The organism is Dyella sp. NPDC103356, from assembly GCF_055584465.1.
On sequence record NZ_JBVJLZ010000006.1, the window covers coordinates 230686 to 284754 of the forward strand.

General features: G+C 58.7%; 64 protein-coding genes, 1 tRNA gene, 1 other RNA gene and 1 pseudogene (2 of these 67 cut by a window edge). 35 read left to right on the forward strand and 32 right to left on the reverse strand.

The features are described from left to right. Positions 1-827, reverse strand: the 5' portion of a protein-coding gene (gene hrcA, locus ACZ6WW_RS15500) for a heat-inducible transcriptional repressor HrcA (protein ID WP_281849098.1). It extends 235 nt beyond the left edge of the window; only the first 827 of its 1062 coding nucleotides appear in the window; the start codon lies at positions 825-827; the stop codon falls past the left edge of the window. A gap of 172 nt (positions 828-999) precedes the next feature. On the opposite strand from hrcA, the gene recN reads away from it, so the two are divergent. Further along, positions 1000-2673 (forward strand): DNA repair protein RecN, encoded by a 1674-nt coding sequence (recN, locus tag ACZ6WW_RS15505; RefSeq protein WP_465274993.1) that lies wholly within the window; start codon positions 1000-1002, stop codon positions 2671-2673. Between the two features lie 168 nt (positions 2674-2841). Here recN and ACZ6WW_RS15510 read toward each other — a convergent pair whose 3' ends face one another. Then, the gene (locus ACZ6WW_RS15510; RefSeq protein WP_281849100.1) at positions 2842-3477 is read right to left on the reverse strand and encodes a response regulator transcription factor; all 636 of its coding nucleotides are present in this window, start codon (positions 3475-3477) and stop codon (positions 2842-2844) included. Between the two features lie 65 nt (positions 3478-3542). Between ACZ6WW_RS15510 and ACZ6WW_RS15515 the strand changes: the two genes are divergently transcribed. Beyond that, the gene (locus ACZ6WW_RS15515) at positions 3543-5138 is read left to right on the forward strand and encodes an MASE1 domain-containing sensor histidine kinase (RefSeq protein WP_465274994.1); all 1596 of its coding nucleotides are present in this window, start codon (positions 3543-3545) and stop codon (positions 5136-5138) included. A gap of 405 nt (positions 5139-5543) precedes the next feature. Here ACZ6WW_RS15515 and fur read toward each other — a convergent pair whose 3' ends face one another. Continuing rightward, positions 5544-5963 (reverse strand): ferric iron uptake transcriptional regulator, encoded by a 420-nt coding sequence (gene fur / locus ACZ6WW_RS15520; RefSeq protein ID WP_465274995.1) that lies wholly within the window; start codon positions 5961-5963, stop codon positions 5544-5546. Positions 5964-6040: 77 nt separating this feature from the next. On the opposite strand from fur, the gene ACZ6WW_RS15525 reads away from it, so the two are divergent. Beyond that, a complete protein-coding gene (locus ACZ6WW_RS15525) occupies positions 6041-6484 on the forward strand; it encodes an outer membrane protein assembly factor BamE (RefSeq protein WP_281849103.1) in 444 nt (147 codons plus the stop codon). Positions 6485-6494: 10 nt separating this feature from the next. Here ACZ6WW_RS15525 and ACZ6WW_RS15530 read toward each other — a convergent pair whose 3' ends face one another. Both ACZ6WW_RS15530 and ACZ6WW_RS15535 read right to left on the reverse strand, forming a co-directional pair. Then, complete coding sequence (locus ACZ6WW_RS15530) at positions 6495-6779, reverse strand: RnfH family protein (protein WP_465274996.1); 285 nt, start codon at positions 6777-6779, stop codon at positions 6495-6497. Beyond that, positions 6772-7203 carry a type II toxin-antitoxin system RatA family toxin gene (locus tag ACZ6WW_RS15535; protein ID WP_281849105.1) on the reverse strand — a complete coding sequence of 144 codons (432 nt, stop codon included), beginning with the start codon at positions 7201-7203 and terminating at the stop codon, positions 6772-6774. Before ACZ6WW_RS15535 ends, ACZ6WW_RS15530 begins: the two co-directional genes overlap by 8 nt. Positions 7204-7292: 89 nt before the next feature. Here ACZ6WW_RS15535 and smpB point away from each other — a divergent pair, with 89 nt between their 5' ends. Continuing rightward, entirely contained in the window at positions 7293-7781 is a 489-nt protein-coding gene (gene smpB / locus ACZ6WW_RS15540) for an SsrA-binding protein SmpB (protein WP_281849106.1), read from the forward strand. 420 nt (positions 7782-8201) lie between these two features. Here smpB and ACZ6WW_RS15545 read toward each other — a convergent pair whose 3' ends face one another. Together ACZ6WW_RS15545 and ACZ6WW_RS15550 are read right to left on the reverse strand one after the other, a co-directional pair. Beyond that, positions 8202-8975, reverse strand: coding sequence for a hypothetical protein (locus ACZ6WW_RS15545; RefSeq protein WP_465274997.1), 774 nt, complete (start codon positions 8973-8975; stop codon positions 8202-8204). Between the two features lie 71 nt (positions 8976-9046). After that, positions 9047-9499 carry a GNAT family N-acetyltransferase gene (locus tag ACZ6WW_RS15550; RefSeq protein ID WP_465274998.1) on the reverse strand — a complete coding sequence of 151 codons (453 nt, stop codon included), beginning with the start codon at positions 9497-9499 and terminating at the stop codon, positions 9047-9049. Between the two features lie 143 nt (positions 9500-9642). On the opposite strand from ACZ6WW_RS15550, the gene ssrA reads away from it, so the two are divergent. The 3 genes from ssrA to ACZ6WW_RS15565 all read left to right on the forward strand — a co-directional run bounded on the left by ssrA (position 9643) and on the right by ACZ6WW_RS15565 (position 12567). After that, positions 9643-9995, forward strand: a transfer-messenger RNA (tmRNA) gene (gene ssrA, locus ACZ6WW_RS15555). A 163-nt stretch (positions 9996-10158) separates the two neighbouring features. Continuing rightward, positions 10159-11385, forward strand: a complete 1227-nt coding sequence (locus tag ACZ6WW_RS15560; RefSeq protein WP_465274999.1) for a tyrosine-type recombinase/integrase — start codon at positions 10159-10161, stop codon at positions 11383-11385. Positions 11386-12036: 651 nt separating this feature from the next. After that, complete coding sequence (locus ACZ6WW_RS15565) at positions 12037-12567, forward strand: hypothetical protein (protein ID WP_465275000.1); 531 nt, start codon at positions 12037-12039, stop codon at positions 12565-12567. Between the two features lie 795 nt (positions 12568-13362). On the opposite strand, the gene ACZ6WW_RS15570 is transcribed toward ACZ6WW_RS15565, so the two are convergent. Next, positions 13363-13584, reverse strand: coding sequence for a hypothetical protein (locus ACZ6WW_RS15570; RefSeq protein WP_465275001.1), 222 nt, complete (start codon positions 13582-13584; stop codon positions 13363-13365). Between the two features lie 196 nt (positions 13585-13780). On the opposite strand from ACZ6WW_RS15570, the gene ACZ6WW_RS15575 reads away from it, so the two are divergent. Together ACZ6WW_RS15575 and ACZ6WW_RS15580 are read left to right on the forward strand one after the other, a co-directional pair. Next, on the forward strand, positions 13781-14035 hold the full coding sequence (locus tag ACZ6WW_RS15575) for a hypothetical protein (protein ID WP_465275002.1): 255 nt from the start codon (positions 13781-13783) through the stop codon (positions 14033-14035). Between the two features lie 138 nt (positions 14036-14173). Then, entirely contained in the window at positions 14174-14401 is a 228-nt protein-coding gene (locus ACZ6WW_RS15580; RefSeq protein ID WP_465275003.1) for a hypothetical protein, read from the forward strand. A gap of 18 nt (positions 14402-14419) precedes the next feature. Here the strand turns inward: ACZ6WW_RS15580 and ACZ6WW_RS15585 are convergent, their stop codons facing one another. Continuing rightward, positions 14420-14665 (reverse strand): hypothetical protein, encoded by a 246-nt coding sequence (locus tag ACZ6WW_RS15585; protein ID WP_465275004.1) that lies wholly within the window; start codon positions 14663-14665, stop codon positions 14420-14422. A gap of 74 nt (positions 14666-14739) precedes the next feature. Between ACZ6WW_RS15585 and ACZ6WW_RS15590 the strand changes: the two genes are divergently transcribed. The 18 genes and pseudogenes from ACZ6WW_RS15590 (at position 14740) to ACZ6WW_RS15675 (ending at position 24189) form a co-directional block, all read left to right on the forward strand. Then, positions 14740-14946: a hypothetical protein gene (locus ACZ6WW_RS15590; protein WP_465275005.1), complete on the forward strand. Its 207-nt coding sequence runs from the start codon at positions 14740-14742 to the stop codon at positions 14944-14946. Between the two features lie 43 nt (positions 14947-14989). Beyond that, the gene (locus tag ACZ6WW_RS15595) at positions 14990-15640 is read left to right on the forward strand and encodes a hypothetical protein (RefSeq protein WP_465275006.1); all 651 of its coding nucleotides are present in this window, start codon (positions 14990-14992) and stop codon (positions 15638-15640) included. Between the two features lie 117 nt (positions 15641-15757). Further along, complete coding sequence (locus tag ACZ6WW_RS15600) at positions 15758-16030, forward strand: hypothetical protein (protein ID WP_465275007.1); 273 nt, start codon at positions 15758-15760, stop codon at positions 16028-16030. Between the two features lie 349 nt (positions 16031-16379). Next, positions 16380-16697, forward strand: coding sequence for a hypothetical protein (locus ACZ6WW_RS15605; RefSeq protein ID WP_465275008.1), 318 nt, complete (start codon positions 16380-16382; stop codon positions 16695-16697). Then, entirely contained in the window at positions 16690-16995 is a 306-nt protein-coding gene (locus tag ACZ6WW_RS15610; RefSeq protein ID WP_465275009.1) for a hypothetical protein, read from the forward strand. Before ACZ6WW_RS15605 ends, ACZ6WW_RS15610 begins: the two co-directional genes overlap by 8 nt. A gap of 10 nt (positions 16996-17005) precedes the next feature. Next, positions 17006-17203: a hypothetical protein gene (locus tag ACZ6WW_RS15615; RefSeq protein ID WP_465275010.1), complete on the forward strand. Its 198-nt coding sequence runs from the start codon at positions 17006-17008 to the stop codon at positions 17201-17203. Continuing rightward, positions 17175-17399 carry a helix-turn-helix transcriptional regulator gene (locus tag ACZ6WW_RS15620; RefSeq protein WP_465275011.1) on the forward strand — a complete coding sequence of 75 codons (225 nt, stop codon included), beginning with the start codon at positions 17175-17177 and terminating at the stop codon, positions 17397-17399. Before ACZ6WW_RS15615 ends, ACZ6WW_RS15620 begins: the two co-directional genes overlap by 29 nt. 124 nt (positions 17400-17523) lie before the next feature. After that, positions 17524-18621, forward strand: a complete 1098-nt coding sequence (locus tag ACZ6WW_RS15625; RefSeq protein WP_465275012.1) for a hypothetical protein — start codon at positions 17524-17526, stop codon at positions 18619-18621. Between the two features lie 93 nt (positions 18622-18714). After that, positions 18715-18948, forward strand: coding sequence for a helix-turn-helix transcriptional regulator (locus ACZ6WW_RS15630; RefSeq protein WP_465275013.1), 234 nt, complete (start codon positions 18715-18717; stop codon positions 18946-18948). Continuing rightward, entirely contained in the window at positions 18945-19223 is a 279-nt protein-coding gene (locus tag ACZ6WW_RS15635) for a CHC2 zinc finger domain-containing protein (RefSeq protein WP_465275014.1), read from the forward strand. Before ACZ6WW_RS15630 ends, ACZ6WW_RS15635 begins: the two co-directional genes overlap by 4 nt. Continuing rightward, complete coding sequence (locus tag ACZ6WW_RS15640) at positions 19220-19405, forward strand: hypothetical protein (RefSeq protein ID WP_465275015.1); 186 nt, start codon at positions 19220-19222, stop codon at positions 19403-19405. The genes ACZ6WW_RS15635 and ACZ6WW_RS15640 overlap by 4 nt, the downstream gene beginning before the upstream one ends. Continuing rightward, a complete protein-coding gene (locus ACZ6WW_RS15645; RefSeq protein ID WP_465275016.1) occupies positions 19402-20163 on the forward strand; it encodes a helix-turn-helix domain-containing protein in 762 nt (253 codons plus the stop codon). Before ACZ6WW_RS15640 ends, ACZ6WW_RS15645 begins: the two co-directional genes overlap by 4 nt. Then, positions 20135-20956, forward strand: a complete 822-nt coding sequence (locus tag ACZ6WW_RS15650; protein WP_465275017.1) for an ATP-binding protein — start codon at positions 20135-20137, stop codon at positions 20954-20956. Before ACZ6WW_RS15645 ends, ACZ6WW_RS15650 begins: the two co-directional genes overlap by 29 nt. 50 nt (positions 20957-21006) lie before the next feature. Then, positions 21007-21366, forward strand: coding sequence for a hypothetical protein (locus ACZ6WW_RS15655; protein ID WP_465275018.1), 360 nt, complete (start codon positions 21007-21009; stop codon positions 21364-21366). Positions 21367-21598: 232 nt separating this feature from the next. After that, a complete protein-coding gene (locus ACZ6WW_RS15660; RefSeq protein WP_465275019.1) occupies positions 21599-23446 on the forward strand; it encodes a lytic transglycosylase domain-containing protein in 1848 nt (615 codons plus the stop codon). A gap of 58 nt (positions 23447-23504) precedes the next feature. Further along, entirely contained in the window at positions 23505-23732 is a 228-nt protein-coding gene (locus ACZ6WW_RS15665; RefSeq protein WP_465275020.1) for a hypothetical protein, read from the forward strand. A 40-nt stretch (positions 23733-23772) separates the two neighbouring features. Next, positions 23773-23874 (forward strand): annotated as a pseudogene (locus ACZ6WW_RS15670) (HGGxSTG domain-containing protein); the annotation flags it as partial. A 15-nt stretch (positions 23875-23889) separates the two neighbouring features. Continuing rightward, the gene (locus tag ACZ6WW_RS15675) at positions 23890-24189 is read left to right on the forward strand and encodes a hypothetical protein (protein ID WP_465275176.1); all 300 of its coding nucleotides are present in this window, start codon (positions 23890-23892) and stop codon (positions 24187-24189) included. A gap of 3 nt (positions 24190-24192) precedes the next feature. On the opposite strand, the gene ACZ6WW_RS15680 is transcribed toward ACZ6WW_RS15675, so the two are convergent. Together ACZ6WW_RS15680 and ACZ6WW_RS15685 are read right to left on the reverse strand one after the other, a co-directional pair. Beyond that, the gene (locus ACZ6WW_RS15680; RefSeq protein WP_465275021.1) at positions 24193-24654 is read right to left on the reverse strand and encodes a hypothetical protein; all 462 of its coding nucleotides are present in this window, start codon (positions 24652-24654) and stop codon (positions 24193-24195) included. A gap of 110 nt (positions 24655-24764) precedes the next feature. Continuing rightward, entirely contained in the window at positions 24765-25370 is a 606-nt protein-coding gene (locus ACZ6WW_RS15685; RefSeq protein ID WP_465275022.1) for a hypothetical protein, read from the reverse strand. A 422-nt stretch (positions 25371-25792) separates the two neighbouring features. Between ACZ6WW_RS15685 and ACZ6WW_RS15690 the strand changes: the two genes are divergently transcribed. Beyond that, a complete protein-coding gene (locus ACZ6WW_RS15690) occupies positions 25793-26110 on the forward strand; it encodes a hypothetical protein (protein WP_465275023.1) in 318 nt (105 codons plus the stop codon). Positions 26111-26193: 83 nt separating this feature from the next. Here the strand turns inward: ACZ6WW_RS15690 and ACZ6WW_RS15695 are convergent, their stop codons facing one another. From ACZ6WW_RS15695 to ACZ6WW_RS15725, 7 genes are all read right to left on the reverse strand, one after another. Then, on the reverse strand, positions 26194-27075 hold the full coding sequence (locus ACZ6WW_RS15695) for a sterol desaturase family protein (RefSeq protein WP_465275024.1): 882 nt from the start codon (positions 27073-27075) through the stop codon (positions 26194-26196). Positions 27076-27131: 56 nt separating this feature from the next. Next, the gene (locus ACZ6WW_RS15700; RefSeq protein ID WP_465275025.1) at positions 27132-27869 is read right to left on the reverse strand and encodes a YoaK family protein; all 738 of its coding nucleotides are present in this window, start codon (positions 27867-27869) and stop codon (positions 27132-27134) included. 69 nt (positions 27870-27938) lie between these two features. Beyond that, the gene (locus ACZ6WW_RS15705; RefSeq protein ID WP_465275026.1) at positions 27939-28385 is read right to left on the reverse strand and encodes a DUF2214 family protein; all 447 of its coding nucleotides are present in this window, start codon (positions 28383-28385) and stop codon (positions 27939-27941) included. Between the two features lie 132 nt (positions 28386-28517). Continuing rightward, positions 28518-28715, reverse strand: a complete 198-nt coding sequence (locus ACZ6WW_RS15710; protein WP_281849114.1) for a hypothetical protein — start codon at positions 28713-28715, stop codon at positions 28518-28520. A 217-nt stretch (positions 28716-28932) separates the two neighbouring features. Then, the gene (locus tag ACZ6WW_RS15715; protein ID WP_465275027.1) at positions 28933-30294 is read right to left on the reverse strand and encodes a serine hydrolase domain-containing protein; all 1362 of its coding nucleotides are present in this window, start codon (positions 30292-30294) and stop codon (positions 28933-28935) included. A gap of 52 nt (positions 30295-30346) precedes the next feature. Continuing rightward, the gene (locus ACZ6WW_RS15720; protein WP_465275028.1) at positions 30347-31654 is read right to left on the reverse strand and encodes a GGDEF domain-containing protein; all 1308 of its coding nucleotides are present in this window, start codon (positions 31652-31654) and stop codon (positions 30347-30349) included. A gap of 339 nt (positions 31655-31993) precedes the next feature. Beyond that, complete coding sequence (locus ACZ6WW_RS15725; RefSeq protein ID WP_465275029.1) at positions 31994-32473, reverse strand: hotdog fold domain-containing protein; 480 nt, start codon at positions 32471-32473, stop codon at positions 31994-31996. Between the two features lie 185 nt (positions 32474-32658). Here ACZ6WW_RS15725 and ACZ6WW_RS15730 point away from each other — a divergent pair, with 185 nt between their 5' ends. The 4 genes from ACZ6WW_RS15730 to ACZ6WW_RS15745 all read left to right on the forward strand — a co-directional run bounded on the left by ACZ6WW_RS15730 (position 32659) and on the right by ACZ6WW_RS15745 (position 36704). Then, positions 32659-32991: a YegP family protein gene (locus tag ACZ6WW_RS15730; protein ID WP_465275030.1), complete on the forward strand. Its 333-nt coding sequence runs from the start codon at positions 32659-32661 to the stop codon at positions 32989-32991. Positions 32992-33137: 146 nt separating this feature from the next. Further along, positions 33138-34700 carry an esterase/lipase family protein gene (locus ACZ6WW_RS15735; RefSeq protein ID WP_465275031.1) on the forward strand — a complete coding sequence of 521 codons (1563 nt, stop codon included), beginning with the start codon at positions 33138-33140 and terminating at the stop codon, positions 34698-34700. A gap of 488 nt (positions 34701-35188) precedes the next feature. Beyond that, entirely contained in the window at positions 35189-35449 is a 261-nt protein-coding gene (locus ACZ6WW_RS15740; protein ID WP_465275032.1) for a hypothetical protein, read from the forward strand. 253 nt (positions 35450-35702) lie between these two features. After that, positions 35703-36704 carry a VOC family protein gene (locus ACZ6WW_RS15745; RefSeq protein WP_465275033.1) on the forward strand — a complete coding sequence of 334 codons (1002 nt, stop codon included), beginning with the start codon at positions 35703-35705 and terminating at the stop codon, positions 36702-36704. Positions 36705-36809: 105 nt separating this feature from the next. Here the strand turns inward: ACZ6WW_RS15745 and ACZ6WW_RS15750 are convergent, their stop codons facing one another. Beyond that, positions 36810-37670, reverse strand: a complete 861-nt coding sequence (locus ACZ6WW_RS15750) for an alpha/beta fold hydrolase (protein ID WP_465275034.1) — start codon at positions 37668-37670, stop codon at positions 36810-36812. A 331-nt stretch (positions 37671-38001) separates the two neighbouring features. Between ACZ6WW_RS15750 and ACZ6WW_RS15755 the strand changes: the two genes are divergently transcribed. Then, positions 38002-38991 (forward strand): GlxA family transcriptional regulator, encoded by a 990-nt coding sequence (locus tag ACZ6WW_RS15755; RefSeq protein ID WP_465275035.1) that lies wholly within the window; start codon positions 38002-38004, stop codon positions 38989-38991. Positions 38992-39201: 210 nt separating this feature from the next. Here ACZ6WW_RS15755 and ACZ6WW_RS15760 read toward each other — a convergent pair whose 3' ends face one another. From ACZ6WW_RS15760 to tpiA, 7 genes are all read right to left on the reverse strand, one after another. Next, positions 39202-39627, reverse strand: a complete 426-nt coding sequence (locus ACZ6WW_RS15760; RefSeq protein WP_465275036.1) for a hypothetical protein — start codon at positions 39625-39627, stop codon at positions 39202-39204. Positions 39628-39749: 122 nt separating this feature from the next. Next, positions 39750-40106, reverse strand: a complete 357-nt coding sequence (locus tag ACZ6WW_RS15765; RefSeq protein ID WP_465275037.1) for an STAS-like domain-containing protein — start codon at positions 40104-40106, stop codon at positions 39750-39752. Next, positions 40093-41211 (reverse strand): hypothetical protein, encoded by a 1119-nt coding sequence (locus ACZ6WW_RS15770; RefSeq protein WP_465275038.1) that lies wholly within the window; start codon positions 41209-41211, stop codon positions 40093-40095. Before ACZ6WW_RS15770 ends, ACZ6WW_RS15765 begins: the two co-directional genes overlap by 14 nt. A 161-nt stretch (positions 41212-41372) precedes the next feature. After that, positions 41373-45107 carry a hypothetical protein gene (locus ACZ6WW_RS15775; protein ID WP_465275039.1) on the reverse strand — a complete coding sequence of 1245 codons (3735 nt, stop codon included), beginning with the start codon at positions 45105-45107 and terminating at the stop codon, positions 41373-41375. A 532-nt stretch (positions 45108-45639) separates the two neighbouring features. Then, positions 45640-45724: transfer RNA gene (locus tag ACZ6WW_RS15780), tRNA-Leu, on the reverse strand. Between the two features lie 16 nt (positions 45725-45740). Continuing rightward, positions 45741-46217, reverse strand: a complete 477-nt coding sequence (secG, locus tag ACZ6WW_RS15785) for a preprotein translocase subunit SecG (protein WP_465275040.1) — start codon at positions 46215-46217, stop codon at positions 45741-45743. Between the two features lie 24 nt (positions 46218-46241). Then, positions 46242-46991 (reverse strand): triose-phosphate isomerase, encoded by a 750-nt coding sequence (gene tpiA / locus ACZ6WW_RS15790; RefSeq protein ID WP_281849136.1) that lies wholly within the window; start codon positions 46989-46991, stop codon positions 46242-46244. Positions 46992-47101: 110 nt separating this feature from the next. Between tpiA and ACZ6WW_RS15795 the strand changes: the two genes are divergently transcribed. After that, a complete protein-coding gene (locus ACZ6WW_RS15795; RefSeq protein WP_465275041.1) occupies positions 47102-47908 on the forward strand; it encodes an SDR family NAD(P)-dependent oxidoreductase in 807 nt (268 codons plus the stop codon). Positions 47909-48023: 115 nt separating this feature from the next. On the opposite strand, the gene ACZ6WW_RS15800 is transcribed toward ACZ6WW_RS15795, so the two are convergent. The 6 genes from ACZ6WW_RS15800 to orn all read right to left on the reverse strand — a co-directional run bounded on the left by ACZ6WW_RS15800 (position 48024) and on the right by orn (position 53406). After that, positions 48024-48722: a VIT1/CCC1 transporter family protein gene (locus ACZ6WW_RS15800; protein ID WP_465275042.1), complete on the reverse strand. Its 699-nt coding sequence runs from the start codon at positions 48720-48722 to the stop codon at positions 48024-48026. 70 nt (positions 48723-48792) lie between these two features. Next, positions 48793-49272 carry a hypothetical protein gene (locus tag ACZ6WW_RS15805; RefSeq protein ID WP_465275043.1) on the reverse strand — a complete coding sequence of 160 codons (480 nt, stop codon included), beginning with the start codon at positions 49270-49272 and terminating at the stop codon, positions 48793-48795. A 217-nt stretch (positions 49273-49489) separates the two neighbouring features. Further along, the gene (locus tag ACZ6WW_RS15810) at positions 49490-50425 is read right to left on the reverse strand and encodes an isopenicillin N synthase family dioxygenase (RefSeq protein WP_465275044.1); all 936 of its coding nucleotides are present in this window, start codon (positions 50423-50425) and stop codon (positions 49490-49492) included. A gap of 101 nt (positions 50426-50526) precedes the next feature. Next, the gene (gene glmM / locus ACZ6WW_RS15815; protein WP_281849140.1) at positions 50527-51879 is read right to left on the reverse strand and encodes a phosphoglucosamine mutase; all 1353 of its coding nucleotides are present in this window, start codon (positions 51877-51879) and stop codon (positions 50527-50529) included. Between the two features lie 58 nt (positions 51880-51937). Continuing rightward, positions 51938-52846, reverse strand: a complete 909-nt coding sequence (folP, locus tag ACZ6WW_RS15820) for a dihydropteroate synthase (protein ID WP_465275045.1) — start codon at positions 52844-52846, stop codon at positions 51938-51940. Next, positions 52846-53406, reverse strand: a complete 561-nt coding sequence (gene orn / locus ACZ6WW_RS15825) for an oligoribonuclease (protein ID WP_281849142.1) — start codon at positions 53404-53406, stop codon at positions 52846-52848. Before orn ends, folP begins: the two co-directional genes overlap by 1 nt. Before the next feature lie 70 nt (positions 53407-53476). On the opposite strand from orn, the gene sbcB reads away from it, so the two are divergent. Then, positions 53477-54069 carry the beginning of an exodeoxyribonuclease I gene (sbcB, locus tag ACZ6WW_RS15830; protein ID WP_465275046.1) on the forward strand. The gene runs 853 nt beyond the window's last position, so the window shows 593 of its 1446 coding nt (coding positions 1-593); it begins with the start codon at positions 53477-53479; its stop codon lies beyond the right edge, outside the window.

Sequence of the window (54069 nt, forward strand, 5' to 3'; positions counted from 1 at the left end):
ATCAGTTGAAGCAGCTCGTTCTTCTTCTGAAAGGCCTCGAAAAGCTCGCGCAGGCGATCGAGATTGGCCAGCTCCGAATAGGACATCAGATTGGTCTGGCCACTGACCAGCACATCATCGCCTTCGCTATGTGGCGCAAACGAGGCGGCGGCCAGTTCCACCGTGCTGGACAACAGACGGTTGAGCTCGCTGCTGGCCTCTTTGAGCTCGCGCAGCAGATGCGTGCGGATATCGTCCACGCGCAAGCCGGCGAAATGGGTATTGAGGTAATTGGCTGCCTGCTCCAGCTCCCGAGCATCGAGCTGCTTGGCCAGGCGCACGATACGGTTCTGCACCTGGTTGTCGGAGAACACCAGGATCACCAGCACCTGGTTGTCGGGCAAGGGCACGAAGTCGATATGGCGCAGCGGGAAATCGGCCTGGCGCGGCACGGTGACCACACCGGCGAACTGGGTCATCGCCGACAGCAGCGTGGAGACATTACCGAGCAGATCGCGCGTGGTCGTCGGGCCGGGCGGCAATTCGCGGCGCAGGCGCGCCATATCTTCGCGCGGCAGCGGTTGCAACTCGATCAGGCTATCGACGAACAGCCGCAGCCCGCGGGGCGTCGGCACACGCCCCGCCGAGGTGTGCGGCGACACCACCAGGCCGGCTTCTTCCAGGTCGGCCATGATGTTGCGGATGGTGGCCGGGCTGACATCCAGGCCCGAGGAGCGCGATAGCGTGCGCGAGCCCACTGGCTCGCCATCGACCAGATACTGCGCAATCAGCGTGCGCAGCAAGCTGCGGGCGCGGGCATCTAATTCATGGCCGAAGAGTTGGGGCATGCGCTGCTGTGGCAATCCGTGAGACAGAGAAGAAATAAGGTGTGCGGGGGAAGAATGCAAGGAAGTCAGGCTTCGACCTCCTGGCCGACCCAGGCCGGGTCACCCTGGACGACCTGCTTACCGCCCCATCCATCAATCCGTACAATCCACCGACTCACTGATACAGCGCGCCATGCTCACCTCCCTCTATGTTCGCCATTTTGCGGTTGTCGAAGAAGCCGAGATCGCCTTCGGGCCGGGCCTGACCGTGGTCAGCGGTGAGACCGGCGCCGGCAAGTCGCTGCTGGTGGACGCCTTGATGCTGCTCGCCGGCAGCCGCGCCGATAGCGGCATGGTGCGTGCCGGCAGCGACCGCGCCGAGCTGGCCGCCGAGTTCGACCTGGCCGAGCTGCCCGACGCACGCGCCTGGCTGGCACAAGAGGAGTTGGACGAAGAAGGCACCTGCCAGCTGCGCCGCGTGATCCGCGCCGAGGGCAGTTCGCGCGCCTGGATCAACGGCCGCCCGGCCAACGCCAGCCAGCTCAGCGAGCTGGCCTCGATGCTGGTGGAAATCCATGGTCAGCACGAGCACCAGGCGCTGCTGTCGCGCAGCCATCAGCTGGCGCTGCTCGATGCCTACGCCGGCCACGATGAGCTGCTTGCCCAGGTCCGTGAGGCTGCCCAGCAATGGCGCGCCGTGCAGGCACGCATGCAGTCGTTGAGCGGCGGCGACGATCGCGATCAGCGCATCGAGCTGCTGCGGCACGAAGTGGGCGAACTGGAAAAATGGGCCTTGCCCGCCAGCGAAATGGCCGAACTGGAAGCCAGCCACAAGCGCCTGGCCAATGCCGGTCGCCTGGCCGAAGGCGCATCCGGCGTCAGCGAGATGCTCGACGGCGACAGCGAGCTGTCGCTACGCCGTGGGCTGGCCCGTGCGCAGGCCGAGCTGATCAAGCTCGCCGCGCTGGACGACAAACTTCAGCCGCTGCTGGAGCTGCTCGATAACGCCAGCATCGAGCTGAGCGAAGCTGCCGATGGCCTGGGCCGCTATGCGCTGGATGTCGACCTCGATCCCGAGCGCTACAACGAGGTGGACACGCATCTCACCCGTCTGCATGAGCTTTCCCGGCGGCATCGCCTGCCGGTGGCCGAGCTGCACGAAAAGGCGGCCTCGCTTGGCGAGGAGCTGGCACAGCTCGAAGGTGCCGGTGAAGCGCTGGAGCAGCTCGATCGCCAGCGTGAGAAGCACCAACGCGACTACCTCAAGGCCGCCGGCACATTGAGCCAGGCGCGCACCGATGCCGCCACTCGGCTCGGCCAGGAAGTAAGCGTACTGATGGGCGAGCTGGGCATGGCCGGCGGCCGCCTGGTGGTGGAGCTGGAGTCCACCGGAAATGGCGAGCCCGACGCACAGGGCCAGGAGCGCTGCGAGCTGCTGGTCAGCGCCAACCCGGGCCAGCCCCCGCGCGCGCTGCGCAAGGTCGCCTCCGGTGGTGAGCTGGCCCGTATCAGCCTGGCTATCGAAGTGGCGACGCTGGGCAAGGACACCGTGGGCAGCATGGTTTTCGACGAGGTCGATACCGGCATCGGCGGCGCCGTGGCCGAAGTGGTCGGCCAGAAACTGCGCGCCCTGGGCGGTCAGCGCCAGGTGCTGTGCGTCACCCATCTGCCGCAGGTCGCCGCGCAAGGTCATGCGCATCTGCGCGTGTCGAAACACAGCGATGGCGAGAGCACGCAGACGCGTATCGACAAGCTCGATGCTGGTGGACGCCGTGATGAGCTGGCACGCATGTTGGGTGGTGTGGAGATCACCAAGGAAACGCGGGCGCATGCCAAGCAGATGTTGGAGCGGGCGCAGACGGCCTAAAGGGATTCTCGAAAAACCTCAGTTTCCATCGTCGCCCCGGCGAACGCCGGGGCCCAGCGTCTTGCGCACGTTGAGGTGTAAGGCACTGGGTCCCGGCTTTCACCGGGACGACGGATAGGAAAGGTTTTTAGAGGCTCCCAGAAGTCGCCCGCAAAGACCCACATCGGCTCAATTGCGCCGCGGCAACAATCCCCGTTCGCTCGCCATCCGATAAAGATCCAGTTCCGACCCGGCTCCAAGCTTCCCCATCAAACTGGCACGGTGGATATAGATCGTCTTCTGTCCAATGCCCAATTCCGCCGCCACCTGCTTGGGCGCACGCCCGGCCGCCAGCAACAGAAACACTTCGCGCTCGCGCGCGGTCAGGCGATTGATCGGGTCGAGCGCTTCGGACGGACGATCGGCGCGGCGCTGGCGCAGGTCGGAGCTCAGGAAGGTCTCGCCCTGCATCACCGCACGCAGGCCGGCTACCAGTTCTTCCGGCGCCACGCCCTTGGTCACGTAACCACTCGCACCGCGGCGCAACGCTTCGGACACATAGGGTTCGCCGTCGTGCATGCTAAGCACCACGATGCGCGTATCGTGGGCGACGCTAAGCAGGTGTTCGATCAGGGGCAGCCCGCTTCCATCGGGCAGCGACAAATCCAGCGCCACCAGGTCCGGGCGCTTCTGCCCTACCGCTTCGACGGCATCGTCGGCGCTCCGGCATTCGGCCACGACCTCGAGATCCGGCTCCATCTCGATGAGCCGTTTGAAACCTTCCCGGACAATGGCGTGGTCGTCGACCAGAACGATGCTGTACATACGGCAATGTATAGCACGCCGCGTCGGCCTCGCACGCGCCTGCCCGACATGTAACATCGCGCCCCATGGCATCCAAATCCCTATCCTTCCCCGGCGCCGGCCTGCTGCTTGGCCTGTGCTATTTCGTGTTGTGGGCCTTTCTGTGGCCTACCGAGCAACCGTACTGGATGCTGCCGTACGGCTTGCGCTTCGGCGCCCTGCTGCTGACCCCGATGCGTTACTGGCCCTGGCTGCTCGTCGCCGAGCTGGCGGCGACCGGCATCATCACCGAAGCGACCCACATGCCGATGGGCTGGTATGGCTTTGTGGTCGGCGAGCTGCCGGAGCCGTTTATCGTGGCCATCTGCATGTGGCTGATGCGTCGCGCCAACCTGCACGCCAGCCTGCGCGACCCCGAAGACGTCTCGCGCCTGCTGTTGTCGGCGGCCTTCACGGTCGCCACCACCACGGCCGCCGACGGCGCGCTGCTGGCGATGGTCCATGCTGCGCCATCGTCGGACATGCTGATGCAGGCGCTGGGACAGGACCTGCTCGGCAACTACGTCGGCATCCTGCTGGTGGTGCCGCTGATGATCATGCTGGCCCGCGCGCACTTGAGTCGCCGCGCCACCGCGCGCCTGACCATGGATGGCTTGCTGGTGATGCTGCCGGCCATGGCGATCCTGCTGGTGCTGTCCGCCCACGCGCCACCGCAACCGCAGTTCGCCCGCGTGCTGTCGCTGGCGCCGGTGCTGTTCTTTGCGTTCCGCCACGGCTGGCGCGGTGCGAGCATGGCGATGCTGATTTCCAGCCTGGGCATGACGATCGTGGACCGCCTCGCAGGACATGGCACCTCCAATGCCTCCGCACAGCTTTTCCTGGCGGTGGCCGGCACCGGCGCATTGATGCTCGGCTCGGCCACCGATGCATTACGACGCAGCAGCGAGCGCGTGGCCGAACAGAACGTCTATCTGGCCGCGGTCAACCGCCGGCTCGATCACCTCGCCCGCCAACTGCGCGACGCCGCACGCGGCAACCTGCAGGCGGAAGAAAATCAGCGGCGCCATATGGCTGCCGAACTGCATGACGAACTGGGCCAGAACCTCACCGCGATCCAGACCCATCTGAAGCTCGCGCAATCGCGCCTTGCGCAGGTCGGCATGGAAGACGTCGGTAACTCGATCAATATGATCCTCGGTCATATGCGCCGTGCACTGCATCGCCTGCTCGATGATTTGCGTCCCGCCGTACTCGACGAGTTCGGCTTGTTGCGCGCGCTGGACGAAGGCCCCATCCGAGACCTGTTGACCACGGCCGGCATCACCTACGCCACCGAGTTGCACGGCGATCCGCGGCTGCTGGACGAAGACACCCGCACGGCGATTTATCGCCTGGTGCAGGAAAGCGCCACCAACGCGGTGAAGCACGCCCAGGCGGGGCATTTTCAGCTGCGCTTGCGCATCGGTGAGCGCCAGGGAACGGCGCTCGCGCTACTGGATATTCGAGACGATGGCGTGGGCCTGCCAAGTCGCATGCCGCGTGGCGGACGCGGCCTGCAAGGCATGCGCGACCGAGTCACATCATTAGGTGGGCTATTCCGTCTGCGACCTGAGTCACAAGGCGTGCACCTTCGCATCCTGCTGCGCAGCAACAACTCGCCTTCCGACAGCCACCGGCTGTAAATCTATAACTAGGAAATTTTCCAATACCGCTCTTGTGAAGGCTTCGTTAGGATTCTCCCATCGATGTGGGGGAGCCACCATCGCAAGATGGTGTGCCATGCCAACCGTGGGGACGGTGGGCATGAAGAATGGCAGGATGCCATTCCGCCGTTACCGATGGATGTACCGCCGCGAGCAACTCGCCATGCAGTGCAACCAGTCTGGTCGCGGATCAGCCGTCAGGTGGACAGGAGTCCATCGGCGGCTTTTTTTCGTCTGGAAGAAAGTCCGGCGGCTGTGCCGCCTGTAAAGCCGGTGCTGCGCACCTGAAAAGGGTCAAGGGGAAAAACAAAAAGCCGGCAACCTCATAGGTGCCGGCTTTTCCTCTTTACTCTTTACCCTTTTCAGGCGGCGCAGCCGCCGGACTTACCGCCCCGACTTGTGCTTGGGCCGCACGTAAAGGACCAGACTGTGGTCTTCCAGCACGTACCCGTGCTTGGCCGCAATTTCGTGCTGCAGGCGCTCGATCTCTTCGCTGACGAACTCGATCACTTTTCCGCTGTCAACATCGATCATGTGATCGTGGTGTTTACCGCGGTCCAGTTCGTAGACGGCCTGGCCGCCCTCGAAGTTGTGCTTGACCACGATACCGGCGGCCTCGAACTGGGTCAGCACCCGGTAAACTGTGGCCAGGCCGATATCTTCCTGGTGGGCAAGCAGTTTCTTGTAGATGTCTTCGGCGGTGAGGTGATGGGCATCCTCATCCTCGAAGATCTGCAGGATGCGCATACGGGGGTGGGTCACTTTCAACCCGGCCCTGCGCAGTTCTTTGGTTTCCTGTTCCATAGCATTTCCCCGGCAAACGCCGTGCTGGCAAGCCGTTAGTGTATCATCTGAACCTTTACGATCCGGACGCAAGACGCATGCATAAGCTGATTCGCACGCTGGGTTTCGCCATGCTGGCCCTTTCCCTGGCCAGCTGTCGCCTCGTTTATACCCCCGACGTGCAGCAAGGCAACCTGCTGGACAAGAAAAACGTAGCCCAGCTACAGCCCGGCATGACCAAGCGTCAGGTGCTGGTGCTGATGGGTTCGCCGTCGGTAAGCAGCCCGTTTGACCATGACCGCTGGGACTATGTCTCCACCCAGCAGCACCGCGGCGGCGCGATCAAGGTGCGCACGCTGAGCCTCACCTTCAACAACGACACCCTGGTGCGTACGGAAGGCGATTTCTTCGCCGAGGACGCGCAGCAGCTGGTCAACGACAGCAAGAAGTACCACGCCAGCTACCCGGTCGACGAAACCAAGGGCGACAAGACCAAGACGCCTGAGGAAGAGAAGAAGGACAGCGGCGACAGCGGAAACTGATGCTCCGCGGTCAACCCTTCCCTGAAGCGCGCCGCCGGCGCGCTTCTTTGGGATCCAGAGTCAACGGACGGTAGATTTCCACCCGATCGCCATCGGCCAGTACATCGTCCGGTGCCGCCCGACGGGAAAAGATCCCCAGACGGTCTGCGGCAATCGCCTCTTCCGGCAGGACCGAGGCGATTTGCGACGCAACGATGGCCTGCATCACGGTGGTGCCGGCCGGCACGGTAAGACGACGCAGCTCCTGATGATCGGTAGCGGCGTAGACCACTTCGACGTGGATCGGCTCAGCCATAGGTACGTTCCGCCTCGCGGCAGAAGTCGTCCACCATACGGCTCGCCAGGCCTTGAAAACCCAGCTTCAACGCCATGCCACCCACACGGCCGGCGTAGTCGAAATCCAGCGCAAAGGCGATCTTGCAACCGTCATCGCCCAGCGCAATGAATTCCCACACCCCATCGAGGCTACGAAACGGGCCTTCGACCAGGGCCATATGCAGGCGATGCGGCGGATCGACGGTGTTGCGCGTGGTAAAGCTGTGGCGCAGGCCGGCAAAGGTGAGGTCCAACCGCGCCACCAGTACGTTGTCGCTACGCTCCAATACCTCCGAGCCCGCACACCAGGCAAAGCGCTTTGGGTATGCTTCAACATCGTTGACCAGGTCGAACATCTGCGACGGTGAATATTTCACCAGGGCGCTGCGGCGAATTTCGATCACGTCAGCCTCACATGAATCTCATCGTGTTCACCCCCATATCAGTGGGGACGAACCACTACAGGGCAAGTTAAGCCCGAAGTTTAACGGACATGGCCAAGGCGAAGGACAAAGAAAAAACCGGCGGCACCATCGCGCTGAACAAACGCGCGCGCCACGAATACCATATCGACCGCCGTTTCGAGGCAGGTGTCGCGCTGCAAGGCTGGGAAGTCAAATCGTTGCGCGCGGGCCGGATCAACTTCGGCGACAGCTACGCCATCGTCAACCAGGGTGAGATCTTCCTGTTCGGCGCGTCGATCCCGCCGCTGATCAGCGCATCGAGCCACGTCGTCGCCAACGACCGCCGCACACGCAAGCTGCTGCTGCACAAGGAAGAGATCGACCAGTTGGTCGGCGCCGTCGAGCGCAAGGGCTACACCATGGTGCCGATCGCCATGTACTGGAAAGGCAACAAGGTCAAAGTCGAAATTGGCCTGGCACGCGGCAAACAGGCGCATGACAAGCGCGAAGCGGACAAGGATCGCGACTGGCAGCGCGAAAAGCAGCGCACGATGCGCTCGCACAACAAGCACGCCTGAAGTTTTCCACAGCCGCTGTGGATGTACTTCGTATAAGCCTGTGGACAAATACGATTCAATGCTGTGTCGACAAGTACTTAGTACGCGGTGATCAATACATGCTCACTGCTGACGGTCGCCGTAGGAATGAAGTCTTTGTAGGATCGACTTCAGGGAGCTTCTAAAAAACCCTTCCTATTCGTCATTCCGGCGAAGGCCGGAGGCGCTTTTCAACAGCGAAGCTGGTCATCCACTCCTCAGCGCGGACGCTTGCCACAGGCCGTCTGACAAGCGACAACTGAGGAATGGATCCCGGCCTTCGCCGGGATGACGATAAAAACTGAGGTTATTTGAGGTTCCCTTCAGTCACGACACCCGGTGACGTCACGATCTGTCGCGACTGAAGCCGCTCCCACAACAACTAGTTCAGCGTCCAGAAACTCAAAAATCCTTACGCCCGCTCCGCATCGTGCCGGTCGTCGAATCGTGCGTCTGGAAATACAGCCGGGTATGCCCATCGGGCTTGCGCTTCATCATCACAAACGCCTGCTCGCCCTGCGCGGGGTAATCGAGCCGCCCGAACGTCTCCGCTCGCGGCAGGCTCGTATGCATCGCCGCACCGTTGGCTACCGGCCGCAAATGCATCATGTTGTCGCGCCGCTTGGCGATCGTGCAGCCGCTGAGCTGGGTCGTCAGCGTGAGATTTTCTTGCTGCTGAGTCAAAGCGGTTTCGGTGATCCGTCCCGTCCTCCACCCCGCGACCTTCTTATTCGTCAGCTGACCGGCGAAGTTGTCCTGCTTGGCCTGCCGCATCGGCAAGAATGCGGCATCGAAATTCGCGCCGGCCTGGTTCGACTGATGAACCCCCTGATGTGCCGCCGCTTGCGAAGCAAACACCAGATGCAGGTGAGCCGTGGGTGCGCGCGTCACGCCGTCGCCGCCGACGATACTGTGCATATTCGGAAACGTCGTTGCATTACCCACGTCGTGGCGCAACTGATAGGTCGCTTGCGTCGTCGCAGCCTTACCCACCACATCAGGTGGCTCGATATGCGACTGCACCGCATAGGTACGCAAGAACGCCGAGGGATGGTGCCGCATCAATTGCTCGGGCGACATATGGCCGTATTGCCAGTGGCGCCCCTTGTCGATCAGCGCCTGATTGCCCGTCGCCTTGCCAACGCGCTTCATCGCGCGCCCCAGTTCCTGCCACATGGCGAGCCCCCCCCCTTACCTGGACTGTCCCGACTATAGCCCTGCCCCGACCGCCGCGAAAGCGACCTGTTTCACTCCAGCAGCATGCTCATGGCATCGACCGAGACGCCAAACCCATGCCGCTCGTACAAGGCGCGCGCGCTGACGGTAGCGTGCAGGTTGATCATATCCACGCCCTGCTCCCGCGCCGCCGAGGCCACCGTGGTCAGCAAGGCATCGCCAACGCCCTTCCGGCGATAGCCTGGCCGCACATAGACATTGAGCACATACCAGCCCACCCCGTTTGGATAGGCCTGCGAGGGCATATGCGGATACGGGTTGACCGCCGCACTGCCCGCCACCCGGCCGTCGACCTCGGCCAGCCAGGCCACCAGCCTGCCGTCGCCCAGGGCGTCCTCGATCCAGTAGCGCAACCGGTCGGCGAACCCATCGGGCAGATGCTGCCCCATTTCTTCGAGAAACGCGCAACGCAACTCGGTCAACAAACCCGCGTCGCCCTGCTCGGCCAGACGTATCCGTGCCATGACTTTCCCCTTGTGGCGCCCACGGTGATGACAATAGACGTAACACAGCTGCGTGCGCAGCCTTGATGTATGACCGAATAGCTACATATACTTACCCGTTCCAGCTTTTCCCGGTTCCCTTCCAGCTCTATCCCAGTTTCCCTGGGGGTGTCATGGCTTCGACGGGGGTAGTGAGATAGCTTGGTGCATGCCGAGGGGGTGACTTTCCTCGTTAAACCAGTCGCAAAACTTATAGTTGCCAACGACGACAACTACGCTCTGGCCGCTTAAGGCCTAGCCCCGAACCCACTTGTGCCTGTGCTCGTGGATGTAGGGTCATTATCACGGGATCGCCCGAAGCTGCCGCCTGTCGGTAAGGGTTAAATAAAGCGGGCTGGTCCTTCGATGCGCCGCGCACACTGTGCTGTCGCGGGACGAGATTCAACAGTGAGCTAAGCATGTAGTACCGGGCGTTGAACGCCTTCGGACGCGGGTTCGACTCCCGCCACCTCCACCAATTCAAGCTCCAAGCAAGTCCAATACAGGCCGGAAACCCGAAGCATACCAAGGGTTCCGGCCTTTTTCTTGTCCAATGTCGTCCAGCCCGAACCATTGAAATCCAGGGGTAACTGGGGGTAGGTTTGGGGGTATCCGATCATTCCTGCAAGGTGTTACCCCCAATGGCGCTCTCAGACACCGGCATTCGCAAGGCGCCTCTCCCGGACAAACCAAAGAAGCTGGCGGACGGCGGCGGCTTGTATCTGCTACTCAATCCAAACGGCTCGAAATGGTGGCGCTTCAAATATCGGCTTGGGGGTAAGGAAAAGTTGCTATCGCTGGGTACCTACCCCGACACAGGACTGGCAGACGCTCGCGAGAAACGCGACACCGCGCGCAAACAGCTGGCCGCCGGTATCGATCCTGGTGTGCAACGCAAGGCTGAAAAGGCTGCTGGAGAAGAGCGGGCAGCAAATAGCTTCGAGGCAATCGCTCGCGAATGGCACGCGAAGCAATCAGCGACTTGGGTCGAGTTGCATGCGAGCCGGATCATGCTGCGACTGGAGAACGATATTTTCCCGTGGCTTGGTAGTCGGCCGATCGCAGAAATCACCGCCAAAGAACTACTGACAACGGTGAATAGGATCGTCGACCGCGGCGCCGTGGAGTCAGCCCATCGAGTGCTGCAGAACTGCGGTCAAGTGTTCCGCTATGCCATTGCCACCGGGCGAGCCGAACGCAACCCCGGCGCTGATCTACGTGGTGCTCTACCCACAGTTAAGCAGACCCATCTTGCCGCCATTACTGATCCGAATGCCATTGGCGCCCTACTCCGCGCCATCGATGGATATCAAGGCTCATACGTCACCAAATGCGCCCTACGACTAGCACCCTTGGTATTCGTGCGACCTGGCGAGCTCCGGCAAGCAGAGTGGTCCGAGTTCGACTTGGACAATGCACAGTGGAATCTGCCCGCCGAGAAGATGAAGATGCGCGAACCGCATTTGGTACCGCTAGCTCCGCAGGCCGTAGAGATTCTCCGCGAATTGTTCGCACTGACCGGGCGGGGTCGCTACTTATTCCCAAGTGCACGGGATCCAAAACGCCCTATGAGCAACAACGCCGTATTGTCGGCCTTGCGTCGCATGGGCTACGCCACCGATGAAATGAGCGGCCACGGCTTTCGTGCAATGGCACGAACTGTGTTGGACGAAGTGCTGCACATCCGCCCCGACTATATCGAGCACCAGCTGGCCCATGCCGTGAAAGACCCGAATGGGCGTGCGTATAACCGCACGGCGCATCTGGCTGAGCGGCGCAAGATGATGGCCGGCTGGGCAGACTACCTCGATGGTCTACGGGCTGGTGGCCAGGTCGTGGTTATCAGGGCGCAACTGATCAGTCGCTAGAACAAAAAAACCTAAAAGCATGTTTTCACTCAGTTTTCTCGCCACCTCTCGGCGCACTCTTGTCATTTCCACTGCCTTTACGGCCTGTTTTTTGTAATCTCAATCTATGAGAGTACCTTAACGATAATAGCGATTTATGTTTCACAGGACTTGTTTCACGCGCTAGTATCTCCACGTTTGTGCGGACATGCTTCAGTGCTGCGCCGCCGAACTCGGGGGTTTCCCCGAACAACGAGCTTGGATGGCGACGCGGAGGGGGCGTGGGCGGGAAAACTTCCACTGGAAAGAAATCGACGACGATTGATCGTCGAGTAACTTGGGCGCAGTCTTTTCGAGACATTTTTGTAGCGTCCTTGAACAAAGGGCAACTCTTGCCCATGACGCTTTCGCTGGCGCTGCTGCTTTGGATCGCTCGAGCGGATTCTGCGACATTGTCGTCAGTCGGGCACGAATTAGTGCATTTACTAGAGCATCATCAAGGCGTCGGATATGTACTATGGATAGTGACGCTTTTTGGCTGGGTGGTGCACGCGCGATTTGTCAAAGGAACGACGGACGCTGAAAGTGGTCGGATAGGCAAGGAAAAAACCGGCCTTCAAGAGAAGTTGGCTGACAGAAGTTTTTCTTCGAGCCGAAGGTAAGGAGAACGAAATGGAATATCTTGTTGTGGCCATCGTGCTGCTAGCTGCATGGCACTACATGTACGAAAGCGTGATCTTGCCTGCGATCCACACGAGTCTCAGGAACAAGTTTTTTTCTTTGCGCGATGAACTGCGAAGCGTGTACATCGACTCACAAGACATTGACAAGAAAGCCTTCGACATTGCGCATGATGGCATCAACAATGCCATCAACTCTGTTGATGTCCTTGATCTTTCAATGCAGATCAAGTTGCAGCGCCGGTTTGCGTCCGATGCTGCGTTTCGTGATCGAGTAAGTGCTCGCGCGAAAATTATCGAAGACACCGAAAGCGCAGCGATCAAGGACATTGTGAAACGTGCAAATGAACATCTGCGAGATGTGTTTTTCTACAACTCTGGCGGCTGGTTTGTCTACGTAATCCCAGTGGCGGTGGCGGTCGTATGCTCTCAATCGATCATGAAGACTACACGCGAGCTTTTCTCTCTGTCCGAGACGGATGCTGGAAGGTTCATAGAATCGCACCATCAATTTGCAGTGTAAAAGAGCCCCGCACAGCGGGGTTTTTTGCGTCATCAGTATTCCTGGAGATGATGAGAATGAACCCACTTATGGAGACGTACAGAGGCGTAGTTATCACGTATGGCTCTGACATCATCAGCAGCGAGCATATTGCTCATTTCACCTTTCCAGTGGAGCCACAACCGCGAGGATTTCAGTCGCAAATGCACCATGAGATGAGGCCGGGCAGCCCTGGTGAGCGACGCACCATTACTAGTTGGAGCGGGACAGAGGTACTAGCTGAAGCCAAAAGGCAGATCGATGCCTTTCTCGACAACTCACCGTTCGTCCGATCCTGAAGGGACTGTCTTTTTACTTTCTCGACATGCCGCTTTCCGAGCAGATTGACATCGCACTATTAGGCAGCACGAGTGGCAGCATGCCGGCTTGAGCTGACCAGGCACGCAAGCTCAGCTGATAGCGATTCAACGTATTCACATAACCCCATCATGTTTAAGCGCATCATGCCTTCATGATGAAATCCCGACTGGATCTGCAAGATCGTCTGGACACCATCAATGCTTCAGCAAAAACGATGTCGTCCACGGCCAATGGCCTAGCCACGCTGGAAAGTGCGATGCGGGAGCTTCTAGGTGGATCCGAAGTGACTTCCGCTGACCGTCAGTGGCTTCGTGATCAACTCTGCCGCCTTTGTATTCGGCGAAGTTTGCCTTTCAACATGCTATAGCGCAGCTAACCCACCACACCGCAAATTTGGCGATGGGCACGTAACGCATCACATCAGCGAATCCATCCCGTCTCGCAGCTGCGGGTACGTTACCCCTCCCCCGGCGGCAGGCTCCCCTTCAGCGCAATCCACGCTGTCCTGGTATAGAAATCGAGCTCCCGATCCTCTGCCAGCCGTTCTAGCAGCAGCTTCATGTCATGCATGTCGCTCGGCGAGCTCAACGATCCGGTGTTGTCCCGCATCGCCAGCACGGCCACGGCCAGGGCCTTTTTAATGAGGTGTAGATCGCGCGGGGATTCAAGAATATCCATAGGGATAGCTTAGACCCAAACCGCGGCGTAAATAGGACTGAGGGCGGCACAAGATCGTATGCGCTTCACCCCGGGGCTCGCGCAATGGCCAGGTGGCAGAGTGGTCATGCAGCGGCCTGCAAAGCCGTGTACGCCGGTTAGGCTGCGCCCTTCACGCGTTATGCTCAGCGTACCGAACTGGGCAGGGGATTCACGCATGATCGCCACCAAGGGGCTTTTCCAAGAAGACGTCGATGCGCTGTTCCACATCGATTTTGGCGCCAAAGAGATTCCACTTGAATACGCTGGCAGGCTGTTGTCCAACGGCCTCGTCAAGCGCGCTGGGCCGCTGCACGGAGCTCGAGTGCCAGAGCTGGGAGACTTCTACATTGGCGTGTCCGATCTGGGCCGAACCTTCATGGCAGCTGTAAGGGAGAAGCTTGCGCCCCCTTACGTCGAACCTCGAAGCTAATCGCATCACGATTCCACCCTTTCGCGCCAAGCGACCATAGCTTCAGCGTTCGCTTCACGCAGCCCTTACCCCAAGACCATTGGGCCGAAGCTCTAAGCGAATACGTGATCGGCATACCAAATATTAGGGAGTCCACGCATGAACGACTATAAAAACGCCCGCATACTTCTCCGTGATGGCGAATACAACGGCATCGGCTACATGCTCACCGTATATGCAAGCAATGGCGCCACTAAGTTCAGCCTTGAAGAGGTCGCGATCGATGGTCTGCCGCCAATCAAAATACGAGAAGGCGCACGCTATAACTCTGCAGAAGCGGCATTTACTGCCGGGCATGAGAAGGCGCGTGAGACCATCTCTCACTGATGCCTTCTTTCGCCCGAATCAGATATTGCGACGCTGCTCGATCGCCCACTCGTCGACCTCTGATTTCTTCCATGACCGCGTCACTGGATTGGCCTTGGGGAAGTCCGGCCCGCATGCAACTCGCTCGAGGAAGCCGCGGCGATTCGGCTTGACCGCCGTGGTCACTATGCCCAGGAAGACTGCACACGCGTCTGCAGATAGCCAGCGATCGCTGGCCACCAACGCGGCGATCATGGTCAGGGTCCAATCGATATCGTTGCTCATGTCATGCGCTCCGGTTGCGATTAGGCCCCGGACGCTATCACCATGGCACCACTGAAGAGGATGGGGGCTCGGTCATGGATCACCTTGGAATGATCGGCATGGCTATGTGGTTCCGCCGGCACAGTGCGCCGATGCCGGACTGGTTGCAGCTGGTGTTCTTTGTGTTTGGTGTCGTAGCGCTGATATCGGCGGTGGTCGGAGGTTGGCGCAGCCTTCGACCTAAAGACCATGGTGCAGAGGCGCTCAAGCGGATTCACGAACGCCGTGCTGGTAAGCGGTAACCGTGGCACCATTTGCGCACTCAACGGGACAGGGGTGTCACGCATGAACGAGTTTCCAAGGCTACGCAAGCTCTTCGATTGGCCAACGTTGGTCGGATTCCTTGCTGGTGCAGCGACGATCATGTTCATCATCTATCCGCCGCAGGCAGGTTGGGGAGATAGGTTGAAGTGGGGTGATATATCGGGATGGGCACAAGCGATCGGATCGATCATCGCCATCGCCGGAGCTTTCGGAGTTGCGAATTGGCAGCACGAGCGAGCACGGGAACTGAAGGAAAAAGACGCTCGACTACTTGCCCGAGATCGTGCACTCGTGATCGTTCTGCCGTTGCGGCAATGGCGTGACAACTTTAGAGGCGTCAATGACGACGCTGAAAACAGTGAGGAGGAGAATACCAACCGGTTAGAGCAGCTAGATAACTGGCTTCGAAGCTACAGCACACCGAAAGCGATAAGAGAACTTATAGGTCGATATCATGAGCTTGGGTCAGCGGCGGAGCCTGTCCAGAACCTCGTTTTCCTACACGGGAACCTGATGGCCGATATAGGCGAACTGGAGCGCGTTCGACGTGGCGACTATTCAAACGATGAAGAAGACCAGCGAGTTTATGTCATGCATTTCACCTTACTCACAGAGCGTTTGGATCGCGCATTGAGTGCCGCTGTCGAAGCTGTCGTGGCACTGCTTAAATGACTTCATCCATCGTTAACGCCACCGATCTTCGCAGACAGGCATTGCACAAGCCGGCAAATATGTACCCCGTGGTAATCTCGCATCGCCAAATAGCCACCAACCAATAAGGGGGAATCTATGGAAGAGAACGACGAACTTTTGCATCTGGTTGCCAAAGTCATGGCTGTTGCGGCGACTACGGGCGAAGTCATGCAATCACTCATCGAGACACACCCGGATCCAGTCCAATTGCACCTGGCATGGCAGCGGCGAACCGCTGCAGCTGTCGATGGCGAGATGGATACACCGCCATTCAACGTCGATACCTACCGCGAGGCGTATTTAGAAAATATGCGTGGGATTTCGCAGTGCATTGCTCGCGCAGTTATGAAGCAGCAGGGTCTCGACTAGCTAGCGCACGGGATGTCTAGCAATGTGTTAAGCCCCCACTTGCCTGCAACTCGCAGCGGCTAGCTTCATTCGGCACTTGACTTCAGAGAAGCCCCGGCAGAAGATCACTATGTCGCCGCAAATTCGGCGACCAGGCGTGAGAACCTGATAGTTACAAGGCGCAACGGCGCCTATGGCGCTTTTTTTGTGCCCGTTGCGTCACGCCCTCCTTTCTATGGTGGGCGTGCAGGGCAGCCTTGTGCTGGCCGGTTACCTTGTACGCCGGTTTCTCACCCCTGCACGTCCGCCACCCTTACCTCTAAGGCTTGGGTGGCCTCTTCAGCGTTATTGCCAGAGGTGGATCATGACCATGAAACCGGAAATCAGTGCGCTTACCGAGATCGAACTTGCTATCGATGCGGACACTGCCCAGTGGGTGAAGACCCAACGCTCAGACGTAGTGTCGATTCCCGTTTGGGGCTTTGCCAACTCGCCGGAGGTAGAAGATCGCTGGCTGCGATCCAATATGGAACACTGCTTTCAGGCTGTGCGCCAGTTCATCAATGGCTACAACCTAACCTTCGAGCAAGAGCTCTATGTCTACAATCGCATCCCTTTAGGCAAAACTGCAGAAGACATTTCGCAGGAGCAACTGATCGCGCTCATTGAGGAGGCGCGTCATGTCTAAGAAGCCAGAAGATATCGCCGTAGTTGCTGCGAATTCTCCAATCAAGGCAAATACGAGGGTGGAGACCCTTTTCGATGATGACGTTGTCCTTAACAAAGAGGACATCGCCATAATTCGAAATGTCATTCTGATTGGCCTCGCCAGTTACGGCGAAGTGCAGAAAATGCTAAATCAGCAGCAGATTTTTGAGTCGCTAGGCCGCAAATGGCCCCTTCCTGACAGGGTTATGGACCCCACCGGGGACGCCGAAACAGTCTCAAAATTTGCGGATGCTCTTCGCACGATTCAGTTCATGTAGGTGCGCCGACATGACCGCGATGATCATCCCGTTTCCATCCGATCGCGCCCGCTCGACTCTGCACAGGGAAAGTGACGGTGAGCAGCTCAGCCCAATGGTGCTGCGGCTGCTTGCACTGATGAAGGAATGTGAAGAGAAGTACGGAACGCTGATGCCCCCGCCCTTCTCTGGAGACGGCCATGACAGAAAAGCGTTTGATAGATCTTAAAGAGGTCACCAGGCTGACCGGCCTTGGGCGTACAGCCGTCTATGAGCGCATGGCCAGCTCGACCTTCCCCCGGCCCGTAAAACTTGGCACCGCAAGTCGCTGGGTTCTGAGTGAAGTCGAAGCCTGGATCGACCAGAAGATCGGTGAACGCGACTTGGTGGGCGCGTGGCTTGCTAGAAAGCCTATTGGACCCTAGCCAAACAATGATCGCCTCTGCGGTACATTGCTCTCGTAATGCCGCGCCTAGGCTGATCCCCGAAAACCGGGCACCTTCCCCGGCTGGCGCGGTTCCTTCTTGAAGGGCGCTTGAAGGAGCGCACATGCCTGCTTACGTTCCCAATCCACATGCCCCGGGCAGCGTGATCGATGTAGTCAAGCTACAAGACGAAAATCCGCTAAAGGTCCTGGATCCGCTACTAATTCGTGAATGGATTAAGTGTGACACTTGGACAAGGCGAGAGGCGCTCATGTTGCTTGCCGGATACGATCCGAATGTTACGCGCTGGTCCGAAGCAGCTGAAGGTTTCGGTCAGTATTCAGCAGGAAACATAGGCTACCTAGACATGCTCTCCGAGGGCATGATTGCCCTTGCCAACGTCAGCTGGCGCCATCCTCGCTTCGAAGAAGCTCTTGAGCAGTTCCTTACGCTTGCTGACTACGCGCGCGGTGGCTCGCTCGACGAAAGGAAGACTCCAGCCGACTGGGTCGCCTGGGCAGCTAGCAAGGGTCTCACGCCCTACTGGCTGTCATGGGCCAAACGAACAGAAGTCATTGCTGATCCACACACTACAGAACGATCGGATCACCGGCCCCTTACATCAATAGGCTCAGTGGCCGGCTTTGAGCTGACATCGAGTCAACGGGTCCACAACGAGCAAAATGACACTGATCACCTCACCATATCCGTCATGCCGGGAAGCGTGCATCTGGAGGACGGACGGGTCTTCCGGTATCACTCAAGCAGCATCAGCACGGTTCTTCGACATGATCAGGAAAAAATCCGCGTATACATCGAAGACACGAAGCTCTCCGATACCGAGCAAAATGACACGTCCCATGTGCCCGATATCGCCATGAAGCCCAGTTGGCAGCTGGGCTCAGACGATGATGCCCACCAAGGTCGCGGGGTGTACCACGGCGGTCTAGTAGTTCTAGGTGTTATTGATGTTCCGATGCCCATTCGAGATAACACATCCGAGCATCACTCGAGACCACAGAGCCAACATCGCTATCAAGAAGAAGAAATCAAAAGAGCTCTTGTTGATCTCGGCATCGATCCAATGGCCTTGCCAGCGCGGAAACCCGGCAAACCTGGCGCCAAAAAAGCTACCCGGTCGAAGCTATCGTCTTTCTCCACCGTAGTCTTTAACAAAGCCTGGGAACGGCTACGGGCCAATGGCGAGATTTGCGATGAATAGGTCCTTGTCCCCCATTTTGGGGGACAAGGGGATACTTGCGGGGGAGGACATCTCCACTGATTGAATTCGTGTCACCCAATGAGAGGTGACACCATGCAAAGCAGTCCGGCACTTCCCGAAACCGGCTATCTCCGCCTCCCGCAGATCGTCGGAAAGGCCGCAACCAATACCGCTGCCGCGGTCCCGGCCCTGATTCCTGTAAGCCGCTCCACCTGGTGGGCCGGCGTCCGCACAGGACGCTTCCCCAAACCCGTCAAGCTCGGTAAGCGGATTACTGCCTGGAAGGTCGAAGAGATCCGCGCCTTGATCGAGCAGGTGGCCGCATGAGCCACCTACCCTGCAACTGGCTGGACCTCCTGCCGCAGCCATTTCAGTACTACTCCGCTCGTATCGAGATGCTCGGTCCCGCAGGCGCGAGTGGCATAGCACAAGGCAAATGCCCGCTTCATGCCGATGAAGGCACGTCGCTAAACGTGAATCTCAACACCGGGCACTGGCATTGCCGTCGCTGTGGCAGAGGCGTCATGCAGGAATTCCACCAACGCCTGACCGGCATGACGTGGACCGCTGCGGTCGACGATCTGATCGGGGTGACGAAGTGAACCGCCCTCTCCAAGACATCGACGATGACGTGCTGGCCGCCTGCCTCTGTATGAGCTCCCTGGCCGATCACGTCGCCGATAACGGTACGAGCAATGCCCAGATCTTGATCAACCTTGAGCGCGCCGCTGAAGGCTTTCGTGTGCTGATGATCGAACGCCGTGCGGTGGTGGCTGCCGGATGAGCTTCATGCTCCTCAACGCGACCTGGAAGGCACAGCTCCAGCCTATGGCGAAGCTGGTCCTTGCCTGCTTGGCCGATATGTCTAACGACGCCGGCGAATGCTACCCCTCCATCCTCATGCTGGTCGAACGATGCGGCATGAGCGATCGAGGCGTCCAGAAGCAGATCGCGTACCTCGAAAGCAGTGGATACCTCCACCGCGAGTTTCGGAATGGTAGATCGACCCTTTACACAGTTACCCCCGAACGCGGTTCACCCCAGGAACGAACCGAGTTCACCCCTGCCCCGAATGACATTCACCCCGAACAAGATTCACCCCCGCCCCCGAATACGGTTCACCCCTCCCCCGAACCACGTTCACCCTCCCCCGAACGTGGTTCACCCTTAACCACCACTCAACCACCACCTAATCACCAATTGAACCGTCAGAGACGCAACTCGACGACGGAAAGAGGAAGCCGGTTACCGGACAACTGGGCTCCGAGCACGGACTTGCTGCAGTGGGCGATGAAGGAAGTGCCTGGCCTCGACATCGAGACAGCCACCGCCGAGTTCGGTGACTTCTGGCGCGCAGTACCAGGTGCACGTGGCGTCAAGGTCGACTGGGAAGCCACATGGCGAAACGGGATGCGGCGTGCTTACCGAATCAACGGGCCGCCGAAGCACACCAGCAACAAGCCAGCCATTGCACAGCAATTCTCCCAGAAGACTTACAACGGAACCCCAGACGATGAACTCCCAGGCTTCTTCCGGAACTGACGTGATAGCACGCAACCAGATTCCGACCATGACGAAGATGTGTAAGGAACACGGTGAGTATCAATCGAAGTGTTTGGCAGTCTTCCCGGGGATCGAGCCGTTTTGTGACCCCATCTTCTCGGGCTGTCCAATTTGCGATGTAGATCGAAACGCAAGAAAAGAAGCGGAGATCCTGGCGCGTCAAGAGCGAGCCAGACAAGAAGCACAACAGAAAAAAATGGATCGGCTGTTCGACAACTGCGGCATCCCATCGCGGTTCTTTGATCGAACTTTCGAAACCTTCAAAGCAGAGACGCGAGAACAGGAACACGCCCTCACTGTAAGTCGTCGGCTAGTACAAAGCGTAGTCGACGAATCCGGCGCATCTGTGATCTTCACAGGGCGACCTGGCACTGGGAAAACGCATCTCGCATGCGCCGCGGCTCAGGAGACGATTCGAACACTTCGATCAGCAGTTTTCATCACGGTGTCTGGCGCACTCCGGAAGATCAAAGATACCTACCGACGCGACAGCGATATCAGTGAAAGCGAAGCGATTGAATCGTTTCTCTTCCCAGATCTCCTGATTCTCGACGAGGTTGGCGCGCAGAACGGCAGCGAGCACGAAAAAACGCTGATGTTCGAGATCATCAACGAGCGGTATCAAAACTGCCGATCCACGATTCTCATCAGCAACCTCACGATCCAGGAGATATCCCAGTTTCTCGGCGATCGAGTCATCGACCGGTTCCGCGAATCCGGTGCAGTCATTGCCTTTAACTGGGAAAGCTACCGCGGGAAGAAGGCTGCATAGCTAGGTCCCGCGACATTTAGACCACCCACAACAGAACTCAGGAGATCACCATGTATTTCGATCCGGAAGGCACCATCGATCAACGCAAGTTTCGACTGACTCAAATCAAGAGCCTCAGCCCCACGGCGCAGAAGATCGACTTCATGCGTATGGATCGCGCTACGTTCTCTGCGATTGAAGACGCTGCTTTGAAGGAAGCAAGAGCCAACGCGCGAAACTCTGGTCGCCTGTTTATGACCACGCATCGCGATCGAGGAGGCAGGCTCGTTGAGGAGTTCGAGGGGGATATCTCTGCAGCGTTCGGGCCCTTCATGGATCGCGGATATCGGGCAAAGCTCAACAAGGAACCAGGTGCCCGTGAGGAGAGCGTCAAGCTTCGCCCCGGCCAGCGCATCCAGGTCGTGGGCTGAGGAGGTTGTCCATGTACCTAACCAATCACGGCTCGCCGAACAAGCACGTGCAGCGCTTCAAGCATCCGTACTACCCGAGAATTCATCTGAAGACTCGCTCAAAGAGCCGTCGTCAGCGTCGACGCTTCTGACACCAGTTTGCTTTGGCGCTCGCGTCGCTGACGCCAGCACGGGCCCTCTCCTCCCGTGAAGACGCGGGCGCCACCTTTCTAACCATTCAAAGGCCCAAACTATGGCAACCAAGTCAGTTATTAAGATCGATATTGATGACAAGCAGTTCAAGGAGTTTTATGCGCTGTACCAGGAGTACGAGGAACGGCTTGCGCATGCGCCGGAGGAATGGAAGAAGATCGACGATGTTGCTGGTGAAACGCACGCAAAATTTGCTGCGGCTGCAGGACTGATGTCCGATGCCATGCTCAATGCCACGCGCTATGCCCGGGAACTCAGCGAGTCGATGCGCGACGCGATTGATGCACAGAAGGAATTCGGCGATCAATCCGAGCGTAGCGAATCAAAGATGAAGGGCATCGCGAAACACGCCAAGGAGGTCGGTGAATCGATCTTTGGAATCGGCAAGTTCCTCATGAAGACCACCGGATGGGGCGCCGGGCTCTTTGCTGGCGCCACCTTCGGCATGAACAAGCTCGCAGAGAGCGCCGTCGGCAACCAGCGCAGCGCGCTCGGTCTCGGCATGACCACAGGTCAGTATCGGGCCTTTGACACCGACCTGGGTCGCTACCTCAATCCAGGCATTCTGAACTCCGTTGCCGATGCCCAGAACAGCTATACGAAACGCGCGTGGCTGTCGATGGCCACAGGCATGCAAACGTCACAGCTTACGGGAATGGACCCGGGAGCCATCGCTGCCCAGCTTGCCCTCAAGGGGCATGACTGGTGGGCCAGCACGCCGGCCTCCATGCATACCGAGGAGCAGCTACGCGGGACGGGCTTTTCGCAATCTGGATTGACATTGGAAGACATGCGCCGGCTTGGCGCCACCCCGCGGTCACAGCTCGAAGTGGCTCAAGCTCAATACCGCATGGACAGCCAGGCCCTGAACATCGGTGCGTCGCCGACAAATGCGATGTACGACTTCATGCGTCAGGTGACGCTCGCCGGGCAGAAGCTGGAGACCTCGCTGACGGATAAGCTATCTGTGCTGGCACCGTCTCTCGGATCGTTTGTCAGTAACCTCGAAAAGGATGCAGAGGTGCTGATCAACGGCGTCCTCACTGAGAAAAACCTCAAAGCCATTCAGGGCGGCATAGAGACATTCTCTCAGTACCTTGGCTCTAAGGAATTCCGGGAGAACGCTGCGCAGTTCATCGACTCAATAAAGTCGCTCGCCGATACGGTCGTCAAAGTCGCAAAATGGCTACAACCCGATAACTACTCGTATATGGACCTAACTCTCCATCCGGAGAAGTATCACAACGTCACGCTTCCAACGGGGGCCGTTGTCCCGGTCTTGAATGACGATCCGAATGCACACCCGAGCATGAAGAATGGCATCTCCAAGACCGTTCGAAAGAACGATATCGCTGCAGCGGCACAAGCCATTGCTGGCAGACCTGATGCCAAGGATGTGGCGGCAAAGCTTGGCTACCTCGAGCACAAATACAATCTCCCCGACGGCTTGCTCTCCGCCACCATGCATGTGGAATCGCGTGGGAAACTAAGCGAAATATCGAAAAAGGGCGCGCAAGGACCGTTCCAGCTTGAGCCCGGGACAGCCAAGCAATACGGAGTGACAAATCCCTTTGACTTTGGCCAAAGCGCGGAAGGCGCTGCTCATTTCTATTCCGATCTCTTCAAGAAATACGGAAGCAACCGGGATCAGATGAAGCTCGCGCTGGCCGGATACAACTGGGGACCGGGGAATGTTGACGCTGATCTGGCTGCAAGAGCAAAAGGAGGCGGAAATTGGGACGATCCAAACCATCTGCCGGCCGAGACGTTGAATCAGATTCGACAGATCCTTGAGAGGATGAGCAGAAACCAAGGGAGCATGAGTCTGACGATCGACAATCGCGCCGGCGCAAACGTGGCTGTCTCTTCCAATGCTGCGAGGCTGTGACATGACTAGGCACAGCACCCCGCGCACAAACGCGACCCCAGGGAAAGCGAAAGACACCTTGACAGATTTTGAGGAGCGGCTTCTCACTTTCGAGTCCAAATTGCCCCCAAAGCCGCGCGAACAGATGCTGCGAGTAGCGGCGGCGTTCTTAACAGTGGCCCATACCGCCAAGGGGCGCCAGTTGAAGGAGGCAAAAAAACTATGGGCACGCCTCCATTCCAAGCCCGGGCTGATCGACGAACTGCGCAAGCGCGGCTTGATCAAGGGTGAGCTGAAGGCACCTTGAGGGGCGACAGGCGTGTGTTATTGATGCGGATACATCCGGTTTGAAAAACAATCCCAGGCGATGCGGCGCCAAGACCCGGAGAGGCGTTCCCTGCCCCTCCCCGGCCATGCCTAACGGTCGGTGCCGCATGCATGGCGGGACGAACCCAGGAGCTCCTATGGGGAACATCAACGCAGTGAAACACGGTATCTATCGAGCGCACCTTACGGACGAGGAGCGCGAACTCTATGACGCCCTGTCATTGGGCCAGGTCGACGAAGAATTGCGCCTAGCCAGGATCCGGCTCGATCGCACCCTCAGGGCAGAAAAAGAGAAGCCCGATACCGGTACCGATTACGCCGGCATCATCGATCGGCAGCTCGGGCGCATTGAAGCGCTGGAGCTGACACGCGTGCGGCTCCGGGGACCGAACGTTGATGAGCTACCCCAATTGATCGACCCCAACCCAGACGTTTAATGGCTAAACATCAAAATCCGATAGCCAACGTCCGGGAACATGGGCGCTCCTCCTTCGGACTTCCGCAAGCACTACCCTGGAAACGCCGCATTGATTCGCTCGCCTAGCTCCCAATAGGTGCCATAGCAAGCCCTCAGGGAAGGCGAAGCCATTATCGGGATTGTAGTAATCGGATGAACTCTCACCGCATAGAGGACATCTGGCGCGATCTCCCAGTGACATACCTGTCCGGCTATCTTCGGCGAAAAATGGCTCTGCAATGTCCAGAATTTTCTTCATCGCAGCTTCAAACCAGTCGTAAGCCTCCCTCAGATCAGCCGGGGTTGGCATGGGTTCGAATATCTGCCGTGCGCGCGGATCAATAAGCTGAAAGACTGCCTGTCGAGCAAAGAAAAGGTCGTTTTCGAGTTCGCGCACACGTTCTTCTAGCGAATCGATAGTTGTGGACGGTGAACGCTTGGGCATCGGGCTCTCAGTCCATTGGGCGATGACAGGCTGCATCCTAAGATACGGAGCTGGCCAATGTCATCGATCGTCTGGAGTTCTCAAGGCCTATTGAGCCCCTCCCAAGGAACTTAATTGTCGGATCTAGGACAACTCGATAGAAACTCTTGGCTCCCATAGTCCGGGATATGCTTGGCGGCCCGCATGTCCGCCGGCGTGGCGATCGCGGCAGTCACCCGGCGTATCGCCTCCTCCGCGTTCTCAGAGTTCCTGTAAGCCTGCCCTTGCGGTCCATAGGCGTACTCGGCGACTAGTTGGTCCGCGGTTCGATCGACCGACCATCCGGACGCCAGAAGCGATTTGGCTTGCACCGCAACCTTCCAAAGGAAGGTGCATGCCTGCAGCTTGGCGCTGTACTCAATGCTTGCCTGCTGTTGCTCGTCTCGCGCCTCCTCATAGGTAACCCTCGTACGCTCGACCGTGGCCCTATCGATCCATAGCACCTTCAAGGGCACGTTCCCGCCGGGGTCTTGGAAGCTGACAATCCCGTCCTGAGCTGTCCCATCTTGAAAGTGAGCCGTCGCATAGCAGCTCATAGAGGCCGTTCCATCCACCGCGTTTCCAGGAAGACCCAGCGCAGCAAGATCTGGGAAGCGCACCTCGCCGGTCCCGCTCAGCGATGCAACGGGCTGCCTGAAGCCGCGTGTCTGACCCACCGATCCGTTGATCCAGGACATTGGACCTTTGGTGTTGAGGAAGCCGGTAGCACAGGGAGCAGAGGCAGGGCTGCCAGGCGACCGGAGATAATCTGGCAAGGCCAAGCAGCCTGAGAGGCCGGCAATTGAGAGTGCGACGAACAGGCGCAAAAGTGCCTTCATAGTCGTTGTCCAGTGAGTAGAGGCGCTGGCAGGTAGGCAGCGCCTTCAGGGGGTAACTTTGGGGGTAACTCAATTCAACGAAATCATGGAAGCCTTACGTATCAAGGCTTACGAAGAAGAGTTAGATAGCCGCCACCCCAATACCGGCCGTCTATGTGATTGACTCACTTAGGCGGCTTTTTTGTGTCGGTCCGGAATGATCTTTCCCAGTACCGATCATTGCCATCCCTTTGCCATGAACCGGCGGCAATGTTTCCTCGATCCAGCCAGGGAGCACCTCCGTGTCCTCCACACTTCCTCCTTCAAAGCGCATGAGTGGCGCTCCCATCAGACAATGGGATGGGGCGATGCCTATCCTCATGTCCGTCACCGTATTACTGATGATCGTCGTTGAGCTTTTTAGAAACGGCTTGCATGCACCACGCCACGACGAAGGGACATCTGACCACATCGCGATCATGCTGATGTTTGGGCAAATACCGATCATGTTCTGGTTTGTGGCTGCGCGGCGGCACTCGGTCAGCGCCATCCTGCCTACGCTCGTGATCCAGCTGAGTCTGTGGGCTATCACATTTGCGTTAGCAGTAGCCCTCACCTGAGCGCTACGCCAAGATTCGCGGTTACATCGCGGCTTGTCGCTTCTACAAGCTAGCTGTGCCTACCTGAGTTTGCAGGAGCGACTTCAGTCGCGACCATCTCCTCGCAGCGCCTCCATGGGCGCGGATGAAAAACTCGGCATCTCATGAGCATCGTTCGCTCGAATTTCAACATCCGTACGCATCGCTGGATCGGCCGTCAAAAGCCCAAGCATGTCGTTCCACGTGGTGCCATCGAAAAGCCCCGTGTCGACGCGGACGTGAGGATCGGGAGCCCGATACGTATGCAGGAGCACATCAATCCATGGAAAAACACCGGCGAAGTTCGCCTCTCCATATTGCTGATCTCGATTGTGATGCCAGCGATGCTGAAGCGGGCTGACCAGCATAGTCGACCACCGTCCGTAGTGAACACGCACATCGGCGTGAATCCAAAACTGCAACGCTATCAATAGCGGCCCCGCCACCAGCGCAGTGCTTGATGACAACCGAAACAGGAGCAACATGGGAAAAAGAATCAACATTGACTGAAACACGCTTTCCAGGACGTGCTGACGCGCATAAGTAGTCGCATTCATGGCTGGGTCGGAATGGTGGACGGCATGAAAGCGCCACAACCACGCGAACTTGTGCTGAGCCCGATGAAACGCGTAATAAGCCAGATCGTGAAGCACGATCCACAACAAGGCCCCCACCACAGCTGCCCCGGGATACCCGCGGTCCAATACGATAGGAAATCGAACGGGATGGACAACTTTCTGGACAAGAGCGAACAGAACCAAAAGCAGGACCTGACAGACACCCATGGCCAGGATCACCCAGGCGCCAGCCGCCAGATTCAAGCGCCGATCAGCCCATCGCGCCGAAGACCCCGCCATGCGTTCGGCCCCCATAGCCGCCACGCAAGCCAATGACCATGGCATAAGTGGCGTGAGCGCGAGCAATTGTCCTATAGGTGTCGAAGTCATCGAATCCATTCCGTTTATTCAAATGTGGCACGTAACATTAAGCGGCTGCATGCCTGCTATCGACGTAACATTCCCACTAAAAGCAGGCTCTTTGCGCGTGCGATTCCCACCACGGCGATGCTTATGAGCACAACGCCAGCCACAAAAAGCAGACGATCGCCGATAGCCTGATAAAGCAGCACACCCACTACCCCACCGCCCAGGAAAGACAACACCGTTTGCGTATGCAAGCGCAGGCGCGATTTGTATTGCGCGGCCTCGGACGATTCTTCTTTTCCCCTGGCGATATCGAAAAGCATGCTCAGTTCGATGCCGATATCGGTAGACATACCAGAGACGTGTGTCGTGCGAACGCGGGCATTGGATATATGCGTGACAACCGCGTTCTGAAGTCCCATCAAATAACTCAGGCCGAGAATCAATACAGGGCCTTTCTGCAGGGACGGAATCCAAAGTTCGACCAGCCCTAGCGCGATGAGCAAGACGCCTTCGATCAGAATGGTTACCGCATAGATGCCGAGAACCTGCCTGCGCCGACCGGCATTGATCAACAAGGTCGAGCTGGAGGCGCCCAGTACGAAGATCACCACGATCAGCAGATAGAAAATGCCGGTGAGCCACTCGCCACGCGCGGCATGGTCGGACAGCGATGAAACATTGCCGGTCATATTGGCCGAGAAGAATCCCACCGCGTAAAACGCGGCGGTGTTGAGTGCCCCGGCTACCGCCGCCAAGGTACATGCCAGCCTGCGGTCTGTGGCGTCAGTCCGCGAACTCCCCTGTCGAATGAGCATGATCGATTCTTGAGTGAAATGGCGGCTTCAAGCATAGCTAGAAATCCGCCGTCGCAAAGCCTCCCGCCCCTAACCTGGGCCCATAACCCCATAGCCGCGTGCCATCGCTGCAGCAAAAGCTAGCAGCAACGGAAACAATGCGACTTCCGCCCAGAGAAAGCGTCGTATGGAAGCGACCTGTGACTGGCTGGGTGCTTGCCCACTCTTGCGCCACCGCGCAAATGCGATCGTCGGTGGTGCCGATAGCACACCGATCAACCCGAAGGTGGCGATCTTTGCCCAGAAAAAGGCGTTGTGCGAATAGTAGGGCCAGCCTTTGGCGGTGTAGATGGCTCGGCTGAAGCCCACTACAAGAATCAGTACCGCCAGGACGCCATACCAGACATCGATCGCCGCCACGGGGCGAACACCGGCCTGGTCCATGCTTTGTTTGACCAGGACAAGCTCAGCGGCGAGCACGCCAAACAAGCCGAAGATCAACAGGTGGTGAGCTATGGCGGCAGCAAGATCGAGCATCGCGCGTTCCTCCCATCGGATGGCGCATATCTAACATGGATGCGCCACCCGATAGAGTGCCTGTCGTCCTGCCATTGAACAGGCCAAGCGAGGCTTCACGCTGCCGATAGCTTCAGCGCAACTGAAGCGCCGTCAGCCCGCGCCAGGTTCGTCAGCCACTGATCCGTTGCCCAGGGCAGCTTCGCCGCTGACTAGCTCTTTCCATCCGACGGATACGCCGTTGCGGCGTCCCTTCTGGGTCAGGCGCAGACCATCGGGGTCGATCAGCAAAGTGTATTCCGTGCCATCGATAACGATGGCGCGACGTAACGGCTTGTCCAGGGGTGTCATGGCGATGTGTCCTCCGCTGAGTGTCCCGGGCCGAAGCGGCCTCGAGGGCCATCAGAGCACACGGAACCGTTATGCAAACGCGGGGTATTCATCACGAAATGGTGATGACGCGGGTCGCGATTAACGTTTTAGCGCGATTTTCTTCCAAAATGCGAGTAACTCGCATCATTTCACGACGGGCGAATTCTTGCGCCCGCCGTGGGCGGCCGATCCCATTTCAATGAATACGGTCTTCGTGTCGGGCTGGCGGCATGCCATCGACATAGAAATCGAGGGCAACCACCGAACCCTGCTTGTCACGAATCACCTTGATGTAATCGGTACCATCGTCGGGATAGAAAAGTACGTCATCGCGCGCGACCGCCAATAAACGCTTCGGGCCGCCATCGCGCTGGATGATCAACTTGCTGCCATCAACGGACAACACGTGCTTGCCGGTCTTGTCGATACGGTAAGTGCCACGCAGCGCCCGCAGATATTTGCTACCCGCCTTGATGGGTTCGAGATCCGCGTATGGCTTGTCGATCGCCAGCGCCCCCAGCCGGTGCGCCAGGGCACGTGGATTGGGCGAACCGGCATCCGTATTGGCGAGTACGACCACGGTAATGTGCTGCTTCGGGAAATAAATCAGTTGGGATGAAAACCCCTCGATCCCGCCATTGTGTTCGACCACCGCTTCGCCGCGAACGGTGCCCAGCATCAGGCCATAGCCATAGTTCACGGGTGTTCCGTCGTCGGTAGCCTTGCTGCTCGACATGGTCTGGTACAAGCCGACAGGCATGGCCCTGTCCGTCGCCAGCGCGCGCATCCAGCGAAACAGATCGTCGGCTGTGGAGACCAACGCACCGGCGGCGCCAGGGCCGGTGATCGTGACGTAGGACGGCAACACCACGTGGCCGTCGCCGTCCCGGCTATAACCGGTCACCAGGTCGGGAACGACCGCGCTGTCCGCATAAAAACCGGTGCGCGCGAGCCCCAGGGGAATCGCAAACTCCGTGTGGATCACGTCACTCCACGAATGCCCAGTGACTTTCTCGATGATGGCACCCAGCAACAGGTAGCCCGAATTGCTATAAGCCCATGCCTGGCCCGGCGCAAAATCCGGCGCTTGCGCGGCGATATGCTTGACCAGGGTCGCTGTGTCGAGCGGCTTGGCCGGATCGACGTCCCAGTTATCGCTGATGCCCGCCGTGTGGTCCAACAGTTGGGCCACCGTGATATGCGCGCCATTGGGGAAATCGGGCAGGAATTTCGACAGCGTGTCGCTCAGCGCCAACTTCCCTTGCGCGCTCAATTTCAGCACGGTCGCCGCGGTAAATGTCTTGGTGATGCTGCCGATGCGGAAAACATGCTGTGCCGACAGCGGCACGCCCAGAGCGAGATTCGCCTCGCCGCGAGCACCGCGATAAATAACCTGGTCATCGCGCGCGATCAATACGCTGGCGCCAGGGCCATCGGACGCTATGCCGGCATCGAGCATCGCGTCGGCTTTGTGCACCAATGTCGCGTCATCAACGGCATCGGCCAGAACATACAGCGGGAACGCGCCAAGCATGAAACCGAGTAACCACTTCGTCATTCGCAACTCCGTCCTGATTCTCTTGAACCGGGCGTAGAACCGCGGTTTCGGCTTAACTCATCAGGCGATTTCTACCGGCATCCTTGGCCGCATACAAGGCTCGATCGGCGCGCTGCATCGCTTCTTCGGGCGTGTCTTCCGGCCGAAACACGGCCAAGCCACCGGAAAGAGTGACAGGTACCGCCTTGCCGTTGGCACGAAACGCCAGCTGCTCCACCAGGATGCGCAATGCATCGCTACGGCGCAGCGCCTCGTCCAGACCGGTCCGTGCAAAGACCAGCACGAACTCTTCGCCACCGTAGCGACACACGAACAGGCGTTCGTCGGCCTGGCCATGCAGCGTCTGGCCGACAATGCGCAGCACCGCGTCGCCAGCAGCATGCCCCAGGCTGTCGTTGATGTGCTTGAAGTGGTCGATATCCAGCGCAGCGACGCACAACGGCGAGCCCTCGAGCGTGCATTGCCGCCATGCCGCTTCGATGTGCGTTTCGTAGGCAAATCGGTTAGGAATGCCGGTCAACTGATCGGTGGAGGCTCGCTCGTGTTCGCGTTTGAGCGAATCCTTGAGCGTGGCCGTCTGCGTCTCCAGTTCTTCGACGCGTTGGCGCATCTGATCGGCACGTTGCAGGTAGGATGCGAAACGCGCATCTTCGCTCGCGCGATAAGAACGAAAGTGCTGCCCGATGGTTTCCAGGCGTGCCGTTACTTGAGAACGCAGGCTGGCCAAGTCCATCGCCTGCCGGCTGCGCTCACCAAGCTCGCGCATTTCTTCGCGCACCAGCGCGTCCCAGGCGTGGCCTTGGCTGCTGTTGCTTTCGTGCTCGGTGACCTCGACGTCGATATAACGACGGATATCCTCCAGCCGGCTGCCTACCGAATGCAGTACGCCCTGCATGATCTCGATATCGTCCTTGAGCAATCGGCCATGGCGATTGACCAGATGGGCCAACTCGCGCGCCTTGGACAGGACGTCGGTCGCGGTGTCTTGCAGGCTGGCCCTCAACACCTCGGCAGAACTGCTCAATGCCGGATCGAGCTCGATACCGTCCAGCGCAACGGCCAGGGCACGATGCCCGGAGGCAGGCGGCGGGCTCGCCGCCGCCGTCGCTTCGTCCAGCCGGGCGATGGCATCGACCATATCGCTGAGCAGGCTATCGAGCGTATCCATGGTCGGCTCGCGGCGCATTTCCTGGCCGATGCGCTCGAGCAATACATCCGCCGCCTTATGCCGGCCGGCACCAAACACCGCCAGACGGGAGACAAGGCGACGCAACGCCCTCTGCGTCTCGGCAGAGATCCGCTCCTGTTCTTCGAGGTCCAGCAAGGTCTGCTGGTACCGTTGAACCCCCTGATGCTCCACCCTAACCCTGCTCCGTGGCTGGCTTTGGTCTTGTTATCGGTAGCTTAGCCGGTGAGCTTGAGCGTTTGGATGGCCGCGTTACAAATTCGGCCCGCACGGGGTCAAAATTAAATCATACAATTCAAATAGCTCGCCTTCCGGCTTCGTCGTCCCTGTAACATTCGCCCGGTCCAATCTCTTGAGGGGGAGACTTGTGGTGACATCCAAAGCGGCGAAACATTTGCGTATTGCACAGCGGATACGCGCGACGGTTTATATCCTGATGTTGATCATTGGATTCGCCGTGCTGGGATATAAGACGCTCATCCATCCTTAGCATGATTCGCCGTCCAGCCGGCGCTAGGCCTTCTCCTTCTTCGGAGACACCCACATCGTGATCAGCGCCTGAAATACGGCCTCATCATGCCGGTTGCGCACCACAACACGAACCTTGTACTCGCCAGGCTGCGACCCATCGGCTGCCGACTCTGGCGTAGCGACAGCGACGAGATCGCTCGTCGCTTTTTTCAAGTATTCGACCGTCATGCCCTTGGGAATCCAGCGATGTGTCGACGGCACGGTGACCTCGGTCATAGTGCCACCTGCCAGCTCGGCCATATTGCACATCGCAATGGCATGCACCGTTCCGAGATGATTGAGTACGGCCCGGCGCTTGGAAATCCGCACCTCACAGTATTCCGGCCTGAGTGTCACGAAACGCGGACGGATGCTGCCGAAATAAGGTGCCTTGAAGCACAACAGGCGCGAAAACGCCCATTTGCCGCAGGGCATGGAAGCGAAGCGATTCCAGATTTGCAGCGTGCCAGAAGGTGTATCCATTACAAATCCTCCGTGCATTAAAAAACGACTTAATTCATAACCCTACAATATATTCATTCAAGGCATTAGCCGCTTAATCCCCCTAATAGCCGACCTGACCTATACAAATCAACCTGATACGTTGCCCCGGCGCTGCCGTCCTCGATTGGCGAAGCGGCTTCGCACCCGTACATAGGGAGATGACCATGGCAGGTAGATTCGTTCTGAAGCGCTCGGGCGCGCAGTTCTACTTTGTACTGCAGGCCAGCGGCAACCACGAAACGCTTATTACCAGCGAGCGTTATGTCAGCAAGCAAGGCGCGGAAAACGGCATAGAATCGGTCAAGACAAATGCGCCACACGATCAGCGTTACGAACATAAAGTGGCCAGCAACGGCACGCCCTACTTCGTACTGAAAGCCGCGAACGGCGAGCCGATCGGCACCAGCGAGATGTACTCATCCAATGCCGCGCGCGACCATGGCATTGAAGCGACAAAGAACAACGCGCCAACGGCCACGACGGCCGATGAGACCTGAGTGGGCGAAAGTGCCCTCTTTGTAGGAGCGGCTTCAGCCGCGACAAGCAGTAACGCGAGCGTGGGTCGCGACTGAAGCCGACCCTACAAAAACTCGGACACTCTTTTGCCACGGAATCCACATAACGCCTGAAAAGGACGGTAGTCATGCCAGACGTACGCTACCCGATCATCTACGTTCGCGGCTACGCGATGACGGATGAAGAAAAGAACGAAACGGCAGCGGATCCCTTTTGTGGCTTCAATGCGGGCTCCACGGTCTATCGGGCGGTAAGCGACAAGGACAAACCCGCCCAGCGATTCGTGTTTGAATCGCCGCTCGTCCGCTTGATGAAAGACTTTGGCTACAACGCCATCTACAACAACGGCCTGGATCTCCCTGACGAAGGCTTCAAGGGCGTGCTGTCGACGCGATCCATCATCATCTACCGGTACTACGACGATACCGCTCCCTTGATAGGTGGACAGCAAAGCGCTTCCATGGAGCGCTTTGCGAAGGGTCTTTCGGATCTCATCCTCAAAGTGAGAGACCATGTTTGCGGCAACGCGGACAACTGCGTCAACCCTGCCAACTTCAAGTGTTATCTGGTTGCCCACTCGATGGGCGGATTGATATGCCGTGCTTTCCTGCAGAACCCGGAGTTCAATACGCCGGAATCCAAAAAGGCCGTGGACAAGTTCTTTACGTATGCCACGCCGCACAACGGCATCGACATGGCCGGGATCAATGTGCCCAAGTGGCTTGGCCTCTTCGATATCAACACCTTCAATCGCAGCAATCTCATGACCCTGTTCGGCTACGACGCCAACCTGATCGCCAAGGGACGGTCCGACTATCTGCGCAGCGGGCAAGACATCGACATCCGGCGCTGCTTCTGCATGATCGGTAGCAATCGCGGCGACTATGAAGTCGCACAGGGCCTGTCGCGAACGTTTGCCGGCCATGGCAGCGACGGCCTGGTACGCATCGAGAATGCCTCGCTGTGCAGCATCGACGCCAACGACGTCGAGACACCTGCAGCGGCCGCCTATGCCTATCGCTCCCACTCGGGATACTTCGGCATCGTCAATAGCGAGGAGGCCTATCAGAACCTGGTGCGCTTTCTTTTTGGCGACGTCAGGGTGGATATCTTCGCTCAGGTAGACGGCGTCACGCTTCCGCCGGCCATACAAAAAGACGCCGCCGATGTGGATGCGCTATATCAGTTCGAAGCACTCGCCTCACCGCGAGGGAAGCCTTGGTATCTGACCCGACGCATGGCCGAAGAAGACTCCGTCGCCTGCCGTACACAGCAGGAGCTGGCGACCGACGCCAACCCATCCCGGCGAAAGGTCTATCTCTCGAGTGTGTTCCTGGCCAACATCTCACGAGTGAATCCAAACGACCCGTCCCTGTCGTACAGCCTCACGCTTGGCGTGCGTGTGCCTGACTACAAGGTCAAACAGGTTCTCTGGTTCGATCAACACTACGAAGGCAGCTACCTGTTTCGGGATACCTTGGTCGTTGAAATTCTTCCGCCGGCAACAGCAGCGCAACTGTGGCAAGTGCGGACCCGTTGGCAGAGCCAGGCTGCCGCGCCCACAGGAGCAGGCTACCAGCCCCTCCCCTGGTCAAATGAAAGCGCCACGCTGAAGGTGCCGTTCGCCAGCACCAGCACCCCGGGGATCAGCGGCACGCTGGTCATCGATATAACGGGTTGGAACCAGTAACCGAAGTGAAACCTACGGAATTCACTTATCGCCACGCATTGACTGCGAAGCCGCCGCCGAACCGACGCCAAACACACCGGCGACTTAAATGCTCTGCGGCTCTGATTGGGAAATGGGAGGATCTTCGCTTGGCGGCAGCCCATGCCTGGCTCGAAGCTTATCGAGCTGCGCATTCAACCAGGGCCTGTCCCGCACACGGACCAGCGGGTGATCCGCCAGGTCGACAATGGCTTGCAGCAGCGCGCTGCTGCCCGGTCCTGGGTACCGAATGCCAGATGCAGCCGCCTCCAGCATGTCCAATTCGTCCTGTAGTTCGATCCTCGATCTCATCGTATTCACTAAGTTCTCCATTGCCCCCGCAATGTAGGGTCTCCGTTGTCCCCACCTGATCTTCTTTACCGTTGTTACTCCGTCTCAATCTTCAAATCAGGCTGAATCCGTTGCCTATCCCCATGGTCCGCGCACTGCTGCAACTACCAGGACTCGCAATGAGCCATATCCTTGCCGAAATCGAAAAACGCATAATCCAGGCGAAAGAACTCCTGGAACTTGAATTTGACCACTTAATGCGCGTCCAGAACCGCCAACTCGACGACAGTTTTGCTCAATTCGTTGTCCAGAGTCGTCAGCGCGAGATCGAGCATCTTGAGGCGCAGCGGATTAATCGGATCAAACTGATAAGCATTAACCACCCGACGATAGACATCGGGCCTTCGACAGGGATCGGCGTCACCACGGCGACCGATTGAAATCGAGGTCGAGACCTGAAAACGTTTTCGGAAAACCTTTTCCTCTCCCATGTGAAAAGCATCCGTTTGTGCGCCGAACCGGCCGAATGTGCTCGTCCGATGACGGGGAAATGGTCAGCATGACCTGCGCATTCGGGTAGCCATGGCAATGGCGTGCGGGATTTTATCGCCGAGGTGCAATCCGGCCCTTGCGCACCGCCGAAAGTTCCTGCAAATAACGTCCCCATATCTTTCCCCCAGGATCCGATATCGCATGCGAGTCTTCAAACTGCTGACTGCGTTCTTTCTGGTGCTCCTAATCGGCCAGTCCACCGCCCTGGCCGCGGACAAGACACCGCCTCCAGGCGACCGCCTCGACCACATCCTGCTCTGGGGCCGCAATATCGATCAGGCCACCGCGATCATGGCCGCCAAGCTGGGCTTCCAGGTCCGCCCCGGGCGAGCCCCTGACGGCGTGGCCAACCGCTACATCCGCCTGCCCGACACCAGCTTTATCGAGCTGCTGGGCATCGCCCAGCCGGACGTGGCCGAGGCAAAGATGGACCCGGGCTCCCGCGCCGACTACAAGGTACTGAACGGCCAGCCGGGCGCTCGCAGCTTCGGCATCCACACCTCTGCGCTCGATGCCGCCCAGGCGCTACTCAAGCAGCGCGGCTTCGCGGTAACACCGATTTTCAGTGCAGCGGCGAATGACCCCGACGGCCAAGGCCCCAACAGCCCGCCACGCTGGCGCCTGTTCGCCTTCGACACCTCCCCGCTGGCCAGCCATCTCTTCTTTATCGACTACGCGCCCGGCCGCAAAGACCCAGGCAGCGTCCTGGACGACCAGCTCTCGCGCGAACACCCCAATGGTGCCCGGGAACTGACCTCGATCTGGCTGCTGTCGAACCAGGTCGACACGGATCTGAAGCAACTAGCGCGCATGGGCTTCGCCGAAGCGACACCGGTCCGCCTGCCGCAGATCGGCGCAAAGGGTTACTCGATTGCGATCGGGCCAAGCCATCTGCTGTTGTTCGAGCCGGATGGTGCGGGCGTGGCGGCCGATGCGCTGAAGCGCGGCGGCACGCAGATACTCGGTGTCAGTATTGGCGTGTCCGATCTGGATCGGGCGCAGCGACGGGTCGAACGGGGGTATGAGGTGTTTGACCACCATTTCGCGCGCTACAAGAGTCCGTTCGGTGAGGCCTTCCTGGCGCCGACGTTGGATGACCTGGGCATCCTTGTCGAATTCCATGCCCTGGGTGGCAAGAAGTGACCGACCAAGGTTTCGGGTTTCCAGAAACCTTGAGCTACCCCTGATCCGTGTCGGCGGCAGCTGACTCACATGCTGCCGCCGACTGAAGCATCGTCAAGGCCCGAGCTACTTCGCCTTGATGAACGCCAATAGATCTGCATTTATAAGATCCGCATGCGTGGTAGGCATGCCGTGCGGCAGCCCGGGATATGACTTCAAGGTTCCGTGCTTCAGCAACTTCACCGACCGAGCTCCCGTGGTAGGGAATGGACAGATCTGATCGTCCTCGCCGTGCATCACTAATACCGGCACATCGATCGACTTGAGATCGTCATAGAACTCCGTTTCGGAGAGAACTCGTATGCATTCGTACTGGGCCAGAATGCTGCCCATCATGCCCTGACGCCACCAGTTCTCCCGAATGCCTTCGGAAACATTTGCACCCGGGCGATTGAATCCATAGAACGGGATCGTAATGTCCTTGTAGAACTGCGCGCGATGGTTAGCCGTGCCATCCCGAATGCCGTCTACGACATCCTTTGGAACACCATCGGGATTCTTGTCCGTCTTCATGAAAAGCGGAGGAATAGCACTGATCAGAACAGCCTTCGCCACGCGTCCCTTGCCGTACTTCGCCACGTAGCGCGCCACTTCACCGCCGCCCGTCGAATGGCCGATATGAATTGCACCCTTGAGATCGAGCGCCTCCACGACAGCGGCAGCATCGGCCGCATAGGTGTCCATATCGTGGCCTTTATCGGTTTGCGTCGAACGCCCATGACCACGACGATCGTGCGCGATGACCCTATAGCCCTGCGCCAGGAAAAACATCATCTGGGCATCCCAATCGTCCGCGCTCAATGGCCAGCCATGATGGAAAAATAGCGGCTGCCCGGAGCCCCAATCCTTGAAGAAAATCCGTGTGCCATCGCTGACCGTGACGTACGAACTGCCTGTGCTCTTCGAATCATCGGAACGTTGAGTCATGTCATTCGCCTTCCAGATGAGATGGATACAAACGCGTAAGTCGGGTGTATCAGGAATGACACACCTCATTCGTGCAATGTTGAATTCAACGGAACGGCTGGCAAACGCCGATAGCCCGATCTAACCGGAGCCCCGAACAACCCTCTCGGTCCGTCGTCCCGGCGAACACCGTGACCCAGCGTCTTACACTTCAGCGTATCGAAGACCCTGAGCCCCGGTCTCCACCGGAGCGACGATGGGAGCTGAGGTTTCTCAGGGCGCCATCTAGACGTCCATTCAAAGGGTATTCTTAGCCACGGCAAGGCGACAATGGACGAATCGGACAAAGACCATGGTCAAAACGGCGCTCTCTCCAAAGCCTAGTGTCGAGGTCGGACTGGTTTGCGATGCAGGCACTTCACTCGCGGGTGTCCACGGCCTGACCGACTTGTTTACCTATGCCGGCGAATTCGCGTCAAAGCGGCAAGACGGCGATGGGCCGCCGCCGATTCGCGTCGTCCATTGGCGATGGGATGACGGTGAAACCGAAGTCACCCACTCCAGTGACAGCCAATCTGGCCTGCCGCATGCACCGACGATCCTGATCATTCCAGGCAATCTTCGCGCCCCTTTGCAGAGCTTCACGGCGAGTCCTCTCATACCCTGGCTACGTCAGCGACACGCGGAGGGTGTGGTGATCGCAGCGGTATGTGGAGGTGTCTTCCTGTTGGCGGAGACGGGACTGCTGACGGGACGTCAGGCCACGACGCATTGGGCGCTGGCCGAACAATTCACCACCCGCTTTCCCGATGTGCTCGTAGAAAGCGATCACATGGTGATCGACTATGGCGACGTAGTCACTGCCGGCGGTGTACTGGCCTGGGCCGACCTGGGGCTGCGCCTGACCGAACGGTTCCTCGGCCCGACGGTCATGCTTGAAACAGCACGCTATATGCTCGTCGACCCGCCTGGGCGCGAACAGCGGTACTACAGCGACTTCAATCCCAGGACAAAGCATGGAGATGCGGTGATCCTGAAAGTCCAACAGTGGCTTTGGACACAGCGTGAGCGACCCGTGTCCGTCGCGGACATTGCCCACTACGCCTGCCTCGAACCCAGGACATTCCTGCGCCGCTTTACCAAGGCAACTGGCATGACGCCGAGCGAGTACCAGCAAAGGCTGCGGATCAGCCGAGCACGGGAACTGCTGGAATTCTCCAAACGGAGCATAGACGACATCGCATCCAACATAGGGTACGACGACGCGGGAGGATTCCGGCGTGTATTTCACAAGATCGTGGGGCTGACGCCTTCCGATTATCGGCGGCGCTTTTCGCGGTGAGAATTAGTGCAACAAAAAAAACCGCGCCAGGCACGAGTTTTTCTTTCAACTCAGCAGCTAGCCCAAAGACCGAACCGCTTCAAATATGGTGCCAAGGGGGGACCCAAACTTCGCGTACTTATAGGCGCTTACAACCCATAGCTCCTTCCGTACCCCCATTTATACCCCCAAACTACCGCTCCTACCTTCACCAGGGCGATTTGGACCAGGTTAGCCGTTGCCGGCTAGCCCTCGCCGGCGCTTGAGTAACCTGACTGGACTTAGCCGCGTAAGCCATCCAATCCGCGGATCGAACTTGGGGGAGAGGTTGAGCGAAGTAATCCCAGTTGCGAGCGTCTCAAAGTGCCTTTTGATGCTTTGCACACGGGCGGGATCGCTCACCCTTGTGGACACTTCGAAGTCTCCACCGGTGATGAACTCGTCAGCCTCTACTACAAGGCCGTTCAAACGGGGTTTGAGGTCTTCGTCGCGAGCATGGTCGAAAAATACGCCGAGGGTGAACACCAGGCGATTTAGCTTATTTTTGAGTAGTGCCTCCGCAACCTTATCGCGCCCATCCTCTCTCCAATATGCTCGACCCTCAACGCTGAGGTCTTCGGCAAGAGTCAACATGGTCTGCCGGCGTTGCATCTGCAACGTGCGGCGCTCGCTCCCAGGGCCCGTGACCTTAGCGACCGCTAGGCTGACCCCGGCGCTAACGACCGCACTAATAGCAGCTCCGGCCAGATGGTCCGGCCACGAAAACGGTTCTGGCATATTTAGGCAGATCCGATGGGCTTATGCCCGCTGACTGCGGCCCGGGCGATAAATCGCTCGATGACTAGCTTGTAGTGGCGACCGGCCGAAGAGCTTGCGATCAGATGAAGATGCTTCTCCAAGAAGCCCTTTGAGTATCCATGCACGCGGATGAGGCCACCGAAAGCCTCCTCCAAGAAAGACGAACCAAATCCTTCAGCGTTATCCAAGACGACATCTACTACAGCGCCACGCTCAAGGCGTGGCACCAAGAATTCCTCTCGAAAGCGTTGGCCGTTGAATTCGCCATCCTCTGGATAGCGACCGCTGGGAACGTCAGAGAAGTCTGTGGCTATCGTGATTCTTTCATTCATCTTCATCAACCGCGCCGTAGTCTTCGATCACCCATTCGATGAAGGTCCCATGGAATGGCACCGGCAACGCACTGGTCTTGACCATTCCCGGAGATCCCGGCTGCTTTTCGTAGACGTATCGTCCGCTGCCACTCAGGATCCTCAATTTTCCTGCAACATCCAGGTTTTCGATATAGCCTTGGATGTCCTGGTTCAACCCCCAGCCCCTATACTCGAGTTCCGTACTGCTGCGATTCACAGTTACCGCAGCTTGAATCAATTTTGCGTCACTTTTTAGCAGTTCGCCGATAGGCAATATGGCCTCGGCCAGCTCGCGGACCCGTTCGAGCTTCTCCCGAGTGAGGGTCTTGGGGATGCCTATGCCATGGTCCACAAACATCACCCGCAGCCGGCGGCCGGTCGCATCCACGGAAGCTGACATCCACCAGCGCTTGATTCCCGTCGTATCTTCAGGGTAGGCATGCTGCTTTACATTTGTCATCGCCTCCGTCAGCCCCTGGAAAAGAAGCTGCCGACCGCGGATCCTCGGACCTAAATCCTCAATTGCCCGTCGCAGGTCCTGAGCTTTGTCACCTTCGGACCGATGACCAGAACTGAAAGGCACGTAGCGTTCGTCATCGGCTTCCTGATCGCAATCGATGTGGGCAACATCTTCATGTGTTTTTAACAAATTGAAGAAGCCCATTTCGAGCAACCGATTGCGAATCGCCGGATCCCACTTTTCGAGGTCTATCGGCCCGAGAGCCTGTCCAGGCACGAGTTCGCGCCATCGGTCGAATTCCGCCACCACCAACAGCGCCGCAGCAGGGGTTAGGGTTTTCAACGTCGTGAAATCGACGAAGAACTTGCCTAGCATTCGCTCGGAACAGTCGCGCAGCGTTTGCAAAAATTGGACGGTCGCCGCGAACGATTCGCGCAAATTCAGGTGAGCGGGAGCCTCTATGCAGCGAACCCGGCGGCCGGTCCGCTTATTGACCTTCTTAGGGAGTCGCCCCCAAAGTCCATCAATTACTTGCTGCCTCTTCCGGGCAATTCGATCGTGCTTCCGACCGCGCCTCACACGGAGACGCTCCCGTCGGTGATCTACCCTGATGCGCTTCCAGCGCTCCATACAGCACGCTCCGCCCCGAATGTCCCCGCCTGCTCCCGCCACCCGCGGCCCCAGGCACCGCTAAATGATATCAATCCAGAACAAGAATGGCCCCAAGGGAAAGCGGCCGTTCAAAGACGGCCACTAGGGATACGGCGAGTCACCGACCTGGTCTATAGACGTCAGCGGTGAGATTTGTCTAGCTCTGCCCGAATGTCCTCGTCCCTGGCTTGCTCGTTCCACATTTTCATGACTCGCTCAAGCACAGCAGATGTACGGACATACTTGCTTCTAGCGATGGACCAGGCCTGGTATTGGTTCGCCAGTGCCCGCTCTTGCTTACCGCCTTCATGCATACCCTTGGAATAAGCGCCACGCTTGTTAAAGCACTCAGTCGCAAAGCCCGACTCCAAGTCTTCGGACGCGCAGGCTTCTATGACAACACATACCTCTTCGGACGGCCACGCATGTTCATCCGTTACAGTCGCGCGCGCCAGCAATTTGCCGATGTACTGGTCGCCAATTGCCACGAGTCCTGCTTCAGCTGCCTCCGCACGGACCTTCGTGACCCACCATTGCAACGTCTGGCCATCATTACTCGGGACTGCTTTAAACTCAGATAGCACGCGATACGCCACGTGAGCCCTATTCCGCTCAGCTGGCGTCGGTTCTGCTGGGTCTTTCACCTTGCTGCTTCGGAAAACATAAGAAAGCATTTGAACGAACAGTTCCGGCGTCCGCTCGATATGTTGAAAGAGAACCAGCTTACGCTTGCTGTGTTCCAGTAGTGGGAAGTACGCAAACTCTAATCCGGCAACAACGTCAGGGTTGAATTCCTCTCGATCGGTGATCGCAGCAAATACTGCTTCCACGTAGTAAGACAACATGTTTGAGCCGCCGGAATGCTTGCTGTCACCTATCTGAGGGATGGCTTCTTCCAACAACGTAACAAGAACATCAGTTGAAATTTCGGCAAGGCGCCGATGTGCAGCAGCAAAGACGTCGATACTCCGACCATGCCGACGAAATTCAGCGATGGCAAACTCGAACTCACCAACTGGTCCTTCGTTGGGAAGGCTGCGGGTCAACATCCAGTAACAGTCATAAGCTTCTTGGCCAAAGGACGCAATGTACTCCCACGTGTGAGAGTTGAGCTCCCAACCAAGAAACAGACGCGCTAGGTCTTCCGCGGATTGCGTCAAAAAAACGACTTTCCGTCGTAGCTCTGTTTCCCACCACTCACTGTAGAGCCTTGAACCCATTGCGGAGACAGAAAGTGCGAGATCGCCCGGCGCCGCTGAATTGACAGCACCAACGAGCAGTTCCAAAAGCTCATCGCGCGTCATTGTAACGCACTCAAGCGCCTGCCCAATTAGATGCGGGAGTGCCACCACCTTCGACAACTCCAAGATCCCAACCACTCCTCTGGCCTCGAATACACGTTCAAGGGCTTCGGCTCGCATCTTTTCAGGGCGTTCGACCGCATTTGGATCATATCGGCCGACCATTGGCATCCAATCATCAAAGAGGCGTCTCTCCTCGATGAACGGATCATCTGGCCTGTACTTCGAAAGAAGGTCTTGTATGGATTCCCGCTCTTCAGCACGCATCGCCCAATCGCTACTTGCGTAGAACTCATGCCGAGCCACTTCGTTTGACAGCGCCTTCCAAACACTGTCCTTTTCCTCTGCGACTTGCCCGCTCATGTAGTCATCTAAGAACGACAGAAATTTTTCCCGATCATCTGGATGAAAAGCCGAAAAGCCTTCAACAAGGCTAATCACCCGGGATGTGCTTTGGCGAGCTAGCACAAGCGCATGATCAACAACCGCATGTTGTGCATCCCAAACGATGCCATACGTTAATTCCTCCTCAGAGAGCGGTTTGCTATCTCTGAGCAACGGCTTCTGAGTAGGTGTTGAACTATCGTGATAGCGGGGAAGCAGCTTGGCGACTAGCTCCCACGCGATCGAAGGACATTCCTGAAGAACAGCATCCAGACACGAAAGCCGCTGAGGTAGGCCAGCATAAGTATTCGGGCACCAACTGAGAAGAATCGCTCTCAAACTGTTGAGGGGACGATTCATTACATTAGATTCGGGCTCCGGATCGATAGCCGCGAGCTTACCAAGAACTATGGTCGACCTTGTGAGGTATTTCGGATCCCACGCCAAAACCTCTAACGCCCAAAGAAGCCGGTAGTGCGCTCCCGTTGGGCCAAAGAGACCGTCATCGTCATTCGCAAAGAGTGCGATCGTTTCGCTAGGCTCGCCCTCGAGTATAGACTCGAGGGCCCGCAAGAAAGGGTCGGGAGCGGCCTCGGCCAACAGAGCAGTTTGCTCAGCGAGTCCAATTAGATTGCGGTGGTTCTTTCCTAGGTCAGGGAGTGCCATGATGACTGAATCTACAAATTGCTGCGGGGTTTCATTAGTCAAATGGAGACCACCGACATCGCTCATAGTTGCCACGATGAGTAACGTAAGAGCGAGACCATCACGCAATTCCGCGCTGTAGTCTGCTGGTGACACGAACGTCAAACTGAACTTTTGATTGCGTGACGGCGCATCCACTACGTGGCTAAAGACATCAATTGCAACTTTTTTTAAGCGCTCAAGATCACGCTCAACCATTAGTCCAGCATAAAAGCTAAACGCGTCGACAGGTGCTCGGACCTTCCAGCTCGATTGCACCTTATCGAAAGGAGGATCTTCGTGAGTGGTAAATGGAAGCAGTGAATGCTCCAAGGTATCGTAGTCTTCCGCCCCTGATAGGCTTACAAGTGCGCTCTTATCCAAATGCTGGCTGGATGACCATCCACCAGCCAGTAGGGCTGACTTCAACGTCGCCGCATGTTGTACCCACATCGGCGGGTTGTACGGCTGATTGGCAATCAACCTCTGAAGAATGGTCAAACTTCGACCGCAGCGATGAGCCAACTCGTAGGCGCCTTCACGCGTATAACCCATCTCGACCAGACCATCGACCATGCCGCTTGCAGAAGATCGAAGAAGCCGCGGAAGATTTCTGGCCTGAGTGCCTGTGCCAACGGACAGCGTTGGTCCATGGCGAGAGAGCATACCTGACGACTTGTCTCCATCACCTTGGGTGATGAAGGAAAGATTCTTCTTGCCACTCAGAAAGCGGGCTGCCGCCTGTGACTCCACGATCAAAGTACGAGCCTCGACGGTTCTTCGTACTACGGGAGGCGCGGATCGAATCGCAGCAACCGCGAAAGCCACCACTTCAAGAGCTGTGTCAGCTCCCCAAAGTATCGATTGTGGAGCCCCTTGGAGGTGCTTAAGCACTTCTTCGGCCTTCTCTTGGCGATCGCCTATGACAACCTTCTCGCAAAGATTAGGCTTGAACTGGCTGCTATAAAAGTCCCAAAACTCGCCTGTGCTAAGCGCACCATCCTTAGGTGCATGCTGAAGCACTTCTCGTGCATATTTGGCGGCCACGGCCGGGTAAGCATCTAACCAATGAACCAGAGCTACGGCATCTAGATACCAAACATCCTTCCATTTCTGCTCATCCCGTCTCTCTTGCTCCCATTGGTCGAGTTTCTTTCCGGGCGTGTCCCAAGCTTCCAAATTAACGAGGACAAGCGTATTTTCCGCCATCACTTGGGGCGGCGTTTCCTCAGTTCTTTTGTTGTAATCGGAGGATGCTTTGGCCGCACCAGCACCAGCCCCAAACTCCCATTTGGATTTACCGGCGGGAACGCCCTCAACATCTACGGAAGTTTCAAGGCTACCGTCCCAGCCCCGTAGCTGGGCCATGTCGCCACCAGGAAATCGGAACCGGCTGGGATTGCCAATAGTCGCGATTATTAGGTCTGCCACCATGTCTGCCAGATACGCCCTGGCATCGAGGCGCTGCGCCCATTCTTTAAGGTCAACCTCGCTGATCCACTGCATCGCGCCCCCTCCTGCATCCATTTACGCGCACTAAGACGTTCTTGACCCGGCTATCCCGGTGCTTAGGACGATCTTAAACGGTCGCAATGCTGCTTTCGATAGCAGCATTGCGACGGTCCATCGGCATTGGCTAGGTCAACGCCAGCAGAGAACGTCGGCGGCGGAATTTTGGGGTTGAAGAGCGATTGCCTATGATCGATCCTGCGGCGCATCACTAGGATGTCGTATGGGACGCCCCACAGTAATTCGTACCTGAGAGAAGGCTATGCAGGATGTTGAGCACGTAACAGTGATCGCAGAAGCAGTTTGTCACCGGGCGAAGCTTTTCGAATTTGCAGCTCAGTCAGCTTCATTGTTTGGGGGTATTTCTCCTTGGACTGAGGAGAATCTTGCCACAAACCCCTGGCCATAACCCCCAACACTCTCGGGATTCAGCGATACGACATGAAACATATAGGCATAAAAAAAACCCGCTAAATAGCGGGTTTCTTCATCATTTTGGGTCTCAATGATACTTCCTGAAACCCGTCATTGGTGCCCAAGAGGGGACTCGAACCCCTACGACTTGCGTCGCTACCACCTCAAGGTAGTGCGTCTACCAATTCCGCCACCTGGGCAGGTGTCTTGCGTTACTTACTTTTTGCTGTCCGGGGCCGGAGCCGGGACGTCGTTCTTGGCGGCCGGCTGCGGAGCCGGAACGTCGCTATGGTTTGCTGCTGCCGGAGCGGTGGCCGCCGGAGTGGTCGCTGCGGGCACGGTGGCCTGCGGGACTTCCGAGTTGGCCGGCGCCGTGGGCTGCGCATTCTGTTTGTTTGCCGGCGGATTGGCAAGACCGGACATGACGCCCAGATCGTTGCCGGTGGTATCCGTCGGTGCGCCATGGCGGCTCAGGTAGATACCCATGCCAAGGCTCAACAGGAAGAACAATGCGGCGAGCACGCCCGTGGCACGGGTCATGAACGTCGATGATCCGCGGGCGCCGAACACGGTGGCGGAAGCACCGCCGCCGAAACCGGAGCCTGCATCAGCACCGGCGCCGCGCTGCATAAGAATCAGCACGATCATCGACGCCGCGATCAGAATGTAGAACACACTGAAAATGACGAACATGGTTTTCTTTGGAATCCGTTGCGTTCAGTGCGCCGCAGCGCAGATACCGAGGAAGTCGGAAGCCACCAATGAGGCGCCACCGATCAACCCGCCATCCACGTCCGGCTGCGCGAACAGGGCCGCGGCATTTGCCGCTTTGACGCTACCGCCGTAAAGCAGCCGAGTCAGACGGGCAATCATAACATCCTCTTTCGCCAGTTGGCTACGGATGAAGGCATGAACCTCCTGCGCCTGCTCCGGGCTGGCGGTATGCCCGGTGCCGATGGCCCAGACCGGCTCATAGGCGATCACGGCGGTGTCGAAGCTGGCAATGCCATTCAGCTCGATCGCCGCGGCCAGCTGGCGCCCGATGACCTGCTCGGTCTGGCCCGCGTCGCGCTCGGCCAGGGTCTCGCCCAGGCACAGGATCGGGGTCAGCCCGCCGGCGCGGGCGGCGGCGAATTTACGGGCGATCAGCGCGTCGCTTTGGCCGTGATACTGGCGGCACTCGGAATGGCCCACGATCACCCAGGTGGCGCCGACGTCGGCCAGCATCGCGGCCGAGGTTTCGCCGGTATAGGCGCCCTGCCCCTCGTGCGCGCTGACATCCTGCCCACCGAAGCCCAGGCCCGAACTCGCGTACTGCTCGATCAAGGCAGCCAGATATGGCAGCGGCGGAAACACGGCGACATCGATATCCGAAGGGAGGCTCGCAACGATATCGCCCACCAGGCCCGTGGCCATCGAACGACTGCCGTGCATCTTCCAGTTACCGGCGACGAGTTTCTTGCGCATGGCGAGCATTCCTTACTACGAAGAATCGCAAGCTTATAGGGTGCGTCCACATAGCAGCAACGCTGCGCACCTGCGAAGATCGTCGGCGCTCTTTCCACTCATGGATCCACATGTCCCAAGCACGACCGCTCAGCCTCGTCACCGGCGCATCCGCCGGCATTGGTGCCGCCTTTGCTCGTGCACTTGCAGCACGCGGTCATGATCTGGTGTTGACGGCGCGACGCGTCGACCGGCTCGAAGCGCTGGCTGAAGAGTTGCGAGGAAAACATGGCCGCAACGTCACGGTGATCGCGGCGGATCTGGCCGATCCCGCTGCATCGCAGCAGTTGTCCAATGCGCTGGATGCGCAGGGATTGCAGGTGGACTGGCTGATCAACAATGCCGGCTACGGTGTGCCCGGTACGTTCGACAAGGTGCCGTGGCAACGGCAGGCGGATTTCATCCAGGTCTTGATGACGGCGCCTGCCGAACTGATCTGGCATCTGCTGCCAGGCATGCGCAAGCGCGGTTATGGGCGAATCATCAATGTCGCTTCGTTGGCGGCACATGTGCCGGGATCGGCGGGGCATACCTTGTATGCGGCATCGAAGGCGTATCTGGTGAAGTTCTCGCAGTCGCTTGCGCTGGAGAACCGCGGACATGGCGTGAATGTGTGCGCGTTGTGCCCGGGGTTTACCTGGTCGGAATTTCACGACGTCACCGGCACGCGCGACATGATGAACAAGTTGCCGAGCTTTATGTGGCAGAGCGCGGAGGAAGTGGTCGAACAAGGTATTGCAGCGACCGAGCGCGGTGATGTCGTGTATGTCACCGGGCGCGTGAACCGGTTTATCAAGGCGTTGGTGAAGTTGATGCCGGACAGGATGGGCTTGTGGCTTTCGGGACGGGAGTCGCGCAGGTATCGGGATTTGGGGTAGGACGGGTGAAGAGCAAGCGCGATAGTGAGGCTTTAGCTAGATCCTAAAGTCGCTGGGCCTCGGCCTTCGCCGGGGGACGACAGGAGAAGTTGCGGTTAGTGCCGGCTGGTTTCGCTCAACCGCCGATCCACTTGGCCAACAGAAATGCAGCGGCTGAAGCCAGCCCACCCACCACTACCGTCTGCAACGCGCCACGCCAAAGCTTGATGCCTGCGAAGTGTCCTTTCACGGCGCCAAACACCGCCAGGGCGATCAACGTGCAAACCACTGATACGCGCAGCGCGTCCGATAGCTCACCAATCAACATGTAGGGCAGCAAAGGCACCAGGCCGCCGACGATATACGCACCGCCAATCGTCAGCGCGCTGCGCAGCGCACGTCCTGGTTCTGGCGCTTCGAGTCCAAGCTCGTAGCGCATCATGAAATCTACCCAGGCTTCGTGGTTGTTGTGAAAGTGCGTGAGGATAGGCGCGCAAGCTGCACGATTGAGTCCGTAACGGCCGAATATCTGTACGATCTCGCGCTCTTCTTCATCGGCAAGCTCGCGCACTTCGTAGAGTTCGCGGCGACGTTCGGCAGCGTAGTGGTCGGCATCGCCCCGCGCGGCCAGATAGCCGCCCAAACCCATCGCAATGGCGCCAGCAGCGATTTCAGCGACACCTGCTACGACAACGACATGACTGGCCGCCAGCGCACCGGAGAGGCCTGCTGCCAGCGCGAACGGCACCGTAAGACCATCGGCCATGCCGATGACGACATCGCGAACGGTGTCGGAGGCGGTGAAGTGTTTTTCGACGTGCGGCGTGGCGGGCATGGTCGGCGCTCCGGTGAGTCGCCGCCACTTTAACGTGCCGAGTGAAAACCCACGCGAGCGCAAAACACAATCATTGGCGTTTGCAGGTCAGGGTGTCGCCGACGACGAAATCCTTGCCGTTGGATGCGACTTGCCAGTCCACGCGATAGGTTTTCTGGTCCTGGCGGACGTAGACGAAACGCTGTGCCGGCTGGACGTCGGCAGCAGCAGTCCAGGTCAGCGTATCGCCTTGCCAGCCGGGCGAATCGAAACGGCGTGCGCCGCCGAAATTGTCGAGGATCAACGCATGGAACTGGCTGGCCTTGGCGTCGTAGCCCCAGCTTTCCATCGCGTGATACATCTGCGGCGGTGACGTGTCGTCGTGGTGCTTGAGCAAGGCCTTGCCTTGCAGATCGCTGTCGTAACGCATGGTCGAGGCGATGGTCTTGCCGCTGGCTGGGAAGCTGCCGTTGCAGGTCCAGGTGCCTTGGAAATAGTCGAGGCTGCGGATGGGTTCGGCAGCTTGGGCGGCTGGGGTTAGCGCGATGAGCAAGGCGATGAGGGGTCGCATGGAGTGCTCCGGGTTGGAGCGGTGAACTTATGCGAGTTCGTGGGTGGGTGCGCGGATCGGAAGTCATGAGGTTAGAACAAGAGCCCCCCTCACCCCAGCCCTCTCCCCCGGCAAGCCAGGGGAGAGGGAGCTAAAAGCGCGCAAGATTCAAACTCGCCTCAGTGTGCCCCCTCTCCCCTGGCTTCGCCGGGGGAGAGGGTTGGGGTGAGGGCGCTTTTTAGATCAACTTGATCTCACGCAACCGCTCCAACAGATACTCATGCGACGTAATCGACGTGTCGTAACGGCTGGGGTTGTCCAGCGTCACGCACTGCGGCACCGGATCGAGCACCACATCCGGGTTCGGATGCAGGAAATACGGCACCGAGTAACGCGGCTTGCGCGCATTCTCGTTCTGCGGGTTCACCACGCGATGCGTCGTCGACGGATACACGTGGTTGGTCAGGCGCTGTAGCATGTCGCCGATATTCACCACGATGGTGTCGCCCTCGGTGGTGATCGGCAGCCACTCGCCTTCGCGGCTGAGCACTTCCAGACCCTCGGCGCTCGCGCCGACCAGCAGCGTGATGAAGTTGATGTCCTCATGCGCGCCGGCGCGCACATTGGGAATGTTTTCTTCGGTGATCGGCGGGTAGTGGATCGGGCGCAGGATCGAGTTGCCCAGATCGGTCTTGTCTTCGAAATAGTTCTCGGGCAAATCGATGTGCAAGGCGAGCGCACGCAATACACGCGAGCCCAGCTGATCGAGCGCCTCGAACAAGCCGTAGCCCTTTTCCTTGAAGTCCGGCACTTCCGACGGCCAGATATTGGGCGCCATCACGTCGGCAAATTTCGAATCGCGCGGAATCTCGCGCCCGACATGCCAGAACTCTTTCAGGTCGGCGTGCTTGCTGTCCTTGGCCGTTTCGACCTTGAACGGCGTATAGCCGCGCGCGCCGCCCGTGCCCTTGAGGTGGTACTGCATCTTGACGTCGCTGGGCAGCGCGAAAAACTGCTGGAAGACGTCGTAGGCGCCATCGATCAGTTCGCGCGGAATACCGTGGCCGCTGATGCCGCAAAAACCGAATTCGCGATAGGCCGCGCCAAGCTCGGCGACGAAGTTGGCGCGATCGGTGTCGAAACGACGGATATCGAGAGTGGGAACCTTTTTCATGACATGTCCATAAGTTGGCGTGCGGTCGATGTAATCCGCCACCGCAGGGGCGGGGCACGTCGGGCCATTCCATGGCGACCTGCGGAACTCTTATGTCAGGTTCACAAACGTTCGGCTGCGGATTTTACGACAGCAGCCAGGGTATCTGCCAAGTGTTTCACCTCCGCCTCGTCGGCGGCCTCGACCGTAACACGTACCAGCGGCTCGGTGCCGGAGGCGCGCAATACCACGCGGCCACGGCCTTGCAGGGTCTGCTCGACCTCGGCCAGGGCCTTGCGCACCGCCTCGGTCTGCAGGGCTTCGCGGGCGCCTTCGGCGCGCACGTTCACCATCACCTGCGGGAACTTGTGCAGGCCCTGGCGCGCCTGGGCCAGGTCCTGGCCGGCGTTGGCCAACATTTCGAGCACGGCCAGCGCGGAGACGATGCCGTCGCCGGTGGTGGCGCGGTCGAGACAAAGGATATGACCGGACGTCTCGCCGCCCAGGATGCCGTCGTGCTCCTTGAGCTGCTGCAGCACGTAACGGTCGCCGACATTGGCGCGCACCAGCGAGACACCGAATTCGCGCAAAGCCAGGAACAGGCCGTAGTTGCTCATCAGCGTGCCGACCACCGGGCCGCGCAACTGCCCGCTCGCGTGCAGGCTGCGCGCGAGCACGTAGAGAATGTCGTCGCCATCGGCCAGCACGCCGAAGCGGTCGACCAACTGCACGCGATCGCCGTCACCGTCGAAAGCGATACCCAGATCGGCGCCCTGCTCCACCACCGCCTTTTGCAGCGCTTGCGGATGGGTCGAACCGACGTCGCGATTGATATTGAAGCCGTCCGGCTGGTTGCCGATAGCAATGACTTCGGCACCCAGTTCGCTGAACACCTTCGGCGCCACCTGATAGGTCGCGCCATTGGCGCAATCGACCACCAGCTTCATGCCGCGCAGGCTGAAATCTTCCGGCAGCGTAGCCTTGCAGAACTCGGCGTAGCGCAGCACGCCGTCGACGCGCGTGGCCTTGCCCAGCTGCTCGGACGGTACAGTAATGAAGTCGGCTTCGATCTCTTCCTCGATCGCGTGTTCGATCGCGTCGGAAAGCTTCTCGCCCTGTGCCGAGAAGAACTTGATGCCGTTGTCGTAGTGCGGGTTATGCGAGGCGCTGATGACGATACCGGCCTGCGCACGCATCGAACGGGTCAGGAAAGCCACACCCGGCGTGGGCATCGGGCCGAGCAGGCCGACGTCGACGCCAGCGGCAACCAGGCCCGCCTCGAGCGCGGATTCGAACATATAGCCGGAAACGCGCGTGTCCTTGCCGATCAGAACCATCGGCCGGCCCTTGACCTGCTCGCGCTTGAGTACGGCACCGACCGCGCGCCCCAGGCGCAGCATGAAATCGGCGCTGATCGGCCATTGCCCTACCAGACCGCGAATGCCATCGGTGCCGAAGTATTTACGTTCACTCATGCTTACACCCTGCATGTTATTTGGGGAAATCGCCGGCACCCCTCCAGCGGGTTATGGATTATTCGTCGTCGGGCCAGCGCGGCATGGCCGGCCGATCATCGCGGCGCGGCGCCTGATCGCCCGCCTTCACCGCCTGCCATACCGCCAGCGCATCGACGGTGGCAGCGACATCGTGCACACGCACCATCCGCGCACCGCGTTGGACAGCGATCAACGCCGCCGCCACGGAACCGGCGGCACGTTCGGAGGGGTCGTCGCGACCGGTCAGCTTGCCGATCATCGATTTGCGCGACAGCCCCACATAAGCGCCGCTACCCAGGTCGCTAAAGCGCTCAAGGGCACGCAGCAAAGCCAGGTTGTGTTCCAGGTCCTTGCCGAAGCCGAAGCCGGGATCGACCATCACCTTGCGCTTGTCGATGCCGGCCAGCTCGCAGGCGAATACACGGTCCATCAGGAAACGGTGCACTTCACCCACGACATCGTCGTATTGCGGCGCGTCCTGCATGCTGCGCGGCTCGCCCTGCATATGCATCAGGCACACCGGCACGCCCAGTTCGGCCACAACGTCGAGCGCACCTTCGCGGCGTAACGCGTAGACGTCGTTGATCATGCCGGCACCGGCGGCCACCGCCGCACGCATCACCTCGGGTTTGGATGTGTCGATGGAAATCGGCAGATCCGTACGCGCCACCAGCCGCTCGATCAGCGGCACGACGCGCGCCAGCTCCTCGTCGAGCGACACATCGGCCGCGCCGGGACGGGTCGACTCGCCGCCGATATCGAGCATGTCCGCGCCCTCGCCCGCCAGCTTCAAGGCATGCGCGACCGCCGCATCCGTATCGGCAAGCTTGCCGCCGTCGGAAAACGAATCGGGCGTGACATTGACGATCCCCACCACACGCGGGCGATCGAGCACCAGCTTGCGGCCGGCGCAGTCCAGGACGGTGGCGAACAGATCGATCGACATCAGCCTGCGCCGCCCAGTGCGCCCATGTACTCGCGGTAGTAGCGCAGCTCTTCGATCGAATCGCGGATATCCGAGAGCGCGGTGTGTGCCGACTCTTTCTGGAACCCCTTGCCGATCGATGGCGACCAGCGCCGGGCCAGCTCCTTGAGCGTGGACACGTCGAGGTTGCGGTAATGAAAGTAGCGTTCGAGGCGCGGCATCTGGCGATGCAGGAAGCGCCGATCCTGGCAGATGGAGTTGCCGCACATCGGCGATTTGCCGCTGGACACCCATTGCTTGAGGAAGTCGATGGTGGCCTGTTCGGCAATATCGTGGGCGTCGGTCGAGGTCAGCACCTGATCCCACAGGCCGGAGCGGCGGTGCTGGTTGCGGTTCCAGGCGTCCATCCCCTCCAGTCGCTCGACCGGGTGGTGGATCGCGAAAACCGGCCCTTCGGCCAGCACGTGAAGGTCCTTGTCGGTCACGATCGTGGCGATTTCCAAGATGGAATCGGCATCGGTATCGAGGCCGGTCATCTCCAGATCGATCCAGATCAGATTGTCGTCGTTCGCTTGGCTCATGCACCCTCCTGGACGCGCAGTCTAGCAGCAGGCGCCCCACCGATAGCTTGTCCATGCCATCATCGTGGGCATGCAGACGTTTTTATGGCACGACTACGAAACCTTTGGCGCCGATCCCTGGCGCGACCGACCGGTCCAATTCGCGGGTATCCGCACCACCATGGACCTGGAGATCGTCGGCGAGCCGGTGATGTTTTTCGCCAAGCCGCCGCGTGAAATGCCACCGAACCCCGAGGCCTGCCTGATCACCGGCATCACGCCCCAGCAGGCCGAGCGCGACGGTGTGATCGAGGCGGAATTCGCCTCGCGAATCCACGAACAACTGGCCCAGCCCGGCACCTGCGGCGTCGGCTACAACTCGCTGCGCTTCGACGATGAAGTGACCCGGCAGATGCTGTACCGGAATTTCTACGAGCCGTATGGGCGCGAGTGGGAGAACGGCAACTCGCGCTGGGACCTGATCGACCTGGTGCGCATGTGCCAGGCGCTGCGCCCTGAGGGCATCGCATGGCCCACGCGCGAGGACGGCACGCCCAGCTTCAAGCTCGAACACCTGGCACAGGCCAATCACCTGCAGCAGGAACGTGCGCATGATGCGCTGTCGGATGTGTACGCGTTGATCGATCTGGCGCGCCTGATACGCATACGTCAACCGCGTCTGTG

Excerpts from the sequence above, each read along its gene's own strand:
- ACZ6WW_RS15810 (WP_465275044.1), bottom strand. The coding sequence starts at position 50,425 with ATGAAAAAGGTTCCCACTCTCGATATCCGTCGTTTCGACACCGATCGC.
- ACZ6WW_RS15525 (WP_281849103.1), top strand. The coding sequence starts at position 6,041 with ATGCATAAGCTGATTCGCACGCTGGGTTTCGCCATGCTGGCCCTTTCC.
- ACZ6WW_RS15530 (WP_465274996.1), bottom strand. The coding sequence starts at position 6,779 with ATGGCTGAGCCGATCCACGTCGAAGTGGTCTACGCCGCTACCGATCAT.
- ACZ6WW_RS15725 (WP_465275029.1), bottom strand. The coding sequence starts at position 32,473 with ATGGATACACCTTCTGGCACGCTGCAAATCTGGAATCGCTTCGCTTCC.
- ACZ6WW_RS15635 (WP_465275014.1), top strand. The coding sequence starts at position 18,945 with ATGAGCCACCTACCCTGCAACTGGCTGGACCTCCTGCCGCAGCCATTT.
- ACZ6WW_RS15655 (WP_465275018.1), top strand. The coding sequence starts at position 21,007 with ATGTATTTCGATCCGGAAGGCACCATCGATCAACGCAAGTTTCGACTG.
- ACZ6WW_RS15755 (WP_465275035.1), top strand. The coding sequence starts at position 38,002 with ATGGTCAAAACGGCGCTCTCTCCAAAGCCTAGTGTCGAGGTCGGACTG.
- folP (WP_465275045.1), bottom strand. The coding sequence starts at position 52,846 with ATGTCGATCGATCTGTTCGCCACCGTCCTGGACTGCGCCGGCCGCAAG.
- ACZ6WW_RS15710 (WP_281849114.1), bottom strand. The coding sequence starts at position 28,715 with ATGACACCCCTGGACAAGCCGTTACGTCGCGCCATCGTTATCGATGGC.
- ACZ6WW_RS15800 (WP_465275042.1), bottom strand. The coding sequence starts at position 48,722 with ATGCCCGCCACGCCGCACGTCGAAAAACACTTCACCGCCTCCGACACC.
- ACZ6WW_RS15770 (WP_465275038.1), bottom strand. The coding sequence starts at position 41,211 with ATGGAGCGCTGGAAGCGCATCAGGGTAGATCACCGACGGGAGCGTCTC.
- ACZ6WW_RS15605 (WP_465275008.1), top strand. The coding sequence starts at position 16,380 with ATGAAACCGGAAATCAGTGCGCTTACCGAGATCGAACTTGCTATCGAT.
- ACZ6WW_RS15750 (WP_465275034.1), bottom strand. The coding sequence starts at position 37,670 with ATGACTCAACGTTCCGATGATTCGAAGAGCACAGGCAGTTCGTACGTC.
- ACZ6WW_RS15700 (WP_465275025.1), bottom strand. The coding sequence starts at position 27,869 with ATGCTCATTCGACAGGGGAGTTCGCGGACTGACGCCACAGACCGCAGG.
- ACZ6WW_RS15680 (WP_465275021.1), bottom strand. The coding sequence starts at position 24,654 with ATGCCCAAGCGTTCACCGTCCACAACTATCGATTCGCTAGAAGAACGT.
- ACZ6WW_RS15620 (WP_465275011.1), top strand. The coding sequence starts at position 17,175 with ATGACAGAAAAGCGTTTGATAGATCTTAAAGAGGTCACCAGGCTGACC.
- ACZ6WW_RS15625 (WP_465275012.1), top strand. The coding sequence starts at position 17,524 with ATGCCTGCTTACGTTCCCAATCCACATGCCCCGGGCAGCGTGATCGAT.
- ACZ6WW_RS15510 (WP_281849100.1), bottom strand. The coding sequence starts at position 3,477 with ATGTACAGCATCGTTCTGGTCGACGACCACGCCATTGTCCGGGAAGGT.
- ACZ6WW_RS15685 (WP_465275022.1), bottom strand. The coding sequence starts at position 25,370 with ATGTCCTGGATCAACGGATCGGTGGGTCAGACACGCGGCTTCAGGCAG.
- tpiA (WP_281849136.1), bottom strand. The coding sequence starts at position 46,991 with ATGCGCAAGAAACTCGTCGCCGGTAACTGGAAGATGCACGGCAGTCGT.
- glmM (WP_281849140.1), bottom strand. The coding sequence starts at position 51,879 with ATGAGTGAACGTAAATACTTCGGCACCGATGGCATTCGCGGTCTGGTA.
- ACZ6WW_RS15675 (WP_465275176.1), top strand. The coding sequence starts at position 23,890 with ATGGGGAACATCAACGCAGTGAAACACGGTATCTATCGAGCGCACCTT.
- ACZ6WW_RS15650 (WP_465275017.1), top strand. The coding sequence starts at position 20,135 with ATGAACTCCCAGGCTTCTTCCGGAACTGACGTGATAGCACGCAACCAG.
- ACZ6WW_RS15740 (WP_465275032.1), top strand. The coding sequence starts at position 35,189 with ATGAGCCATATCCTTGCCGAAATCGAAAAACGCATAATCCAGGCGAAA.
- ACZ6WW_RS15630 (WP_465275013.1), top strand. The coding sequence starts at position 18,715 with ATGCAAAGCAGTCCGGCACTTCCCGAAACCGGCTATCTCCGCCTCCCG.
- ACZ6WW_RS15570 (WP_465275001.1), bottom strand. The coding sequence starts at position 13,584 with ATGGATATTCTTGAATCCCCGCGCGATCTACACCTCATTAAAAAGGCC.
- ACZ6WW_RS15795 (WP_465275041.1), top strand. The coding sequence starts at position 47,102 with ATGTCCCAAGCACGACCGCTCAGCCTCGTCACCGGCGCATCCGCCGGC.
- smpB (WP_281849106.1), top strand. The coding sequence starts at position 7,293 with ATGGCCAAGGCGAAGGACAAAGAAAAAACCGGCGGCACCATCGCGCTG.
- ACZ6WW_RS15765 (WP_465275037.1), bottom strand. The coding sequence starts at position 40,106 with ATGAAGATGAATGAAAGAATCACGATAGCCACAGACTTCTCTGACGTT.
- ACZ6WW_RS15585 (WP_465275004.1), bottom strand. The coding sequence starts at position 14,665 with ATGAGCAACGATATCGATTGGACCCTGACCATGATCGCCGCGTTGGTG.
- ACZ6WW_RS15645 (WP_465275016.1), top strand. The coding sequence starts at position 19,402 with ATGAGCTTCATGCTCCTCAACGCGACCTGGAAGGCACAGCTCCAGCCT.
- ACZ6WW_RS15600 (WP_465275007.1), top strand. The coding sequence starts at position 15,758 with ATGGAAGAGAACGACGAACTTTTGCATCTGGTTGCCAAAGTCATGGCT.
- ACZ6WW_RS15550 (WP_465274998.1), bottom strand. The coding sequence starts at position 9,499 with ATGGCACGGATACGTCTGGCCGAGCAGGGCGACGCGGGTTTGTTGACC.
- ACZ6WW_RS15660 (WP_465275019.1), top strand. The coding sequence starts at position 21,599 with ATGGCAACCAAGTCAGTTATTAAGATCGATATTGATGACAAGCAGTTC.
- ACZ6WW_RS15565 (WP_465275000.1), top strand. The coding sequence starts at position 12,037 with ATGGAATATCTTGTTGTGGCCATCGTGCTGCTAGCTGCATGGCACTAC.
- ACZ6WW_RS15715 (WP_465275027.1), bottom strand. The coding sequence starts at position 30,294 with ATGACGAAGTGGTTACTCGGTTTCATGCTTGGCGCGTTCCCGCTGTAT.
- ACZ6WW_RS15590 (WP_465275005.1), top strand. The coding sequence starts at position 14,740 with ATGGATCACCTTGGAATGATCGGCATGGCTATGTGGTTCCGCCGGCAC.
- ACZ6WW_RS15735 (WP_465275031.1), top strand. The coding sequence starts at position 33,138 with ATGCCAGACGTACGCTACCCGATCATCTACGTTCGCGGCTACGCGATG.
- ACZ6WW_RS15745 (WP_465275033.1), top strand. The coding sequence starts at position 35,703 with ATGCGAGTCTTCAAACTGCTGACTGCGTTCTTTCTGGTGCTCCTAATC.
- recN (WP_465274993.1), top strand. The coding sequence starts at position 1,000 with ATGCTCACCTCCCTCTATGTTCGCCATTTTGCGGTTGTCGAAGAAGCC.
- orn (WP_281849142.1), bottom strand. The coding sequence starts at position 53,406 with ATGAGCCAAGCGAACGACGACAATCTGATCTGGATCGATCTGGAGATG.
- ACZ6WW_RS15560 (WP_465274999.1), top strand. The coding sequence starts at position 10,159 with ATGGCGCTCTCAGACACCGGCATTCGCAAGGCGCCTCTCCCGGACAAA.
- ACZ6WW_RS15705 (WP_465275026.1), bottom strand. The coding sequence starts at position 28,385 with ATGCTCGATCTTGCTGCCGCCATAGCTCACCACCTGTTGATCTTCGGC.
- ACZ6WW_RS15730 (WP_465275030.1), top strand. The coding sequence starts at position 32,659 with ATGGCAGGTAGATTCGTTCTGAAGCGCTCGGGCGCGCAGTTCTACTTT.
- ACZ6WW_RS15775 (WP_465275039.1), bottom strand. The coding sequence starts at position 45,107 with ATGCAGTGGATCAGCGAGGTTGACCTTAAAGAATGGGCGCAGCGCCTC.
- secG (WP_465275040.1), bottom strand. The coding sequence starts at position 46,217 with ATGTTCGTCATTTTCAGTGTGTTCTACATTCTGATCGCGGCGTCGATG.
- ACZ6WW_RS15595 (WP_465275006.1), top strand. The coding sequence starts at position 14,990 with ATGAACGAGTTTCCAAGGCTACGCAAGCTCTTCGATTGGCCAACGTTG.
- ACZ6WW_RS15580 (WP_465275003.1), top strand. The coding sequence starts at position 14,174 with ATGAACGACTATAAAAACGCCCGCATACTTCTCCGTGATGGCGAATAC.
- ACZ6WW_RS15610 (WP_465275009.1), top strand. The coding sequence starts at position 16,690 with ATGTCTAAGAAGCCAGAAGATATCGCCGTAGTTGCTGCGAATTCTCCA.
- ACZ6WW_RS15615 (WP_465275010.1), top strand. The coding sequence starts at position 17,006 with ATGACCGCGATGATCATCCCGTTTCCATCCGATCGCGCCCGCTCGACT.
- ACZ6WW_RS15575 (WP_465275002.1), top strand. The coding sequence starts at position 13,781 with ATGATCGCCACCAAGGGGCTTTTCCAAGAAGACGTCGATGCGCTGTTC.
- ACZ6WW_RS15515 (WP_465274994.1), top strand. The coding sequence starts at position 3,543 with ATGGCATCCAAATCCCTATCCTTCCCCGGCGCCGGCCTGCTGCTTGGC.
- fur (WP_465274995.1), bottom strand. The coding sequence starts at position 5,963 with ATGGAACAGGAAACCAAAGAACTGCGCAGGGCCGGGTTGAAAGTGACC.
- ACZ6WW_RS15545 (WP_465274997.1), bottom strand. The coding sequence starts at position 8,975 with ATGTGGCAGGAACTGGGGCGCGCGATGAAGCGCGTTGGCAAGGCGACG.
- ACZ6WW_RS15805 (WP_465275043.1), bottom strand. The coding sequence starts at position 49,272 with ATGCGACCCCTCATCGCCTTGCTCATCGCGCTAACCCCAGCCGCCCAA.
- ACZ6WW_RS15695 (WP_465275024.1), bottom strand. The coding sequence starts at position 27,075 with ATGACTTCGACACCTATAGGACAATTGCTCGCGCTCACGCCACTTATG.